51 protein-coding genes, 2 pseudogenes and 1 riboswitch are annotated in these 54,949 nt (G+C 37.9%); of the genes and pseudogenes, 41 read left to right on the forward strand and 12 right to left on the reverse strand.

The features are described 5' to 3' along the window. Window positions 1–542: 542 nt before the first annotated feature. A complete protein-coding gene (locus tag AC1DCY_RS17915) occupies window positions 543–1,157 on the reverse strand; it encodes a TetR/AcrR family transcriptional regulator (protein ID WP_477352334.1) in 615 nt (204 codons plus the stop codon). A gap of 225 nt (window positions 1,158–1,382) precedes the next feature. On the opposite strand from AC1DCY_RS17915, the gene AC1DCY_RS17920 reads away from it, so the two are divergent. The 27 genes and pseudogenes from AC1DCY_RS17920 (at window position 1,383) to AC1DCY_RS18050 (ending at window position 27,332) form a co-directional block, all read left to right on the forward strand. Continuing rightward, window positions 1,383–2,276 carry an NAD(P)-dependent oxidoreductase gene (locus AC1DCY_RS17920; RefSeq protein WP_477352336.1) on the forward strand — a complete coding sequence of 298 codons (894 nt, stop codon included), beginning with the start codon at window positions 1,383–1,385 and terminating at the stop codon, window positions 2,274–2,276. Between the two features lie 15 nt (window positions 2,277–2,291). Next, complete coding sequence (locus AC1DCY_RS17925) at window positions 2,292–3,812, forward strand: CoA-acylating methylmalonate-semialdehyde dehydrogenase (RefSeq protein WP_477352338.1); 1,521 nt, start codon at window positions 2,292–2,294, stop codon at window positions 3,810–3,812. A gap of 65 nt (window positions 3,813–3,877) precedes the next feature. Then, window positions 3,878–5,194, forward strand: coding sequence for a GntP family permease (locus tag AC1DCY_RS17930; protein ID WP_477352340.1), 1,317 nt, complete (start codon window positions 3,878–3,880; stop codon window positions 5,192–5,194). Between the two features lie 11 nt (window positions 5,195–5,205). Continuing rightward, the gene (locus AC1DCY_RS17935; protein WP_477352342.1) at window positions 5,206–5,967 is read left to right on the forward strand and encodes a 3-hydroxybutyrate dehydrogenase; all 762 of its coding nucleotides are present in this window, start codon (window positions 5,206–5,208) and stop codon (window positions 5,965–5,967) included. 16 nt (window positions 5,968–5,983) lie between these two features. Further along, entirely contained in the window at window positions 5,984–7,048 is a 1,065-nt protein-coding gene (locus AC1DCY_RS17940; RefSeq protein ID WP_477352344.1) for an iron-containing alcohol dehydrogenase, read from the forward strand. Window positions 7,049–7,610: 562 nt separating this feature from the next. After that, window positions 7,611–7,739 (forward strand): annotated as a pseudogene (locus tag AC1DCY_RS17945) (helix-turn-helix domain-containing protein); the annotation flags it as partial. A 139-nt stretch (window positions 7,740–7,878) separates the two neighbouring features. Then, window positions 7,879–8,136, forward strand: coding sequence for a zinc ribbon domain-containing protein (locus AC1DCY_RS17950; RefSeq protein ID WP_477352420.1), 258 nt, complete (start codon window positions 7,879–7,881; stop codon window positions 8,134–8,136). Between the two features lie 206 nt (window positions 8,137–8,342). Further along, window positions 8,343–8,489 (forward strand): annotated as a pseudogene (locus AC1DCY_RS17955) (alcohol dehydrogenase); the annotation flags it as partial. Window positions 8,490–8,629: 140 nt separating this feature from the next. Beyond that, window positions 8,630–9,082: an HIT family protein gene (locus AC1DCY_RS17960; RefSeq protein WP_477352346.1), complete on the forward strand. Its 453-nt coding sequence runs from the start codon at window positions 8,630–8,632 to the stop codon at window positions 9,080–9,082. Next, complete coding sequence (locus AC1DCY_RS17965; protein WP_477352348.1) at window positions 9,075–9,899, forward strand: PP2C family serine/threonine-protein phosphatase; 825 nt, start codon at window positions 9,075–9,077, stop codon at window positions 9,897–9,899. Before AC1DCY_RS17960 ends, AC1DCY_RS17965 begins: the two co-directional genes overlap by 8 nt. Before the next feature lie 91 nt (window positions 9,900–9,990). Next, the gene (locus AC1DCY_RS17970; RefSeq protein ID WP_477352350.1) at window positions 9,991–10,326 is read left to right on the forward strand and encodes a hypothetical protein; all 336 of its coding nucleotides are present in this window, start codon (window positions 9,991–9,993) and stop codon (window positions 10,324–10,326) included. 104 nt (window positions 10,327–10,430) lie between these two features. Beyond that, the gene (gene fadH, locus AC1DCY_RS17975; protein WP_477352352.1) at window positions 10,431–11,198 is read left to right on the forward strand and encodes a 2,4-dienoyl-CoA reductase; all 768 of its coding nucleotides are present in this window, start codon (window positions 10,431–10,433) and stop codon (window positions 11,196–11,198) included. 234 nt (window positions 11,199–11,432) lie between these two features. Beyond that, a complete protein-coding gene (locus AC1DCY_RS17980) occupies window positions 11,433–11,672 on the forward strand; it encodes a short-chain dehydrogenase (protein WP_477352354.1) in 240 nt (79 codons plus the stop codon). 249 nt (window positions 11,673–11,921) lie between these two features. After that, window positions 11,922–12,362 (forward strand): cyclic-di-AMP-binding protein CbpB, encoded by a 441-nt coding sequence (gene cbpB / locus AC1DCY_RS17985; RefSeq protein WP_477352356.1) that lies wholly within the window; start codon window positions 11,922–11,924, stop codon window positions 12,360–12,362. 68 nt (window positions 12,363–12,430) lie between these two features. Continuing rightward, window positions 12,431–13,318: a LysR family transcriptional regulator gene (locus tag AC1DCY_RS17990; RefSeq protein ID WP_477352422.1), complete on the forward strand. Its 888-nt coding sequence runs from the start codon at window positions 12,431–12,433 to the stop codon at window positions 13,316–13,318. Between the two features lie 182 nt (window positions 13,319–13,500). Next, on the forward strand, window positions 13,501–13,740 hold the full coding sequence (locus AC1DCY_RS17995) for a hypothetical protein (protein WP_477352358.1): 240 nt from the start codon (window positions 13,501–13,503) through the stop codon (window positions 13,738–13,740). Window positions 13,741–13,863: 123 nt separating this feature from the next. Next, entirely contained in the window at window positions 13,864–16,260 is a 2,397-nt protein-coding gene (locus tag AC1DCY_RS18000) for a DUF7408 domain-containing protein (RefSeq protein WP_477352360.1), read from the forward strand. Next, window positions 16,260–17,195 carry an ABC transporter ATP-binding protein gene (locus AC1DCY_RS18005; protein ID WP_477352362.1) on the forward strand — a complete coding sequence of 312 codons (936 nt, stop codon included), beginning with the start codon at window positions 16,260–16,262 and terminating at the stop codon, window positions 17,193–17,195. Before AC1DCY_RS18000 ends, AC1DCY_RS18005 begins: the two co-directional genes overlap by 1 nt. Beyond that, window positions 17,192–18,037: an ABC transporter permease gene (locus AC1DCY_RS18010; protein ID WP_477352364.1), complete on the forward strand. Its 846-nt coding sequence runs from the start codon at window positions 17,192–17,194 to the stop codon at window positions 18,035–18,037. The genes AC1DCY_RS18005 and AC1DCY_RS18010 overlap by 4 nt, the downstream gene beginning before the upstream one ends. Window positions 18,038–18,049: 12 nt before the next feature. After that, entirely contained in the window at window positions 18,050–19,477 is a 1,428-nt protein-coding gene (locus AC1DCY_RS18015; RefSeq protein ID WP_477352366.1) for a hypothetical protein, read from the forward strand. Between the two features lie 11 nt (window positions 19,478–19,488). Next, window positions 19,489–20,484, forward strand: a complete 996-nt coding sequence (locus tag AC1DCY_RS18020) for an AAA family ATPase (protein WP_477352368.1) — start codon at window positions 19,489–19,491, stop codon at window positions 20,482–20,484. Next, complete coding sequence (locus AC1DCY_RS18025) at window positions 20,481–21,356, forward strand: DUF58 domain-containing protein (protein ID WP_477352370.1); 876 nt, start codon at window positions 20,481–20,483, stop codon at window positions 21,354–21,356. Before AC1DCY_RS18020 ends, AC1DCY_RS18025 begins: the two co-directional genes overlap by 4 nt. A gap of 11 nt (window positions 21,357–21,367) precedes the next feature. Further along, the gene (locus AC1DCY_RS18030; protein ID WP_477352372.1) at window positions 21,368–23,113 is read left to right on the forward strand and encodes a vWA domain-containing protein; all 1,746 of its coding nucleotides are present in this window, start codon (window positions 21,368–21,370) and stop codon (window positions 23,111–23,113) included. Further along, window positions 23,097–25,694, forward strand: a complete 2,598-nt coding sequence (locus tag AC1DCY_RS18035; protein WP_477352374.1) for a VWA domain-containing protein — start codon at window positions 23,097–23,099, stop codon at window positions 25,692–25,694. The genes AC1DCY_RS18030 and AC1DCY_RS18035 overlap by 17 nt, the downstream gene beginning before the upstream one ends. Window positions 25,695–26,048: 354 nt before the next feature. Beyond that, window positions 26,049–26,471: a MarR family winged helix-turn-helix transcriptional regulator gene (locus AC1DCY_RS18040; RefSeq protein ID WP_477352376.1), complete on the forward strand. Its 423-nt coding sequence runs from the start codon at window positions 26,049–26,051 to the stop codon at window positions 26,469–26,471. A 42-nt stretch (window positions 26,472–26,513) separates the two neighbouring features. Next, window positions 26,514–26,837 (forward strand): ketosteroid isomerase family protein, encoded by a 324-nt coding sequence (locus AC1DCY_RS18045; RefSeq protein ID WP_477352377.1) that lies wholly within the window; start codon window positions 26,514–26,516, stop codon window positions 26,835–26,837. A 15-nt stretch (window positions 26,838–26,852) separates the two neighbouring features. Then, window positions 26,853–27,332, forward strand: a complete 480-nt coding sequence (locus AC1DCY_RS18050) for an EVE domain-containing protein (protein WP_477352379.1) — start codon at window positions 26,853–26,855, stop codon at window positions 27,330–27,332. A 60-nt stretch (window positions 27,333–27,392) separates the two neighbouring features. On the opposite strand, the gene thiW is transcribed toward AC1DCY_RS18050, so the two are convergent. The 8 genes from thiW to AC1DCY_RS18090 all read right to left on the reverse strand — a co-directional run bounded on the left by thiW (window position 27,393) and on the right by AC1DCY_RS18090 (window position 34,217). After that, window positions 27,393–27,893, reverse strand: coding sequence for an energy coupling factor transporter S component ThiW (thiW, locus tag AC1DCY_RS18055; RefSeq protein WP_477352381.1), 501 nt, complete (start codon window positions 27,891–27,893; stop codon window positions 27,393–27,395). Window positions 27,894–28,017: 124 nt separating this feature from the next. Further along, window positions 28,018–28,125, reverse strand: a riboswitch (TPP riboswitch). Then, entirely contained in the window at window positions 28,083–28,331 is a 249-nt protein-coding gene (locus tag AC1DCY_RS18060; protein WP_477352383.1) for a hypothetical protein, read from the reverse strand. Its footprint overlaps the riboswitch before it by 43 nt. A gap of 152 nt (window positions 28,332–28,483) precedes the next feature. Continuing rightward, on the reverse strand, window positions 28,484–29,680 hold the full coding sequence (locus AC1DCY_RS18065) for an MFS transporter (protein WP_477352385.1): 1,197 nt from the start codon (window positions 29,678–29,680) through the stop codon (window positions 28,484–28,486). A gap of 204 nt (window positions 29,681–29,884) precedes the next feature. Continuing rightward, window positions 29,885–30,958 (reverse strand): ABC transporter substrate-binding protein, encoded by a 1,074-nt coding sequence (locus AC1DCY_RS18070; RefSeq protein WP_477352387.1) that lies wholly within the window; start codon window positions 30,956–30,958, stop codon window positions 29,885–29,887. Continuing rightward, window positions 30,955–31,752 carry an ABC transporter permease gene (locus tag AC1DCY_RS18075; protein ID WP_477352389.1) on the reverse strand — a complete coding sequence of 266 codons (798 nt, stop codon included), beginning with the start codon at window positions 31,750–31,752 and terminating at the stop codon, window positions 30,955–30,957. Before AC1DCY_RS18075 ends, AC1DCY_RS18070 begins: the two co-directional genes overlap by 4 nt. Continuing rightward, complete coding sequence (locus AC1DCY_RS18080) at window positions 31,749–32,561, reverse strand: ABC transporter permease (protein WP_049668260.1); 813 nt, start codon at window positions 32,559–32,561, stop codon at window positions 31,749–31,751. Before AC1DCY_RS18080 ends, AC1DCY_RS18075 begins: the two co-directional genes overlap by 4 nt. Continuing rightward, window positions 32,551–33,657, reverse strand: coding sequence for an ABC transporter ATP-binding protein (locus AC1DCY_RS18085; RefSeq protein ID WP_477352392.1), 1,107 nt, complete (start codon window positions 33,655–33,657; stop codon window positions 32,551–32,553). The genes AC1DCY_RS18080 and AC1DCY_RS18085 overlap by 11 nt, the downstream gene beginning before the upstream one ends. A gap of 17 nt (window positions 33,658–33,674) precedes the next feature. Then, window positions 33,675–34,217 carry a helix-turn-helix domain-containing protein gene (locus AC1DCY_RS18090; protein WP_477352394.1) on the reverse strand — a complete coding sequence of 181 codons (543 nt, stop codon included), beginning with the start codon at window positions 34,215–34,217 and terminating at the stop codon, window positions 33,675–33,677. A gap of 408 nt (window positions 34,218–34,625) precedes the next feature. Between AC1DCY_RS18090 and AC1DCY_RS18095 the strand changes: the two genes are divergently transcribed. The 4 genes from AC1DCY_RS18095 (at window position 34,626) to AC1DCY_RS18110 (ending at window position 37,556) form a co-directional block, all read left to right on the forward strand. Then, window positions 34,626–35,168, forward strand: a complete 543-nt coding sequence (locus AC1DCY_RS18095; RefSeq protein ID WP_248718040.1) for a peroxiredoxin — start codon at window positions 34,626–34,628, stop codon at window positions 35,166–35,168. Window positions 35,169–35,459: 291 nt separating this feature from the next. Next, the gene (locus tag AC1DCY_RS18100) at window positions 35,460–35,912 is read left to right on the forward strand and encodes a TlpA family protein disulfide reductase (protein WP_053483465.1); all 453 of its coding nucleotides are present in this window, start codon (window positions 35,460–35,462) and stop codon (window positions 35,910–35,912) included. A 496-nt stretch (window positions 35,913–36,408) separates the two neighbouring features. Continuing rightward, window positions 36,409–37,071 (forward strand): potassium channel family protein, encoded by a 663-nt coding sequence (locus tag AC1DCY_RS18105; protein WP_477352424.1) that lies wholly within the window; start codon window positions 36,409–36,411, stop codon window positions 37,069–37,071. Between the two features lie 5 nt (window positions 37,072–37,076). Beyond that, window positions 37,077–37,556: a hypothetical protein gene (locus tag AC1DCY_RS18110; RefSeq protein ID WP_477352396.1), complete on the forward strand. Its 480-nt coding sequence runs from the start codon at window positions 37,077–37,079 to the stop codon at window positions 37,554–37,556. 200 nt (window positions 37,557–37,756) lie between these two features. Here the strand turns inward: AC1DCY_RS18110 and AC1DCY_RS18115 are convergent, their stop codons facing one another. Beyond that, entirely contained in the window at window positions 37,757–39,019 is a 1,263-nt protein-coding gene (locus AC1DCY_RS18115; protein WP_460011273.1) for a dicarboxylate/amino acid:cation symporter, read from the reverse strand. A 437-nt stretch (window positions 39,020–39,456) separates the two neighbouring features. Here AC1DCY_RS18115 and AC1DCY_RS18120 point away from each other — a divergent pair, with 437 nt between their 5' ends. From AC1DCY_RS18120 to AC1DCY_RS18150, 7 genes are all read left to right on the forward strand, one after another. After that, window positions 39,457–41,058 carry an ATP-binding protein gene (locus AC1DCY_RS18120; RefSeq protein WP_477352399.1) on the forward strand — a complete coding sequence of 534 codons (1,602 nt, stop codon included), beginning with the start codon at window positions 39,457–39,459 and terminating at the stop codon, window positions 41,056–41,058. Further along, on the forward strand, window positions 41,059–41,763 hold the full coding sequence (locus tag AC1DCY_RS18125; RefSeq protein WP_477352401.1) for a response regulator: 705 nt from the start codon (window positions 41,059–41,061) through the stop codon (window positions 41,761–41,763). 288 nt (window positions 41,764–42,051) lie between these two features. Beyond that, on the forward strand, window positions 42,052–44,574 hold the full coding sequence (mprF, locus tag AC1DCY_RS18130; RefSeq protein ID WP_477352403.1) for a bifunctional lysylphosphatidylglycerol flippase/synthetase MprF: 2,523 nt from the start codon (window positions 42,052–42,054) through the stop codon (window positions 44,572–44,574). 441 nt (window positions 44,575–45,015) lie between these two features. Next, window positions 45,016–45,801 (forward strand): alpha/beta fold hydrolase, encoded by a 786-nt coding sequence (locus AC1DCY_RS18135; RefSeq protein ID WP_477352404.1) that lies wholly within the window; start codon window positions 45,016–45,018, stop codon window positions 45,799–45,801. Between the two features lie 37 nt (window positions 45,802–45,838). After that, the gene (locus tag AC1DCY_RS18140; protein ID WP_477352406.1) at window positions 45,839–46,804 is read left to right on the forward strand and encodes a S66 family peptidase; all 966 of its coding nucleotides are present in this window, start codon (window positions 45,839–45,841) and stop codon (window positions 46,802–46,804) included. 20 nt (window positions 46,805–46,824) lie between these two features. Then, entirely contained in the window at window positions 46,825–47,322 is a 498-nt protein-coding gene (locus tag AC1DCY_RS18145; protein WP_477352408.1) for an N-acetyltransferase family protein, read from the forward strand. An 18-nt stretch (window positions 47,323–47,340) separates the two neighbouring features. Beyond that, window positions 47,341–48,336 carry a S66 family peptidase gene (locus tag AC1DCY_RS18150; RefSeq protein ID WP_477352410.1) on the forward strand — a complete coding sequence of 332 codons (996 nt, stop codon included), beginning with the start codon at window positions 47,341–47,343 and terminating at the stop codon, window positions 48,334–48,336. 29 nt (window positions 48,337–48,365) lie between these two features. Here the strand turns inward: AC1DCY_RS18150 and AC1DCY_RS18155 are convergent, their stop codons facing one another. Next, entirely contained in the window at window positions 48,366–48,926 is a 561-nt protein-coding gene (locus AC1DCY_RS18155) for a GNAT family N-acetyltransferase (RefSeq protein ID WP_477352411.1), read from the reverse strand. Between the two features lie 177 nt (window positions 48,927–49,103). Here AC1DCY_RS18155 and AC1DCY_RS18160 point away from each other — a divergent pair, with 177 nt between their 5' ends. After that, on the forward strand, window positions 49,104–50,573 hold the full coding sequence (locus tag AC1DCY_RS18160) for a hypothetical protein (RefSeq protein WP_477352413.1): 1,470 nt from the start codon (window positions 49,104–49,106) through the stop codon (window positions 50,571–50,573). A gap of 64 nt (window positions 50,574–50,637) precedes the next feature. On the opposite strand, the gene AC1DCY_RS18165 is transcribed toward AC1DCY_RS18160, so the two are convergent. Next, window positions 50,638–53,727 (reverse strand): efflux RND transporter permease subunit, encoded by a 3,090-nt coding sequence (locus AC1DCY_RS18165; RefSeq protein ID WP_477352415.1) that lies wholly within the window; start codon window positions 53,725–53,727, stop codon window positions 50,638–50,640. Between the two features lie 99 nt (window positions 53,728–53,826). Between AC1DCY_RS18165 and AC1DCY_RS18170 the strand changes: the two genes are divergently transcribed. Then, window positions 53,827–54,660, forward strand: coding sequence for a TetR/AcrR family transcriptional regulator (locus AC1DCY_RS18170; RefSeq protein WP_477352417.1), 834 nt, complete (start codon window positions 53,827–53,829; stop codon window positions 54,658–54,660). A gap of 30 nt (window positions 54,661–54,690) precedes the next feature. Beyond that, the coding region (locus tag AC1DCY_RS18175) for a hypothetical protein (RefSeq protein WP_477352419.1) at window positions 54,691–54,949 on the forward strand (259 nt) is incomplete at its 3' end.

Genomic DNA, 54,949 nt, shown 5'->3' on the forward strand with positions numbered 1-54,949 from the left:
AAAAGTGATGAAACGGAATGCATATGGCTTTCGACGCTTCGATCACTTTCGAGCAAAAATCTTATTAAATTTAAAGTATAAAGATATCGGGGTTCATCTGGGTTAACGTGCTAAAAGATCACATCACCCCAACATTTGACTTAGAACCATAAAAACAATCAAGTAGCACTTCATCATGAAATGGATGAAGTGCTACTTTTTTTAGAGTTTGGGGAAGGGGGGTATCTAAGCGAAATGCAGGTACAACCGATCAAAAAAAGGCATAACCGATCACTTCTCTGGGCAAGCCGATCAAAAAAGGGCTTTACCTGATCACATCTCCGGGCAAGCCGATCAAAAAAGGAATATACCTGATCACTTCTCCGGGCAAGCCGATCAAAAAAGGACTTCACCTGATCACATCTCTGGTCAACCCGATCAAATAGTGGCTTTACCCGAGCGGTTCTCCCGTCAACCCGAACGAACGGAGATACAACCGGATCGGAAAAGGACAACAACTGATCACATGCTGTTTCCACCTGAGCAAATCCATCTAAAATGAGCTATTTATTTTCTACTTTCAATCCATCTAACACAATAGCTGTAAATTGCGCCATTTCTGCAGCTAAATTGAAATCTTCATTGTGGATTAACCAATCATAGACATTTGCACGCATACAACGTTGAATAACTGCTTGAATTTGATTAACCTCTATATCGTGACGAAACTCCCCAAGTTGAATACCTTCTTCGATATAACTGTTCATAATTTGGAAAATCATTCTTTGTGGATTTATTAAATAATGATCTTGTTCCACTTGATTTGTCATCGCAGCAGTATACACAGTTCGTAACAAATCTTTTCCAACAACATTTGTTAAATACTTCATTTGTTCTTGATACAGCAATAAAATTTTTTCACTTGCAGGCAATGTACGATCAATATTTTTTTCCACAGAGCCATAAAAACTATCTAGCTCTTTAAATTTTTCTAAAATAACATCGTACTTGGATGGGAAATGTGTGTAAAATGTTCCTTTTGATACATTACAGGCTTTAGTAATTTGCTCAACAGATACATGCTCGAATCCATGTTTATTAAATAAATCTAATGATGTTTTGAGTAATTTTTCTCGTGTTTCTAATGCCTTTTTTTGACGGCTAGTCAATGAATTCATATTGGACAATCCCTTCAAGTTAAAGTATTTTAACATATTTTTTACGGAAAATATTCTGAAAATATAAAATGTTTTGATTGACGTAATGGATTTGATTTGATTATCATTTAATTGACCGTAGTCAATGACTTTGGTCAATTAATAAATCACGTTATTAATGTTACGATAAATGAGTAGGGTTTGGCTAGTGTTCATTGGATTTTCAAGGAACGGGGGAGGTCAATAATGACGGAGAAATTAGGTTTTATCGGCTTAGGCAATATGGGGTTACCGATGTCAGTAAATTTATTAAAGGCTGGCTATAAGGTATATGGCTTTGATACAAATTCACAAGCAATGGAGCAATTTAAAAAAGAAGGTGGAGTTGGGCTTGCAACAGCAAAGGAAGTTGCTGAGCAAAGCGATATTATTATGACGAGCTTGCCGACACCACAAGTAGTGGAACAAGTATATAGATCTGAACAGGGTATAATGCATCATGCTAAGAAAGGAAGTTTATTAATAGACTTTAGTACAGTAAATCCCGAATTGAATGATTCCTTACATAAGGAAGCACAATCATTGGGATTACGATATCTTGGGGCACCTGTTAGTGGAGGTGTTGTAGGTGCTATTAATGCAACACTTACGATAATGGTTGGTGGTGAAGAGGATGATTATCAAAGTGGTTCCGGAATATTCCGAATAGTAGGAAAAAATATTTATCATCTTGGTACGTCTTCAAGTGTAGGTACACGTATAAAATTACTCAATAATTTAATGATTGGATTTTATACAGAGGCAGTCGCTGAAACAATCGTGCTTGGTGAAAAGATGGGTATCCATGCAGATACATTGTTTGAAGTGTTAAGTAATAGTTACGGTCAAAGCCGTATTTATGAACGTAATTTTTTAGAATACATGAAAAACGACAACTATCAGCCAGGTTTTTCTACAAATCTATTATTAAAAGATTTGCAGCTAGCGAAAAATATGGCAGAAGAAGCAGGGGTACCACTTCGAATCGGGAATAAATTAGTGGATCTTTATAGTGATATTTCTCAGCAAGGCTATGGAGAAAATGATATGTCTGCTGCTTATTTAAGTTTAAAAGAAACATGTAAAATTGAACAATTTTAAAGGAGGACTAGAAATATGACAACAGCACAAGAGATTAAAACTTTAACGCACTTTATTGGTGGGGAACTAATAGAAGGAAAAAGCGGACGTTTCGGTTCGGTATTTAACCCAACGACTGGTGAGGTTATTGCCAAGGTTCCACTTGCAACTGCAGAAGAAACTCGAGGGGCAATCGATAAGGCACAGGCAGCTTTTCCACAATGGAGAGATACATCAGTAGCTAAACGTGCTGAGATTGTCTTAAAGTTCCGTAATCTTATTACTGAAAATATGGAGGAGCTTTTACAAATTATTTGTACAGAAAGTGGTAAAACAATTGAGGATGCGAAAGGTGAAATTACACGTGGTTTGGAGTCTGTTGACTTAGCTATCGGTGCACCTCATTTAATGAAGGGGGAGTATTCAGTCAATGTGGGCGGTCAAATTAACGCCTACTCTGCAAAATATCCATTAGGTGTTGTAGCGGCTATATCACCATTTAACTTCCCAATCATGGTGCCTTTAGCGCAAACAAGTATGGCAGTTGCTGTAGGTAATGCTGTTATTTTAAAAGCTTCCGAACGTGTTCCAATGACTGCCTTATATGTTAGTGAGCTTTGGAAAAAGGCTGGGTTACCAGATGGCATTTGGACGGTAGTAAATGGAGATAAAGATGCAGTTAATGAACTATTAGAGAACCCGAGTGTGCAAGCAATTTCATTTGTAGGATCGACACCAGTTGCGAAATATATTTATGAAACGGGCGCGAAATACGGTAAACGTGTCACAGCACTTGGTGGAGGAAAAAATAATATGGTTGTTATGCCTGATGCAGATCTTGATCAGGTAGCAAATGCATTTATCGGCGCAGCTTATGGAGCAGCTTCTCAACGTTGTATGGCTATTTCTACTATTATGCCTGTAGGGAAGGATACAGCAGATCGTCTTCTTGAAATCTTAAAGGAAAAAATCACTAATTTGAAGGTAGGTTCATATACGAATCCAGAGACAGATTTTGGCCCTGTCATTTCACAGCAATCGAAGGAAGCGATTATTGCTGCGATCAGTCGAGGAGAGTCTGAAGGCGCAACAGTTGTTTGTGATGGTCGTGAACTTGATATTGTCAAAGAGTCAAAAGGATTCTTTGTAGGTCCAACATTGCTAGATAACGTAAAACCGGGCATGGAAATTTATGAACAAGAAGTATTTGGTCCAGCACGAAATGTTGTACGTGTGGATTCATTGGACGAAGCCATCCAACTTATTAATAAGCATGAGCTTGGAAATGGGGTAACAATCTTTACGAATGACGGTTTAGCAGCTCGTAAATTTACTACAGAAATCGATGTTGGTATGGTTGGTGTAAATGTCCCAATTCCAATCCCAGTAGGCTACCATAACTTTGCTGGATTTAAAGGTTCTCGTTTTGGAGAAGGGCACATGTTTGGTCCCGATCAAGCACGCTTCTTCACAAAAACAAAAACAATATCAGAGCGTTGGATGACAGGTCAAGCATCCACAGCATCTACGTTTGCATTCCCAAGCAATAACGACTAGTTCAAAAAGAAGAGCTGTATTCTCTTACAGCTCTTTTTTTCTAAAAGAATAAGAGGAGGATGGAGATGTTAGAATACATTGGGCTTTTTGGTAGTCTAGCTTTACTTGTGTATTTAACAATGAAGGGCGTAAATTTACTGATTTCAGCACCATTGACTGCATTGATAGCGGCCGTAACGAATGGTCTAGCATTTTTTCCACAAACAGCTGATGAGAATCAAGCTAACTTCTTAACAAGTTATATGGATGGGTTCACTGGATTCGTAGGTTCATGGTATTTAATGTTCATGGCAGGAGCAATTTTCGGAAAGGTGATGGAAGATACTGGGGCTGCTGATAGTGTTTCTAAATGGATTGTAGAAAAAATTGGAGTGAAATATGCAGCCTATGCAGTAGTAGCTGCAGCAGCAGTACTAACGTATGGTGGTGTCTCAGTGTTTATCGTAGCCTTTTCTGTATATCCAATGGCTATCAGTTTATTCAAGCAAGCTAATTTTCCTCGTCGCTTTATTCCTGCTGCACTTGGTTTAGGTTCTGTAACCTTTACGATGACCTCAGCAGGTTCACCGGAAATTCAAAACTGGATTCCTATTCCATACCTTGGTACAACGCCATACGCCGGATGGGAAGTGAGTATAATTGTTGCAATTTTTATGGCTATTTGTGGCTCCCTGTGGCTAAATTGGATGATCAAACGTGCAGTAAAAAACGGAGAGATATTTATTGAACGCTCTACTGATCCAGTTGTTGATGAATCTCGAAAGCTTCCAAGTCCAATTTTAAGTATTGTACCACTAGTAGTAGTTTTAGGTATTTCCTTTATGTTCCACAAATCTCTAGGAACTTCAGCCTTAATTGTGGCATTAACGAGCGGATGTATTATGGCTTATCTAGTGAGCTATAAATATTCAAAGTCTGTCGGTGCGACACTAGCAGCTGGTGCTATGGGTGCCGTTGTAGCTATCGCAAATACGGCAGCTGTAGTTGGTTTCGGAGGTGTGGTAAAAGCTACACCATCATTTTTGGCAACTGTTGACGTTATGACTAATATTCCTGGAAGTCCGTTAATTGGCGGTGCGTTAGCCATCGCTGTAATAGCAGGTTTAACAGGCTCGGCTTCGGGTGGTCAAACAATTGCACTGCCTTTACTTGCTCCACACTATATTGACATTGGAGTTGATACGGAGGCATTGCACCGTACAATTGCTATTGCATCAGGTTCTCTCGATTCATTGCCACATGGTGGTTATGTAGTAACAACCATCAATTCGGTATGCAATGAAAAGCATAAAGATGCTTATATGCCATTTGGTGCTTTAACCGTCATTATACCGATTATAGGTACATTAATTGCCATCATATTATTCTCACTAGGAATGTAGGGGGATTTGACGTGAAAGGAAAAACAGTTTTTATTACAGGAGCAGCCCGTGGTATCGGGTTATCCATGGCGCTAGCGTTTGCTGAGCAGGGAGCGAATGTCGTTATAACAGATATGAATGAACAGCTTTTAGCGGAGGCAATTCAACAAAATCCGCAATTAACTGCATACACATGTGATGTTACGAATGAACAGGCAATATGTGATGCGATTGACTTTACTATTAAAAAGTTTAAGACAATAGATATTTTAATTAACAACGCAGGGTTTCAGCATGTTTCTCTTATAGAGGATTTCGCGACAGAAATCTTCGAATCCATGCAAAAAGTGATGCTTGTTGCACCTTTTATAGCAATGAAATATGTCTTACCACATATGAAGAAAAATAAGTTTGGGCGCATTATTAATATGGCATCTATTAATGGCGTTATTGGGTTTGCAGGTAAAGCTGGCTACAATGCCGCCAAACATGGGCTAGTTGGTTTAACGAAAGTGGCGGCACTAGAGGTTGCAACTGAAGGGATAACCGTGAATGCGATTTGTCCAGGGTATGTCGATACAGAATTAGTGCGTAATCAGTTTACGGATTTGGCAAGGACAAGGGGAATTCAAGTAGAGGAAGTGCTCGAGCAGGTGCTTTATCCACTCGTTCCTCAAAAACGCTTACTAGATGTATCAGAAATTACAGGACTTGCGCTTTATTTAGCTAGTGATATGGCAAAGGGGTTAACAGGTCAAGCAATTCTTTTGGATGGCGGCTATACAGCACAATAGCTTAGGAGGGGAAAATATGATTCAAACTAAAACAATCAATACGGTTCATTCGCCAGGAACGATCGTTTATGGACAAGATTCTTTTCAAGAAGTAGGTGAATATGCAAAAAAATTGGGGACTAAGGCTCTTATCATTAGTGATCCGATAATGGATAGCTTAGGCTTTGTTAATCAATGTAGTACTTTATTAAGAGCTAGTGGTTTGGAAGCGGTATCATATTTAGGCGTAACAACGGAACCAGTAGATACGTATGTAGCAGAGGGGCTTCATATTTTACAATCTGAAGGCTGCGATATCATTATTTCCGTCGGTGGAGGGAGCTGTATCGATACAGGAAAAGCAATCGCAGTAGTTGCAACGAATGGTGGCTATATTGGTGATTATATGAAAATGGCAAAAATAGCTGAGCAAACACCAATCCCACATATTGCGATACCGACAACAGCTGGGACTGGTTCAGAAGCAACGGATGCAACAGTCATTACGAATACGAAAAATGACGTGAAAATGATGATTAAGCAACCTGCATTTATGCCAAACATAGCAATCGTAGATCCGATTTTAACGGTTACATCTCCGCCCTCCATCACTGCGGCGACGGGTATCGATGCATTAAGTCATGCCATCGAAAGTTATTTATCTCGTTTAGCACATCCTTACTCGAATGTACTTGCACTATCAGCCATGGAGTTAATCGTTAATAATATTTTAAAAGTTTATGAGCAAGGTAATGATATTGAAGCTCGGGAAGCAATGTCGCTAGGTTCTATGCAAGCAGGTCTTTCATTCTCAAATGCTTCTGTCGCTTTAGTACATGGCATGTCTCGTCCAATTGGAGCGTTATTCCATGTGCCACATGGTATTTCAAATGCCATGCTTTTGCCAGCAGTATTAGAATTTTCAAAGGATGCTTGTGTCGATCGGTTGGCGGATTTAGGTGAATTTTTCAATAAAGATAATGAGCTGTTATCTCAAGAGGAGCTTGCTGATTTAGCTATTGTTTCGATTAAAGAAATGTGCAAGAAGATGGATATAGGGAATTTAAAACAATGGGTAACTAAACTGTTACAACAAATTTAGACAAACCTATACAAACCTGTATAGAAGCATAAATTTATAACAGAATACCCTTCGTATCAAGCGATTGGTGCGAACTCCACGTTAATTGCTTTTAACTCCTAAAGCCTTGTGACCAACGCGGAGCTGGAAACGGCAGACGTAACGGTGCGAAAGCAGAAAAAATAACAAGGATGGCATAAGCTGAAAAAAATTACTCAGTGTCCGTAAAGGATCATCGTGACAACGGAAAACGGTAGCGCTAAGTGCTTTGGCAATGGATGTTTAGCAGCGAAACTCCTAAATCTCTAGTGAGACAAGGAAGACGTTCAACGACTATCTCCTTGAGGGAGAGTAAAACCGCAAGCGAATGGCGGAAGAAAAATGTGGCTCTTATTTAGAAGATAAGATGAAGATATAGTCTGCGCTTATGTGAAAGCATAAGAGGTCTACTCGTGAGGGAAAGACTGCATGAAGGGTTGCGCCTTCGTGTGAACAAGAAAAATATATACAAATATAAAAAATGTTAACAACCTCTCTAAATAGGGTAATGTGATTTTATCATAGTGAAAGAGAGGTGGTACGCATGGAATTAATGTCCATTGGGAAATTTGCTAAACGTGTTGGTGTAAAAGTTGTAACGCTAAGAAGAATGGAAACAAAGGGCGAGTTTAAGCCTATTCATGTATCTTCAAGTGGTACGAGATATTACTCAAAAACCAAACACTGAAATCCGTAATTTATATAAGCGACTTAACGACATCCGAACAAATCATTTACATCAATGTTCTAATGAGATTGTGAAAACCAAGCCATCTCGTATTGTAATGGAACATTTACATGTAAAAGGTATGATGAAAAATAAACATCTGGCGAAGGCGGTAGCCGGGCAAAAGCTATATGAATTCAAACGGCAAATTCAATGCAAATGCAAAAATATGGAATTGGATTTGTTGATGCGACAGATGGTTTCAATCATCAAAACTTGTTCTTGTTGTGGACAAATCAAATCCGATATGAAACTGAAAGACAGATTATGTATCTGCTCTTGTGGATTAAAGTTGGATAGAGATGTGAGCGCAAGCATTAACTTAGCAAATTATCCGATCTAAGGAATTTAACTGACACTAAGCCTTAGATGTGTACGCAACGATACTGCGGAATTTAAGCCTTTGGAGAGTCATACTAAATGGCAGTAGCTTCGGTGAAACCAGACTCAGAGAATAAGGAAGACACAAATACGAAAGTCGGAAGATATAAGTTGTGTCACAGTAGAGATGTCTACATTTTTTAAGAAATGTATATGTTTTTCGTATCGGGAATTGATGAACAAGCCTTTTACGAAGCTATTCCAAAAATGGCAGCTGATGCAATTGCCAGCGGTAGCCCTGGAAATAATCCTAAGGTTCCAACACGGGAAGAGCTAATGGAGCTTTATAGAATTGCTTATCATTATGAGTTTTAGGAATTCGAAAAGAAACTAATAAAAATAGAGATACAAATTATTGTAATTTGTATCTCTATTTTTATTAGTTTGGGAAAATATTCTAATTCATTAATAGTTGTGTTATAATTTTGAAAATTTAAACAAAGGAGTGGATGTTAATGGAAGAATGTTTTATTTGCAATAAACACACAGGCAACATTCAAACTTCAGGGGTCATGATTTATGAAGACGAATATGTTTATGTTGGGCATATAGACAGGAATGGAGCACCCAACTATTTAGGTCATATAATGATAGATTTAAAAAGACATGTCCCTACTCTCGGAGATATGACTCTAGAAGAGGCACAAGTATTTGGTGTTATTATGGCTAGAGTCAGTAAGGCAATAATGGAGTGTGAAAAGGCAGAACATATCTATGCATTAGTTTCCGGAAACTCAGTGCCACATTTGCACATGCATTTAGTTCCTCGATATCCTAATACCCCTAAACAGTATTGGGGACCAAATGATGTGTATGATTGGGAAGATGCCCCAATGGGTGACAATAGCGAAGTTGTTAAACTTTGTACACGTATTAGGGCTTATCTGGAGAAAAATGCAGATGAGTAAATCTATAGAAGATTTTAGTTGGATAGGTAGCCAAGACAACTTTATAGATCATCCAAATGTTCATCAAATTAACCATGTTATTGTTGGGCGATATGGTGGTAACTCCAATGCAGGACAATATAAAAACGAAGATGGTTGTTTAGTATGGCTCGATGAAAAGCAAGATTGGGAATTTTCCGTATTACTGGATGCCCACAATACATCTGAGAGTGCTCAAATAATTATCGAGCAATTTTTTTATTATAAAGATGAAATTAAACATTTATTATCATTACCAACAAACCATCAAACCTTTAAAAAGCTTGAAGAGAAGATTTTAACGATATTTCAATCTGAAGAGTTCTTGTCTATTTGCAGGAATATTACTGGAGAAACTGCGTGCTTAATTGTCTTAAGAAAAGATAAATATATATGGTGGTTTTCAGTTGGAGACTGTGTCCTTTTTTTATTTCATCAAGAATTGGCAGCATTAGGTCAATTTCAATTAAATCAAAGGCAATTTTACGAATGGATAGGACAAGTCAATACTTTTGAACAGGACGTCCCTTGCTACAGTGTTGGAATTAAAGAATTAAGAAAAGGAGAAAATCGCCTTTTTTTAACCACAGATGGCTTACTAGAATGTCCCCATGAACCATACTCTAACCCAATAAACATTTATAATTCCTTCCTTAACTCTAAGGATCAAGAGAGCATTTGGGCAATGTTAAAGAATATCAAAAAAAATGGCGTCAGAGATAGCACCACCATAATTTTTTTGAAAGTTAATATTACAAAGGAAGCCACTAGAGCAAGTAATCAAGAAGCAAGTTCTTAACACCCGCGCGTCAGGGAAATACCCGCGGGAGAGAAGCTGATATCCGCGCGCAGCATGGAAATACTCGCGAAAGAGAAGTGAATACTCGCGCGTGCCATGGAAATACCCGCGGAAGAGAAGCAGATCCTCGCGCGCCCCATGGAAATACTCGCGGAAGAGAAGCGAATACTCGCGCGCGTCATGGAAATACCCGCGAAAGAGAAGCGAATACTCGCGCGTACCAAGGAAATACTCGCGGAAGAGAAGCGAATCCTCGCGCGTACCATGGAAATACTCGCGGAAGAGAAGCGAAAACTCGCGCACCTCATGGAAATACTCGCGGAAAAGAAGCGAATACTTGCGCGCCCCATGGAAATACCCGCGGAAGAGAAGCGAATCCCGCGTGCGCCCCAGTAAAATACGCCTGCAACGTAAGAATCCCTACTAGCAGGACTACTTCCTATCGTTTTGTAGAATTAATATGACATATACGAGAAAATATAGTAATATTTTATATGAATCATCATTCATTTTTGCGAAGGGGGAAATCGTATGTTGCAGGGGAAAACAATTATTATTACTGGTGGATCAAGTGGAATGGGGCTTTATATGGCGAAGCAATTCGTTGCGGAAGGGGCAAATGTTGTAATTACAGGCCGTAACGAGGAACGATTAGCGGAGGCGAAGGCCTTTATTTTAGAGGCTGGAAAAACGATTGAAACATTCCAAATGGATGTTCGAGTGCCAGAGCATGCAGAGGCAATGCTAGCATTTGCTGTTGAAAAGTTTGGACAAGTTGATGGGCTTGTGAATAATGCGGCTGGTAATTTTATTGTGCGTGCAGAGGATTTATCACCAAACGGTTGGAAGGCTGTTGTTGATATTGTTTTAAATGGGACATTCTTTTGTTCTTCGATAGTCGGTAAGTACTGGATTCAAAATAATATTAAGGGATCTATTCTTAATATGGTTGCAACTTACGCATGGAATGCAGGTGCAGGTGTTATTCATTCTGCAGCGGCTAAAGCAGGTGTATTGTCATTGACTCGTACGCTAGCTGTTGAATGGGGAAAACAATATGGCATTCGAGTAAATGCGATTGCTCCTGGTCCAATTGAGCGTACAGGTGGTGCAGGGAAGCTCTGGGAGTCTGAGGCTGCAGCTGCCCGTACATTGGACTCTGTTCCGTTAGGCCGTACAGGTACTCCTGAAGAAATTGCAGATTTAGCTACATTTATAATGTCTAATAAAGCGAGTTATATGAACGGTGAATGTGTGACACTTGATGGCGGGCAATGGCTTAATCAGTATCCATTCTAACTTCTTTCAGCATTTTTTTTCTGTAGCGAAAGCAAAGCGTCAGCTACAATGATTTTATGTAACGTAAGTGAAACGACAGTTACAATTTTTTTCTGAAGCGACAGCGGCAAATGTTCTCTGCGCGAAAGCGAAGCGGCAGCTACAATTATGCCGAAGCATAATTGATAACAAAAATCTTTGCATAATGGAGAGCCGTGTTGACGCATACTAAGGGTAAAGAAAGGAGTTTTGCCTGTGGGTATATGGTTAATACCGGCTCTTATTGCTATTACGATTATTTCTGTCATTTCGCTTGTATCAACGCTGAAAATTGCCAAAATGACGTCCCAACGGAAATCGGAAAATGATACGCCGATTTCAGAAACCGTTGAAGAGTATGCGACTATGCTCAACCCAGTTGTTTGGGTATATATCATTTTTTTACTTTTTTTAGGGGTAATGATTTTTTATTACTGGAGTAAGGCAGGATATTAAGTAAATAATATCTTCATTCAGTACATATTTTATAAATATGGCTGAATGAAGATATTTCTCCATTGCCCTCAAATAAAACCCTCGTATAGTGCACTTTCGATACTTAGTTTTGTTCAAAATGCTAAAATAATTCGTTACTTATAAAAAACTCTTCTCGGCCTTGTCGTGGTCATAAAAGGAATAGTTATGATATGATAAAAGGGAAGCATCCTGTTCTGCAAAGCGAGGACAGAAAAGGAGAAGAAGTTCATGATTTCAACTAACAGCAAAGATTTATTAGCAATGCCAATTAGTGATTTTATTATTTCATCTGAAAAGGTTGCGCATGTACAAAATGGCAATAGTGCGGAACATGCACTCCTAGTACTTACACGTACAGGGTATTCATCGATACCTGTTTTAGATTTGAAATATCGACTTCAAGGTTTACTAAGTATGAAAATGATTACTGAATCCATTCTTGGACTAGAACATATTGAATATGAAAAGCTACCTGATATTAAAGTGGATACAATAATGGAGAAAGATATTGCTGTATTAAAGTTGACGGATACTTTTCAGCGAGCTCTCGACTTAGTTATTAATCACGCCTTTTTATGTGTTGTGGACGAAGAAGGAACATTTGCGGGAATTTTAACGAGACGTGTTATATTAAAGCAATTGAAAAAATATATTTATCAAAAAGAGTAGTAGTTTAAGAGGGAGCTCAGATGAAAATCATGAGGCCCTCTTTGCTTGTATCGGAGGTTTACTGGTTGATGGCAACAGAGGCTGAAATTTTAAAAGTACTAGCAGAGGAACGTAATATGCGTAAAGCAGCAGAGCGTTTATTTTTATCTCAACCAGCACTTTCTCAACGGCTGCAAACTATTGAAAAGGACTGGGGTGCGCAGTTATTTATTCGTTCGCAAAAAGGACTTACGGCGACACCTGCTGGAGAGCTTATTATTGCCTATGCAACTGAAATGCTCAGCAAAAAAGAAGAGATTTTTGAAACAATCCAATCATTAACGACGAAAGTAAACGGGACATTGAAAATCGCCTGTGCATCGATTGTCGGCCAAAACTGGCTTCCGATAATATTAAAGGATTTTGTATCGAAATATCCTGAGGCAAAAATCTCTCTTATGACTGGCTGGAGCTCTGAAATTGTAAAAGCGCTTTATGAGGGTGAGGCTCATATAGGGATTGTGCGTGGGCAGGTTGATTGGAAAGGGGAAAAAATTCACCTTTTTCGTGACACCCTTTATTTAGTAGATAAAGAACTAAAAACTATAGAAGATGTCCTGACGACAGACCGACCTTTTATTCAATTTAAAAGTGATTCCAATTACTATCAGGAAATTCAACAATGGTGGCAGCAGCATTTCGCTTCAAATCCAAGAAAGCAAATTTTAGTTGATCAGATTGAAATTTGTAAGCAAATGGCATTGAACGGCATTGGTTATGCTATTTTACCTTCAATCACTTTAAGTGACAATGATGGCATTAATAAAATAGCATTAACGAATAATGAAAAAGAATTTGGTATAACGCGTGATACTTGGTTAATTGGCTATGAATCTTCATTTGAGTTACGACAAGTAGAGGCTTTTGTAGAGGTAGTGCAAGACCATGCGCGATGCTTGTTTGATTATACGAAATAAAAATAATATCAAGGCAGTCTCAAGTGATTCATTTGAGACTGCCTTTTTTAACTCTCCTTAATAGCCTGATTGGTGAAAGACAATCAAGATTCCAACTGATTAAAGTTGCACTTAATGAGCAATTTTTAGTCTATAGACAAAAGTTAAGACTCTATTTATTAAAACATGAGCCCTGCATATAGTTGATTGGAGTGGAGACTGGGCGACTCCTTGGGGATCAGCGAATAGAGGAACGAAGGCTAAAACCATCACATCCTGTGATAAACGCCTTCGTGACCAACCTCGTGTTGGCCCGAGACCCTGGAGCGAGCAGCGCGAGTGAAGCGGCTCATCGGACGCCCCCAGGAAGCTTTGCTCTGTGCGAAAGCGAAGCGACAGCAACAAAGCGCCCAGTCGGAACGGAAATCAACCATACACTTTGATGATTAGTTAATTCTTAAGAGTTTATGAATATTCATGAAGATGTCGTAAGAAATGGAACAAAATGCAATTTTAAACGTATAATTATATTTAGCCAGCAATTTACACAAAAAGGGGTTGAGTTTTTGAAAAAAACGAATATTACGGCATTCATACTGCTTTTCATGCTTGTTATCAGCCTTATTTTACCTATGGAGAAGGCAAGTGCAGCAGCTACATTGGATGTCCAAGCTAAGGTAGGGATAGCAGGTAAAGCTAAATACCAATCAGCTGTGCCACTTCAAGTAACAGTAAAAAATAATGGTGCAGATTTTTCAGGGGATATGGTCATCAATACTTCCGTGTCCTATCAAGCTACATCAGCACAAGTGCTTCCGATAGATATAGCGGCGGGAGAAGAAAAAACATTTGATATTTATCTAGAAGGTATCGATAACTATAACTCGAATGCAGATTCTTTCGCGTTTTTTGAAGGAGGCATAGAAAAAGGAAAAAAGGTTGCTTATAAAGGAACAAAGCAGCTACAAGCTAATTTTTTAGATCCTTCATCGGTATTTATTTATACATTAACAGATAAAAGTGATCGTTTATCAGCATTTTTAAGGCTATCCCAATTAGCTCCTCAAAATAATGTTGAAGTTTTCAATTTAAAGCAAATCAAGGATTATAAACTGCCAGAGGATACACAAGGATTTGCAATGGCGAATGTTATCGTCATCGATGAAATTGCTATTGCTGATTTATCGCAAAAGCAACAAGAGTCCTTACTAAATTGGGTACAGAATGGTGGAACATTAATAGTAGGAGCTGCTGATCAAGTAAATGCAACAGCAGGTATTTTCAAGGATTATTTACCATTAGCATTATCGGAGCAAATGACATCCGTTTCTGCAGATAGCCTATCAAAATTATCAGGCGGAGGAACTTTTACACAACCAATTTCTATTTATGGGGCAACTGAAAAGCAAGGAAGTACTCCTGTATTAACAGATAACAATAAGATTTTAGCGGCTAAGAAAAATGTAGGCAGTGGAGAAATTATTCAAACAGCCTTTTCTTTAGGAGATCAACCACTTGCATCTATGGAGGGCTACCCCGCACTAGTGGCAAAATTGATAAATATTCAAAAAATGTCACAACAAGGGATGATGGTAAATGGACAGTCACCAGTGGATCAGATTTCATATGACCTGCGTAACATAAATGAACTATTCCCTTCGTTTGAAGTATCTGTTAGCTATATGCTAATAGTTATTATTTTATATATTTTAATTATCGGACCTATTTTATATTTCATTTTAAAGAAAATAGACAAACGTGAGCATGCATGGTGGATCATTCCTGCGATATCAATTGTGTTATCTATTGCTCTATTTATTTTTGGTGCAAAAGATCGAATTGGGCAACCACAAATTCAACAATCTGCATTTTATAAAATAAATGAAGATAGTAGTGTAAATGGTTATTATGTAGAGTCCATTTTAACGAATCGTAGTGGTGATTTTGTTGTTAATGCAGATAAGAATACAAGTGCAATCGCGCTGCGAAATTCTAATAATTTCGCAGGGGTAAGGGAGGATTTACACGAAATATCCTATATTAAGGAAAATGCCAATGGTTCAACGCTAACACTACGTGATTTAAACTATTGGTCTGTGCAATCGTTTGCAGGGAAGTCAGCGGCACAAAATATTGGGAAGATGGATATCGATATTACGTTAAATAATGAAAAGCTAACTGGGACAATTAAGAACAATTTCCCGTTTACCCTAAAGGACGTTACTTTAATCTCTGGTATTAAAGAAGTTAAACTTGGCGACATCGAAGCGAACGGTACACTTAAAGTCGACACAGAGCTAAAAGCAACGGTTCTTCAAAAACCATCTGATTTTACTAATTACAATTTTAATAATTATCCAGCGAAGAAGGAGGACGTGAATCCTTCACGTATCGAGCGTATGAAATCTATGGCATTACCGCTTGTAGAAAGTGATAAAAAACCTGTCATTACAGCATGGGCAGATCAAGCAATTGCTGGGGTTGAGCTAGAAACAAGTGCCAGTATGTCTCCGATTTCCTATTTTGTTCAGCCTTTTGATGGCAAAGTAGAGCTATCAGGTCCATTTACGATGAAACGTAACAACTTTACGTATTCAGTAAACCAGCTATCTCCTAATTCGTATGCTGAAAAAATGGATGAACAGTTAAATAATTGGCGCTTGTCTGATGGTTCCTATGAAGTATCCATCGCGATGCCAGATAAGTTTATGATGGATTCAGTGCAAACATTAAATGAATTGACAGTTTCAAATAAGGATATTGATCGCATGCAGCTATCGATTTGGAATAACGAAACGAAAAATTATGAGCCATTGGTAGATGCGAAACAGGTGTTTACAGATAACATAAAAAAATACTTCAATGATCATGATGAATTGCTGATTGAGATTAAATTCGGACCAGATCAAACAGGTGAGGAAACAAAATTACCAGATGTAGAGCTGAAGGGAGTGGCGAAATAATGATTGAAATTCGTGATTTAACGAAAAGATACGGCTCCTTTACAGCACTAGATCATTTGAATCTATCTTTGGAGGAAGGGGTTGTCTTTGGTTTTGTAGGTGCCAACGGGGCAGGTAAATCGACTACATTCTCGATTTTAGCAACCTTGCTATCTCCAACTTCAGGTGATGCCATTATTAATGGGAAAAGCGTTATTAAGGAACCAAAGGAAGTTCGAAAACAAATTGGTTATATGCCAGATTTCTTTGGTGTCTATGATCAACTAAAAGTAGACGAATACTTAGACTTTTATGGTGCCAGTTACGGCATTGGGGCAGCTGAAAGAAAAGTACTTATTCCACAGCTGCTAGAGCTCGTGAATTTAACGAATAAACGTCATGAATATGTTGATTTACTGTCACGTGGGATGAAGCAACGTCTATGTTTGGCACGTGCACTTATCCACGATCCTAAAGTATTAATTTTGGATGAACCTGCTTCAGGCTTGGATCCGCGTGCTCGGGTAGAAATGCGAGATATTTTACGGAATTTAAAATCTATGGGAAAAACGATTTTAATCTCATCACATATTTTGCCTGAGCTTGCAGAAATGTGTGATGAAATCGGTGTGATTGATAATGGCAAGCTTATCGCTCATGGCAATGTAGCTTCCATTCAAGCACAACTACAGGGGGAGAAGCGTATCGTAGTAAAAGTAACGGATCGTTTAAACGAGGTACGTGCGTTTTTGGAGGAGGATCCACTGATCTCTTCTATAGATGTAATGGATAATCGCTTAGAGATAGCCTTTAATTACCGGGGAACAGATGACGATCAGGTAGCACTATTGAAAAAGGCGATACTTGCGAATTTACCTATTTATGCATTAAGCGAAGAGGAAAAAGATTTAGAGGATGTCTTTATGGCTATTACGAAGGGAGCGGACAATCAATGATGGAACGATTTTATAATCCGGTATTCGTAAAAGAATTGAAGTTACGCTTCCGTTCTTTTAAAAGCTTTTCAGGGTTAATGTTTTATTTAGCGGTTATTTGTATTTTTATCGTAGGATTTTTGCTTATAACAACTGGATTCACAGGCAAGGGTTTCTTTAGACCAGAAATAAGCTTTATGATGTTTGCGGTCTTAACAATATTACAAATGGCTCTTATTCTTTTCATTACACCTAGCTTAACTGCTGGTGCAATTAGTAGTGAAAGGGAAAAGCAAACATTAAATATTTTACTAACAACGACACAAAGTTCTACTCAAATCATCATTGGGAAATTATTATCCTCGGTAGCATTTTTAGTATTAATGCTTATCGCAGGGTTACCATTGTACAGTTTAGTATTTTTATTTGGTGGCGTATCACCGTCTCAATTAATCTCGATATTTTTATTTTATTTATTAACAGTTGTAGCCATTGGTAGTATTGGTGTTATGTTTTCAACCATTACAAAGCGAACAATTGTTGCGATGATTTCTACGTACGGTTCGATCATCTTTTTAGGTGGTATTACAGCGTTTTTCTTCTTCTTATCAATTGCCTTCAATCAAATGGGGAATGCCGTAGGAACTAGTACTTCTTATATGGCTTACTTCTGGGCTTCTATTAACCCAGGTGCATTAATGCTTACGCTTACTTCATCATCTATGGGCGATGCTTTAGAGCAAGTTTCGGGAGTGGAATTACCTGTATGGATTAGTTATTTAATAGCTTATTCATTGATCATTGTTGTTTGTTTAACAATTGCGATTAAAAAATTACGTGCCAATATGAAAAGTAATCGATAAGGAGGGAATCTTATGGAGCGTCGTAAGCAATTACGAAAATATATTCAACGTGCAAAGACGAGTTTAACAGTAGAAAGAAGCATTCCTATTGCACAGTACGGCTTGTTTTTGGCATTGCTTTCGAGTGCTGCCCTCTTCCTCATTTCAAGGCTCTTTGTTTGGCCGTATTATCGCCAAACAGCTCTTGCTATCTTTATCGTTGTCATACTAGCAACAGTACTGTTTATGTGGTGGAAGCGTATAAAAGAAAAGGAAGCATTGCATACACTGGATGATTATTTTTCTCACAATGAGCTTGTGACAGCCTTATCGTTCGAGGACGATAAAGACCCACTCGTTCAATCTCTACTAACGAAAGCGATCGAGAACGTTGAAAAGGCATTTGCTGATTTTAAGGCTCGAAAGAAAAATTTGTTTCGTCCAAAAGCATTGATTGGCTTATTTGGAACAGCTGTCGTACTGGCCATTCTTTATATGTTCCCAGCAGCTTCACAAATTGAAGCAATTGAGGTCGAAAAAGAAAAAGCTGTCATTGAAGACGTAAAGAAGGAAGTTGCTCAATTAGAGAAAAAAGCAGAAACAAAAGAAGTGAAAGAGCAATTAAAAGAATTGCAAAATACGTTGAAAAAGACAGAAACGGCTGAAGAGGCATTACGCGAAGTTGTGAAAAAGCAAAAGGAGCTTGCTTTAAAGGAGCAACAATTAAAGGCAAAGCAAACGGCTAGTAAGGAGGGCGCTTCTGACGACAAAGGCTTATCGAAAGAAGAAGTGGAGCAATTGAAGGAGCTCGCCCAAATGCAGCAGGAGTTAACGCAAAATGCAAATGCTACTCAGACAGCTATGAGCAAGCTTGGGAAACCTGCAAGCAATACTCTACAAAATGCAATTGCGAGTGCCAATAGTGCCAATAACAATCAGCAAAACAATCCTAATACCAATCCGTCAGCGAATTCACAGCAAAGTAATCAACAAAGTCAAACAGGCCAACAAGGCCAAACTAATTCTCAAAATGGATCCCAACAGGCTAGTGGTAAAGGTCAGCAACAAGGATCGAATCAAAGTAATCAACAAGGTCAGGGACAAGGTAATGGTCAAGGACAAGGAAACGGACAAGGGCAGGGTCAAGGACAAGGTCAGGGAAATGGCAATAGTTCAGGTCAAGGTGCAGGCACAGGACAGGGCGGTCGCGATTTATTAACGACACCGAATAGAATTGGTGGCTCTAGTCAGACTTCAGTTGATGGTGGAGCATTAGGAGATGGATCACATGTATCAGAGCAACAAGGAAATGGCCCGATTACTAAAGGTTCTATTCGCCCATATGAGGAAGTTATAGGCTCCTATAAAGATAGCTATTTAGAAAGCTCAGAGCGTTTACAATTACCGAAGGATTTACAAAATGTCGTGCAATCTTATTTCACGTCAATTGAGTCTCAGTAGGAGGAAAAGGAATGGCATTTACAGAGCAACAATATGTTGAAATGAGTTCGAAATTACAACAAGTAAAGGAAGAAATTCATCGCTTTATCGTCGGACAAGAGGAAGCCATTGATTATACATTATACGCAGTCCTTGCTGATGGGCATGCATTATTAGAGGGCCTACCGGGTTTAGGGAAAACGATGTTAATCCGTACAATTTCTGAAGTATTAGATTTATCATTTTCGCGAATTCAATTTACACCAGATTTAATGCCAGCGGATATTACAGGAACAAGTATGATTGAACGCACAGCTGATGGCAAGCAACAGTTTACGTTCCAGCCAGGTCCGATTTTTAGCCAAATGGTATTAGCGGATGAGATTAACCGAGCAACACCAAAAACACAAAGTGCACTGCTTGAAGCAATGGGTGAAAAAACTGTAACAATCTTGGGAGATACAAAGAAGATGGCAAGACCATTCTTCGTGTTAGCAACACAAAACCCGATTGAGATGGAAGGAACGTACCCTTTACCAGAAGCACAAATGGACCGTTTCCTATGTAAAATTCTTGTGCCGTATCCTGAGAAAAGTGAGCTAATGGAAATTATGAAGCGTACAACAGGCGCTAAGGAAATTGATTTACAAAAGATCATGGATACAGAAGCACTAATTGAAGCGCAGCAAATGGTCAAGGAAGTACTAGTTGCTGATGAAATGCTCGAATTTGCGACGGACCTTGTGGTGGCTACACATCCTGAGAGAGTGGATGCCATTGATGAGGTCAAGCAATATGCCATGTATGGTAGCGGCCCTCGAGGTTTGCAAAGCTTAATCAAATTAGCGAAGGCAAGGGCGCTTATGAATGGACGTTTCCACATTTCTGTAGCAGATATTAAATCTGTAGCTAAGCCGGTATTACGCCATCGTATGCTGTTGAATTATGAAGGGGAGGCTTCAGGTAAAACAACAGACGATGTGATTGATGTCATTTTAGAAAAAGTACAGCAAGGTGTTAGCAGGTGACACAAAAATTATTATTGCCCGAGGATTGGTTAGCGAAAATCAGTCGCTTCCAAGTGGCAACGGCCTCCAAATTACGTGGGCAGCACAAGGGCTCGCACCGTTCGCAACGCTTCGGGGCATCGCTCGATTTTTCGGATTTTCGTGAATATCATTTAGGTGATGATGTACGTCAGGTAGATTGGAACGTCTTTGCGAGAACTGATAAATACTTCATTAAACGTTTTTTAGATGAACAAGAAATGCGCGTGCACATTTTGTTAGATACAACTAAATCGATGGGCGATCAAGCAAAATGGACTTTTGCCCGGCAAATTGTTGCCTCACTTGGCCTAATGGTGCTAGGTCGCGATGATCGCTTATCATTTTCTTTTCTACAGGATGAGGTCAAGCCACCGTTTCGTCGTAAAGGTGCCATGTATCGTCGCGCCTTTTTACAGGTAGTCACAGAGATTGAGCAAGCAACTTATACAAATAGTTTCGCACAGGGAGCTTTAAGAGCATTGCCTAAGGATAGTACAGTACTATTTATTGTGACGGACGGACTTGAGCCAATCGAAGAATGGGAGCAACTTTTAAAAAGGCTACCACGCTTTGCAGGGGATGTACGTATTTTGCAAATAGTTACGCAAGAAGAATTAGCACCAGAATATACGGGTGATGTGCGCTTACTTGATCGTGAAACGGGCAGAGATGTAAATGTCACGATGTCTTCTAAAGTTCTGGACACATATAGGGCAAGACGTTTATTACATGAAGAGGAATTTGAAGCAATTTGTCGGCGCTTCGGTGTTCGACAATTACAGCTTAAAGTAGAGGATGGATTACAGCATGCCATCTTCCAACAATTATTAAAAGCACATTGGATTAGGTGAGGTGAGCCGTATTGGGCTTTAGTCAATTACTTTTTAGCTGGACGGCCATCATCCCGGTCATTGTCCTTCTATATTATTTCTTTCGAAAAAAATATACCGATCAAACCGTATCTTCAACACTTTTTTGGTCGGAAATTATGCAAGAAACACGTGTATCACCATACTTAAAACATTTACAAAAAAATGCTCTGCTCTATTTACAACTACTAGCTCTTCTTTTACTTGTACTAGCATTAATGAATCCTTATGTAAAAAAGTCAACGATCGTTGGTGCGCAGACGATTTTCATTGTAGACACGTCTGCAACAATGTTAGCTGGAAAAGAGCAGTCAACATTTGACACACATAAAAAAGAAATGCTGTCATTGGTCAATGAGCTTGATGGAAGACCTGTGACACTCATTAAAACAGGCAATACGCCAAAAGCTATATTACAGCAGGAAACAAATACTAAAGATATTGAAAAAGCCATTCAAGAGTTACAAGTAACATATGAGACAGCTCAAATGAATAAGGCTTTAGATGTGGCACAAGCTTTTGTCGGTAATACACCAACATCTATTTATGTCTTTACAGATTCGCTCGATAAAAAGCAATTACCGATGGAAAAAGATACGGTGAAGTGGATCGTAAAAGGGTCTGCAAAGGATTTAACAAATATCGCAATTACACGTTTTGCTGCTACTACAGATGGACAATCTGCTATGGCGCTTGTTCAGTTACAAAATGATACGGATCAAGAGCAAAATGTAACCCTTTCGATTGAAAATGTTAAAGGTAAGGAGATAGTTGCGGAGAGTGTTGCATTACCTCCAAATGAAGCTATAACAAAAACTTTCAAAGACCTACCGTTAGAAGATACTATGACTGCCAAGATAGATGCTAAGGATGATTACGCTGTTGATAATTCACAAACTGTATTGCTACAAACAGCTACTGCAAAAGTAGTTGTCGATCAAAGTATGCATCAACTCATTCAAAAAGGTTTGCAAACGATTAATAGTAGCGTGAAGAGTGTTCCATCTTCACAACTGGCTGACAATTTGGATGCCACTGTTGTAACCAATCAGACGGCGCTACTCGAAAAGATGGACAAGCCGATTGTATTATTTGGACGGGATGACGTTGAGAAGGTTGAAGCTACTGGGAAAATCAGTACAACAAGTGATGCATTGTTTGCATTTAGTGAGCTAAAAGATATTTACGTCAGTGCGTTATATCCTGGATTCGATGACTATAAAACGATTGCATCAGTGGGTGACCAGCCATTTATTCAGCGTTCACCAGAAGGGGATATTGTTGTATTAGCTGATATTGCAGATACAGATTGGCCGTTACATCCTTCATTCCCATTATTTTTATGGAGTGCTGAACAGGAGCTATCAGAATCAATTGGTTCACTTGGTATTTTCACACCAAATGAGCAACGTGCAGTTGCTTTAACGCAAGGTGATTGGAGTATATATTCGCAGGAAGATGAGTTTTTATCGTCCATTACGAATGGTCTATTAACAGCACCAATGAAGCCAGGAATTTATACAGCTCGCTCAAATGATGAAGAAAAGCGCTTCATCGTACAGCTTCAAGCGCAAGAGCGTGTGATTGAAAAAGGGACAAGCTATACACTTGGAGAGCTTCCGGATAATGGTAAGGAAGAAATATCGAAAACATCGTTCGTACCTTGGCTTATCCTTATGATCTTAGTATTACTTGTTTTAGAGTGGGAGGTGCAACGACGTCGTGGATTTACGAATTGATATGCCATTAGCATTGTTGCTTTTACTTCCGTTGCTTTTTTATTTTGGATGGACCTATTGGCGTGAGCGTCAGCGCCTAAAAAAAAGCCATATCGTCGTACTAGGTATTCGTATTGTGGCGATATGCTGTTTGGTTTTTGCACTTGCAGGGCCCTATATTTTATTGCCCGTAAAGGAAGAACAAGTATTATTCTTAGTTGACCGTTCCGCTTCAATGAATGGTACAGATGATGAGATGGCCAATTTTATAGCGGAAAGTTTACCGTCRAAAAAAGATGAACAGCTTGCAGGGATATATTCTTTTTCATCGACATTACAAACGGAAGCCATTTTATCGAAATCTTTAAAGGAAGTGCCGAAGTTTACAACCATAAAAGCAACAGATCAAACAAATATTGAACAGAGTCTACAGCTCGCTTCAGGTATTGTAGATCCGAAAAAAGCAACAAGACTTGTGCTCTTAACGGATGGCAATGAAACTAGAGGAGATGCCTTAGAATTTTCATCGAAGTTTAAAGGGTCAAATATAAGTGTTGATGTAATGCCATTTAACCAACCTGTTGCTAAGGATGTATCCATGAAAAGTTTTGTCACACCACAAGTTGCCTATGTAGGTGAGCAACAGCAGCTAGTTGCCGAAATAAATGCAACTGTAGAAGAACAAGGTGAGCTATTACTATACGAAAACGATAAGCTTATTCACCGTGAAGCAGTGGAACTTACAGAAGGGTCAAATGTATTTACGTTTAAACATTCAGCAACGGCAGAAGGGCTTGTAAAATATGAGGCACTCGTGCAGGTTGAACAGGATGCCATTTTTGAAAATAATAAATTAACAAGCGTCACAATGGTGCAAAGCGAACCACATTTACTAATTGTTAATGGCTATGATACGGCATCACCAATTGCAGCAGCACTCGGCAAACAATCAATTGCCTATGATGTTGTAGATGCTAAAAGTCTACCAAATGAACTTTCTAGTTATTTACAATACAATGCCATCATTTTTGATAATGTGCCAGGGCATTTAGTAGGCGAGGCAAAAATGAATGTCATTGAGCAAGCAGTGAAAAATTTCGGTGTCGGTTTTACAATGGTCGGTGGCGAAAATAGCTTTGGCTTAGGTGGCTATTTTAAAACACCAATCGAAACTTTACTACCTGTAGAAATGGAGATTAAAGGTAAAGAACAATTGCCATCATTAGGGCTCGCTATTGTCCTTGACCGCTCTGGAAGTATGTCTGGAGCAAAGCTAGAGCTTGCAAAAGAGGCGGCCGCTCGTTCAGTTGAAATGCTACGAGATGAGGATACTCTCGGGTTTATAGCCTTTGATGATCGACCTTGGGAAATTATTGAGACAGGACCACTTGGCAATAAGGAAGAAGCAGTGGATACCATTTTATCTGTAACGCCAGGAGGGGGTACCGAAATATATGGATCGCTTGCTAAAGCTTATGAAAATCTAGCTGATTTAAAGCTACAGCGTAAGCATATTATTTTATTAACTGATGGCCAGTCTCAACGAGGTAACTATGAAGACTTAATTGCACAAGGAAAAGAGAATGGCATTACTCTTTCAACGGTTGCAATTGGTCAGGATGCAGATGGCAACTTACTTGAAGCACTCAGTGAGATGGGCAGTGGGCGTTTCTATGATGTTATTGATGAGCAGGCGATCCCCTCTATTTTATCTCGTGAAACTGCCATGATTTCACGCACATATATTGAGGATAACCCATTCTATCCAACTATATTTAATACAGCTGGCTGGAACACGTTATTTGCAAATGGTGTACCTAAAATGAATGCTTATATAGGCACGACAGCAAAGCAGGGAGCCACTGTTATTGCAGAAAGTGAGAAGGAAGATCCAGTCCTTGCAGAATGGCAATATGGCCTTGGCAAAACATTCGCCTTTACTTCTGATTCGACAGGAAAATGGACGGGAGACTGGGCAAGATGGCAAAATTGGGGCACGTTTTGGCAAACGCTTATTTCAAAAATGCTACCGAGCTATAACGATGTTGCCTATGATGTACGTCTAGAATCAGACGGTTCATTTGTCATCACTGACCCAACTAATGAAGCGGCGTTCTTAGATATTGTCGCCGTCAATGAAGCGGGCGAAGAACTTGAGACACAGCTTGAAATAATTTCAGCATCACAAGTTCGAGCAGTCGTACAAGCAGAACCTGGACTAATTTTCTTCCGCATTGCCGATGAAGAAAAGGCCATTTATCAGGCAGGCTTAAGCGTACCTTATAGTACTGAATATGAATTACGTCCAGTGAATGATAAGTTAGTCGAAGAATTAACTAAGCAAACAGGCGGCTCCGTTTTGAAAGAACCGAGCGAAGTGTTCCGTGAATTTACTAAAAAAGGTGCGGAACGCCAAAATATTGCAACATGGCTTTTATTAGCAGGGATGCTACTATTCTTCATAGATATAACTATTCGACGCTTTGGTTGGGGCTTCTTCACTAGGCCGAAGAAAAAAGAGCAGCTTGTCGAGGAAAAAACAATACAGGCAGAGGAAACAAATGTTGCCCAATTATTAAAGGGCATGAAAAAACGATCTTAGTAATTTAAAACGATGGTTCATTGCTTTATAGTAATGAACCATCGTTTTTTTGTCCTTTGACATATGCTTTCAGGGATTATCGCCCAACATTTAATTTTATCGACATCCACCAGAGCAAAAAAGGATTCATACAATTGTGTGTAACCCTTTTACTTCATAATGTCGCACAGTCTTCACTTCAATCAGCAGAAATACGCTTTAACTGGTGATCTATTAATTTTAGAATGCTATTTTTGTAAAATAAGTGAATTTAGTGGAATTTATCTTGTAAACAATATATATGTGTGTAATAATTTATGATAGTAATAATTTATTACTATCATTTTGTAGTACTATAAATTTGGGGGTTCAAAAATGACCAATATAATGAATTCATTTGGTTTTCTCAGTTTTAAATTAGCGGAGTCTTTAGAGGAAAATCTCGAGCAATATATTAGCGAAAAATTTCAAATGAAATCTAGAGAAGTTGGGATCATGATGGCTGTAAAAAACCAAAAACTTAGCCAAATTCAAATAGGGCAGATTTTAAAGTTAGATAAAAATAGTGTCCGCTTTTTTATCGATGGACTAGAAGAAAGAAAGTATGTTTATAGGGAGAAAAATCCAGAAAATAGAAGAGAAAATTTAATATGCCTTACGGAACAGGGTGAAAATTTGGCGGAAGAATTAATGAAGACTCTTGCGATTTCTGAGAATGAAGTTTTAAACGTACTTTCATTGGAAGAAAAAGAGCTATTGAAAAGTATTATGAAAAAAGTATATGAAAATCATTCATAGGGATTAAAAACTTATAAATAAAAAAAGAAAGAGTGAAGAGAAATGAAAGCTGTAGAGGTTATGAAGGAGTATTTAAGAAGAGCACAAGAAGAGGGCCAAGATTTATCAGATATGTATGCAGATCATGGGGAATTAAAAAATTTTAAAGGTGAAATTTTTAAAGGAAGGAAAGAAATACAAAACTTTTACACGTCACCTATGCCAAAAGGCTTTAAATTAACTATCCAAAATATTGATGGTGATGATACAGAATGTATTGCAACCGTTTCCACTACTTGGGATGGTTTGCCAAACCCAGTGATTTTGGAAGAAAGGTTGATTCTTGAAAATGAAAAAATAAAATCGTTGGCGATGATTCCAAAATAAGAGGGGACGGAAGCTATGTCATTAAATCCTAATAAAAATTCTCTTCCTACACCTGAAAGAGACACGAAATATTGGATTGGTGTGGTATCTCTTAATCATGTGCAAAAAGGGGTTGAGGGAGGATTTGGTCAGCTATGCCATGGTAAAGAAAGGCCTTTGAAACGAATGCAAAAAGGAGACTGGATCATTTATTATTCTCCTAAAAAAAGTCTAGATGGTAATGAGCCTGTAAGAGCATTTACAGCAATTGGAAGAGTAAAGGACGAGCGAATATACGAGTTCCAAATGGCAGAGAATTTTATTCCTTTTAGAAGAGATATAGACTTTTTTAAAGATGCAAAAGCTGTGCAGATAAAAAGAATCTTAGATTATTTAGAATTTGTAGAGGATAAATCGAAATATGGCTATAAATTCAGATTTGGTCATTTTGAAATAAGCAAAAAAGACTTTTTATTAATTGCTCATGAAATGGGATTACCGTTGAAATATGGGTGAATAGGCTTTGAATAAAAAACGTTACTTTCTTAATTAATGAAAGTAACGTTTTTAAATTCATTATTTAAGCTGAGTGTTAAGGGTAGTTACAAATACTGTTTTACGCAAATTGCTGGCAATGACAATGCCTAAGATAGCACCAATAGTACTTGATGTTAAAAAAGCTGGCATGAAAAATAAAGCAGCAACGGATGTCCCCATTAATAAATGTGCATAAGGTACTGCAATAAGTGAGGCAATGATACCTGTTCCAAACATTTCACCGACACCTGCTAGCCATTGCTTGCCGCTGTATTTATAGGCAAGAGCTGCACATAAAGCACCAATAACACTACCAGGTATAGCTAGTAATGAGCCTGTGCCTGTTAAAATACGAATAATGGCTGTGACGAGGGCGATCATAACAGTAGGCACCGGTCCAAGAATGATAGCACCGATAACATTAATGGCATGCTGGACAGGGTAGGCACGTGCAATTCCCGTTGGTATTGAAACGAAGGTAGAACCTGCTACGGCAATTGCTACTAATAAGGCCATAATTGTTAATTTTCGAATTGACATAATTTCCACTCCTTTGAATGTGAATTTTATAGTTAGCGCCGCTAAACCTGAGAGAATCGCCGCTAAAGCGTAAAAAAGCCGCTTCCTTAAAACAATAGGAAGCGGCCTTGCATTTAATAGTAAAAAGCAAGTGTCGCCACTTCCCTCCGCTAGTGTGAACTAGATCAGGTTCAAAGGGTCCGTATATGATCATATACGTCTCAGCCTTTTAAAGACTCCCCTAGTGGTAATTAAATTAACTTCTTTCAGCAGTAGTCTTCCACCTTTATAGGTGGTGAGATGAATGCCGGTTATAAGTTGCTTTTCAGCAGGTGTCCAAACATCTGTACCTGTCGCTACGCTTTCGGTACAAAAGACATCCGCTGAAATATAGGAACTCAGTCTAAGATCGCCACGTTCTGTGGCAACGACTGAGTGACCAACATCATGTTGGCCCAAAGCCTCCGGCGGATGTCACGGATTTTGAAAGGAATGAATTGTGCGGGCACAATTCAAAATCCGGACGCAATTACGCCAAGGCGAAATTGATTTGTTAGTTTTTCTCATAAATAATGTAGCATACTACTAAAATTAGTCAATAACTTTTCAGACTATTTTGTATCAGGATGCATAAGGTGTGGTGCTTTTTTCATTGTCCAAATTAGGGCAAGGAAGAAACAAGCCATTAAAATAATAGACCCGAATATATAAGGACTGTTCATATTCCAATCGAATAATATACCTGCTAAAGCTGGACCAATCATATTACCAAGACTCATATACGCATTGTTCAATCCAGCTGCATAGCCTTGTTCATTTTCAGCAAGCTTTGAAATCAATGTGTTGACAGCTGGACGAATCAATGTCGTAGCTGTAGAGAAGATTGTCGCTACAATTAAAATAAGTGCAAAGCCAGATGCGAATAATATTAAGAAAATCGAAACGGCTGCAATAAATAAATTGACTAACACTACTTTCATTTCGCCGAAACGATTAAACAGTGGTGTAATAACAAACATCTGTACAACAACACCAAAAGCGCCGCCCATAACTAATATAATGGCGATATCAGTAGGTGTGTAATTAAACTTTTCTGTAACAAATAATGATAATGTTGTTTGGAAGTTAGCAATCCCGAAAGAGAATACAAGCATGATAATTAGCATGACAAAATAAGGCATTTGGACTGAACGAGCCATCTGCTTTACAAGATTATCTTGCTTCTGCGCTTTTTTCGCTGTGTTCGGTTTTGTAGCAGGCAATAAAAAGAACGATAAAATAGCTGCTAAGATAGCTGCACATCCAGCAGTATAGAATGGAAAATGCAAACTAACTTTTGAGAGGAATCCACCGATACCTGGTCCGATCATAAAACCCAAGGACATTGCTGCCCCTAGCATACCCATACCTTTTCCTCGTTCCTCATACGTTGTGACATCTGCCACAAATGCCATTATAGGAGGAGCCACAAATGCAGATCCAAGGCCACCTAAAAAGCGTGCCAAGAAGAGCATCCATACATCTGTTGAAAGCCCGAAACCAATTTGTGCAAGTCCTGTTACGATAAGGCCGAAAATAATGAGATTTTTACGACCGTATTGATCCGAAAGATTCCCAGCGATTGGAGAAAATACGAATTGTGCAAAGGCGAACGTTGCAATCAACATACCAAGTACTTGTCCTGCAGCGCCAAATAGTTTTAAATACTCAGGCATGACAGGAATAATAATTCCGATACTTCCCATTGCGATAAACATATTAAACATTAAAATATACAAAGCCGCCTTATTAGACTTCTGCTGGGTCATCGAATACCCCTTTCTTTAATCAAATATACTACAGTCTACCACAAGGCTTGTACGTTTGCTATTGACTATAAGTCTGAAATTTACTAGTAAAGTTATAGGGATTCTTTTGTTTAACATAAATACGGCCTGCTAGTTTTCCAAAGAAGTTTACTTCCAACTAAACGATAAAAAGCTGTTCTCAACGTAATGTGAGAACAGCTTAGATTATCGAATACTCATTTTAAATTCTAAAAACAGCTCATTGTATTTGCCTAAATAATCAGGACCTAGGTTTTTATAAACTTCTAATGTTTTACGTTGTTCTTCAGAAGGATAGAAGCGCTTATCAGATACAACTTCTTTATCCATTAACTTCATCGCTGCAATATTAGGGGTAGAATAGCCTACATAATCAGCGTTTTGAGCACCTGATTCAGCTTTCAACATAAAATTAATGAAGGCATGTGCACCATCAATATTTTTTGATGTTTTTGGGATAACCATATTGTCAAACCACAAGTTTGAGCCTTCTTTTGGTACAGCGAAGTCTAAATCTTCATTTTCTGACAGCATGTCTGCTGCTTGACCAGACCAAGTGAGTGCTACAGCAGCTTCATTATTAACCATCAGCGGTGTAATCTCATCCCCGATAATGGCTTTAACATTTGGCGCCAATGTAATTAGTTTATCAGTAGCTTTACGTAGCTCTTGGTTATTTAAAGAGTTGAGTGAGTAGCCAAGGTTGTTTAAGCCCATACCAATCACCTCACGTGCACCGTCTACTAAAAAGACTTTACGTTTTAACGAAGGGTCCCATAAGTCCTTCCAAGATGAGAAGTCTAAATTTCCAACGAGCTTTGGATTATAGACAATGCCGACTGTTCCCCAGAAATATGGAACAGAATATTTATTGTCGTCATCAAATGGTAAATCTAAAAAATAAGGATCGATATTTTTTATATTAGGGATTTTCGTTTTATCTAAAGGAATAAGTAAGTTTTCTTCCTTCATTTTTTCAATCATATATTCAGAAGGTATTGCGATATCGTAAGCTGTACCACCTTGTTGAATTTTTGTCATCATTGCTTCATTAGAATCAAACGTTTCATAGATGACGTGAATGCCTGTTTCTTTTTCAAACTGCTTCAGCAAATCTGGGTCAATATATTCTCCCCAGTTAAAGATTGTTAACGTATCTTTACCACTTTTCCCACCGCTGGCACTTAGGGCGTCAGCAGCATAGAACAAAAGGGCGGAAACGACAAGGATTGCGACTGTTGCTTGAATTAATTGCTTCATTGAGTTCCCCCCGTTCTTTTACTAGCACGGCTTGTAATGAAGTAATAGCCAACTACGACGATAACTGTTACAAAGAATACTAAACCAGAAATAGCGTTAACCGTTAAGGAAATACCGGCACGAGCCATAGAGTAAATTTCAACAGATAAAGTACTAAAGCCGTTACCTGTCACGAAAAATGTTACCGCAAAATCATCAAGAGAATACGTTAAGGCAAGGAAGAATCCCGCAAAAATCCCCGGTTGAATATACGGTAAAATAACACGCATCATGACATCTTTTTTCGTTGCTCCTAAATCTAATGCAGCATCGATTAAAGATTTATTCATTTCTAATAGTTTCGGTAAGACCATCAGTACAACAATTGGAACACTGAACGCTACGTGTGCTATTAATACAGAAGTAAAGCCTAATTTAATACCGATCATTGTGAATAAAATTAAAAAGCTTGCACCGATAATAACATCCGGGCTAACAATTAACACATTATTTAAAGAAAGTAGTGTATTGCGCATTTTTGAATCTTTAACAGTGACAATGCCAATAGCTCCTAGTGTCCCGATGATTGTAGAAATCAATGCAGAGAGTAATGCCACGATGACTGTATTAATTAGAATTACGATTAGACGTGAATCCTCAAACACGGCTTTATAATGTTCTAACGTAAAGGACTCAAAATTATTCATCGATCCGCCACTATTGAACGAATAGAAGATTAAATAGAAGATAGGTGCATACAAAACGATAAAAACAATCGCTAAATATACTTTTGCTGTAGCAGATAGTTTTTTCATCGTACGCGACCTCCTTTATCCTTTTTCTGTCCTGTAATTAACATAACGATGACCATGAATAAAATTAAGAACACAGCAATTGTTGAACCCATTCCCCAGTTTTGAGTCACAAGGAATTGTTGTTCAATAGCTGTACCAAGTGTAATAACACGGTTTCCTGCAATTAAACGAGTGATCATGAAGAGTGATAATGCAGGAATAAATACAACTTGAATACCTGATTTAACACCGTCCATTGTTAACGGCAATATCACGCGACGGAACGTAGTAAAAGCAGATGCCCCTAAATCACGTGCTGCATAAACAAGAGCCGGATTTAAACGATCCAATGAGTTGAAAATCGGTAAAATCATAAATGGAATAAAAATATAAACGGATACGAACACAAAGCTAATGTCAGTAAATAGCATTTGCTTCGGATCAAAACCAAATACTTCGATAAATGCATTTAATGGGCCGTACAAGCCGAATATCCCAATAAAGGCATATGTTTTTAACAAAAGATTAATCCAAGAAGGAATAATAATTAGTAAAAGCCAAAGCTGTTTATGTTTCGTCTTCGTTAAAAAATAGGCTGTTGGATACGAAACAAGTAACGTAAAGAATGTAATTAAAAACGCATACCAGAATGAACTTAATGTCATTTTTAAATAGACAGAAGTAAAGAATGCTTTATAGTTATCGAGCGTGAAATTGCCATGTATATCTAGTAGGGAATAGTAAACAACGAGTGCAATCGGCGCGATAACAAAAAGTGCAATCCATAAAACATAAGGAAATAAGGCTGATTTCGAAGTCTTAGTTTGCATCTTCGTCGTCCCCGTACGCCTCTAAACGTTTATCGAATTCTTCTTCTGTTTCATTTAAGCGCATTACATGAATTGCTTCTGAATCAAAGTCTAAACCAATTTCTGTCCCTACTTCAGCTTTTTTCAATGAATGTACAAGCCATTCATTCCCATCTTCGTCGTAAGTGGATAATTCATAATGTACCCCTCGGAACAATTGAGTATCAACTTTCACGACAAGTTTGCCTTTATCAATTGTTGTCATTTCTAAATCCTCTGGTCGAATGACAATATCAATTTTTTCGTTTGGTCTCATACCTTGGTCAACACATTCGAAAACTTTACCAGCAAATTCTACTTTGAAATCTTCAATCATCACGCCAGGAACAATGTTTGATTCACCAATAAAATCAGCAACGAAGCGATTAATTGGTTCATCATAAATATCTACTGGTGTACCAGATTGTTGAATTTCACCTTCACTTAAAACAAATATTTCATCACTCATCGCAAGTGCTTCTTCTTGATCGTGTGTAACAAAGACAAATGTTTTTCCAAGGCGTTGTTGTAACTCTCGTAGCTCATACTGCATTTCTGTACGTAGCTTTAAATCTAAAGCAGAAAGAGGCTCATCAAGTAAAATTACTTCAGGATCATTCACAATCGCACGAGCAATAGCAACACGCTGACGTTGACCACCTGACATTTCAGAAATTTCACGATTGCTATAGCCTGCTAAGTTAACGAATTTTAATGCTTCAGCAACACGGTTTTTAATTTCACTTTCAGGAAGCTTTTTAATGCGAAGTCCAAATGCGACGTTTTCAAAAACGTTTAAATGAGGGAACAACGCGTAATCCTGAAAAACAGTATTTACTTGGCGTTCATTTGCTGGTACGGAGTTGATTTTTTTATCATGAAAATAGATATTTCCTGTTGTCGGTTCTGTGAATCCAGCAATCATACGTAAAATAGTTGTTTTACCACAACCAGAAGGACCTAGCAGTGTATAGAATTTTCCCTTTTCTAGCTCCAAGTTAATGTTTTTTAAGACGACAGTGCCGTCATTATAGGACTTTGAAACATTTTCAAAGCGGATAATCGAATTCGTTGTCATAGATGTGCCTCCTTAAGCTATAAATATGAATCCGTTGCGACAAGTAAAATTTTTGTTTCATCAGCATGTGCATTAAAAATTTGGTGATGATCTGTCGCGTCAAAATAGAGAGCATTGCCTTCACTCGCTATGTACTGTTCATCTCCTAAAACGAGACGAATACGACCTTCGACAATATAAATAAATGTTTCCGAGAGTGAGGGCTCAAACTGTTTGAATTCCCCCTCAGCAGCAAGTGTCAAGAAAATAGGCTCCATCTCTTTTTCATTTGAAGTAGGAATGAGCCACTGAATTTCATATTTTTTTTCTTCGTCTGTATAAGTGGATTGATCTTCTTCTGTATATACAACCTTTTGTTCAGGTGCTTCATCATCGAAAAATTCCTTAGGTGTTGAACCTAAAACCTCTAATAATGAAAAAAGAGTTTCAATGGAAGGTGAATTTAGATCACGTTCTAATTGAGAGATATACCCTTTACTTAAATCTGTACGTTCTCCAAGTTCCTCTTGGGTAAGACCTTTTTTTAAACGAAGCGCTTTGATTTTTGCTCCTATTTGCATCTTTTCCCTCCTAGAAGAAGTTTAGCAATCATAAACTTTTGAAATACGAAGTTTACTTTAACGAAACTTTTAGTTTACTAAAACCATTACAATTATACATAATAATAAAGAATTTGCAATCGTTTTTTATCAAAAAAAAGTAGATGAAATTTTTAGAAATTATACATAAATGTAGCGTAGAAAAATTTCGTTTAAACTAGAATAAAAATGTTAAAGATAGTTAATAAATAGGCTGTAGCAGCTATTCCATTTGGGGATTTGACGGAAATTTGTCAGACAATTTAATATGTGCACTTTTGTGAAGTTTACTTGTTTGAAAAACTACGATTACTCTGTTATCGTAGAAGACGAGTTCGCTGGTGCGAATGGAATATATATATACTACATATTTAATCGGAGGGATTTATAATGGCAGAACGCATGGTAGGTAAACAAGCACCTGACTTTACAATGGAAGCAGTACTTCCAGACAAATCATTTGGTAAAGTATCATTAGAAGACATTAAAGCACAAGACAAATGGACAGTTCTTTTCTTCTATCCAATGGACTTCACATTCGTATGTCCAACAGAAATCACTGCAATGAGCGATCGTTACGATGAGTTCGAAGACTTAGATGCAGAAGTAATCGGTGTTTCTACTGATACAATCCACACTCACTTAGCTTGGATTAACACTGACCGCACTAAAAATGGTCTTGGTGAGTTAAAATACCCACTAGCAGCAGATACTAATCACCAAATTTCACAAGAATATGGTGTATTAATTGAAGAAGAAGGTATCGCACTACGCGGCTTATTCATCATCAACCCAGAAGGTGAATTAAAATACCAAACAGTATTCGATAACAACATCGGCCGTGATGTAGACGAAACTTTACGTGTACTTCAAGCTTTACAAACTGGTGGTCTTTGCCCAGCAAACTGGCGCCCAGGTCAAGCAACTCTATAAATCAAGGCTTGGCGAAATTGATTATTTAACAAATAAAGAGTCCCCACAGCAAGTTTGTGGGGATTTTTTTAAACTTGATATAGAAAAAGGTTCATCACTAAAAATTGTGGATGACTTTTGTTAAAACGTCTACTATGTAAATAAGTTGATTGGAGTGGAGGCTGGACGCCCCCAGGAAGCTCTTCTCTGTGCGAAAGCGTAGCGACAGCAACAACAAAGCGCCCAGCCGGAACGGAAATCAACCACACGTTTTGATAACGGTCCCAGAAAAAAGAAAAAGGAGAATGTTTTATGAAACTTCGTGAACAAATGCCTGAACTTGTAGGCGCAACAACTTGGTTAAATGGTGAAGTAACAAAAGCGGATTTAGTTGGCGAAAAACCAACGTTAATCCATTTCTGGTCAGTTAGTTGCCATTTATGTAAAGAAGCAATGCCGGATGTCAACAATTTCCGTGATCAATACAAAGATGAGCTAAACGTTATTGCCGTGCATATGCCACGTTCTGAGGAAGATACAAATTTAGAAACAATCAAATCGGTAGCAGCAGAGCATGACATTGTTCAACCAATCTTTGTTGATAGCGAATTAAAGCTTACAGATGCATTTGAAAACCAATACGTACCTGCTTATTTTGTTTTTGATAAAGATGGTCAGCTTCGTCACATGCAAGCTGGTGGCAGCGGTATGAAAATGTTGGAAAAACGTGTAAATCGTGTTTTAGATGAAATGCGCAACGCATAAAATAGCAGATTAAGAGGCGAGGGATATTTTTTCCTCGTCTTTTTTATGGAAAACGGGATTATTTTGGAGCTTGGCAAATGTGACTTACCCTGAGCGAATAAGGAATCGAGTTGATTGAAACAAAAGAGCAAGCGGATGGAGAAGTGACCAGGGAGAAAAGAGGTTGGCCAGATCACTTCATCGGGCAACCCGAGCAGTTTAGAGGCAAACCAGATCACTTTCTGTGGCAACCCGAGCAGTTTTGGTGCAAACCAGATCACTTTCTGTGGCAACCCGAGCAGTTTTGGTGCAAAACAGATCACTACCTGGGCCAACCCGAGCAGTTTAGTCTCTCACCGATTAAATCCTGACGACATCCGAGCAAAAAAGCCACTAAGCAGAACGGCCCTGTCCAAGGAATATCTTTTATTGACGAATTGTCTCTTGTTTTGACGATACATATAGCAGAGAATACGTTACAATAATGGTATAGTAGTTTTCGGAGGGATTTTTAATGATGAAAAAAGAGTTTGCTGTCATTGGACTTGGACGTTTTGGAGGAAGCATTGTTCGCGAACTAATGAGTCAAGGCGCACACGTTATGGCGATAGATCATTCCTCAGAGCGGGTGGACGAGTTTGCTTCCATTGCCACACAGGCCGTTATCGCAGATTCGACGGATGAATCGGTATTAATTTCATTAGGTATTCGTAATTTTGAGCATGTTATCGTAGCGATTGGTGAAAATATTCAGGCTAGTATTTTGTCGACTATTATTTTAAAAGAAATTGGTGTTCAGCAGATTACTGTAAAGGCTCAGAATGATTACCATGAAAAAGTTCTGCGCAAAATTGGCGCAGATTTTGTCGTGCATCCTGAGCGTGATATGGGGATACGTATTGCCAATAATATGTTGTCTAATACAGTGCTTGATTATTTAGAGCTTTCGGATGAACATTCAATTATGGAGCTTAAGGCCAATGATGCTATTGCAGGTTACTCTATTATGGATCTAGATATTCGAGCAAAGTACGGGATTAATATTGTAGGTCTTAAGCGTGGTGCAGATATCATCGTATCTCCACAGGCGAGTGATAAAATTTTGCTAGGAGATATTATGCTTGTCATTGGGGCGGATGTAGACATTAACCGCTTTGTCAAAAAGGCATTGAATGGGTAATGAAAATGAATAAACGAAGATGGAAACTAGTTTTATTTGCTGGAATTATTCTTATTGTCGCCTTTACGTTGCAATCTCGCGACAAAAATGAGGAAGAGGCTATTTCTCGCATTTTAGATCACGCAGCAGAAATTGATGCAATCGAGCTATTTAAAGGAGAGAAATCTTTATTTCGAGCAACAGGTCAAGATGCAACAGCCTATATTGAAAACTATCCGCTAAGCCATATTAAGAAACTAAGCAAAAAAGAACGAGCTATATTTGAAGAAAAACCACTTTATCATATTGTTTACGAAATTAAAGGGGAGCCTTTATATGAGGTAGATATTTTAAAGGTCGCGATTAGCTCTGAGCTTAGTGAAGAATTACAGCAGATGGTTTTTAATGTTGGGGATCAGCAATATTTGATATATTGGGCAAAAGAGAAAAAAGCACTTGAACAATCAACAAATACGCAACGTTTGATTGAACAATATGTTAAATAAAAAGGGTAGTGAAAACAGCAACTAGCTGTAATCACTACCCTTTCTTGTAGTTAAGGAAAATTATAGTTTTTTTTGTCTGTAGATAACCTAGAACATAGTAGGCGTCTAGGCTAAAGTGCTACATCCTCGAGGTCGCTTCGATCCCTCGGGGAAAAGTGGTGGAGCGTTTACTTTTACTTCGGGCTTTAACGTATTTGTTCTTAGGACACAATAGTATTTTTTCCTTGAAGTGCACGTTCTTGCATTTCTACATCAAATTCCTTTTCCGATTTCGATACGACTACACAAGCTACACCGTTACCAATTAAATTTGTTACGGCACGTGCCTCAGACATGAAGCGGTCAACACCGATTAATAGCGCAATCCCTTCGACTGGAATCATTGGGAAAGCAGCAAGAGTTGCTGCTAATGTGATAAAACCAGAACCTGTTACACCAGCGGCTCCTTTAGATGTAATCATTAAAATCCCAAGAAGTGTAATGATCTGAATCCACGTCAAATCCATTCCGTATGCTTGTGCAATAAATAATGCAGCCATTGATAGGTAGATGGACGTTCCATCAAGATTGAAGGAATAACCGGTTGGTACTACTAATCCAACAACTTGTTTAGAGCAACCAAAGTTTTCTAATTTACGCATCATAGATGGCAAGGCAGATTCAGACGATGAGGTACCAATTACTAAGAAAATCTCTTCTTTTATATAAGCGATAAATTTAAAAATGTTGAAGCCAAAGAATTTTGCGATCGTTCCTAAAACAAAAACTACGAATAAGAACATAGTAATGTATACTGCGGCCATTAATAGACCTAAGTTGCCTAACGATTTCAAACCAAAATTACCAATCGTAAAGGCCATTGCACCAAAAGCACCTATTGGAGATATTTTCATCACCATACTTACGATTTTGAAGAAAATTTCTGCCACTTGTTCAAAAAATGTGATGACAGGTTTTGCAGGTGCTCCAATAGAAGCAGCAGCTAAGCCGAACAAGATTGCAGAGAATAACACAGGAAGTAATTGTCCTGTTGCAAGTGCACCTACAACGTTTTCAGGAATAATGCTAGAGATGAAAGCACCTAAGCCTTGCTCAGACTCTGCTGCAGCAGTTGTATATTTTGAGATATCGGCTTCGGAAGCACCTGATGTATCTAAACCTGTACCAGGGCTAACGATTAAGGCAACAGCAATACCGATTGCTAAGGCAATGGTAGAGACAATTTCGAAATACAGTAACGCCTTTCCTCCGATTTTTCCAACTTTTTTCATATCTCCCATACTACCGATTCCAATTACAACTGTTAAGAAGATAATAGGGGCGATCAACATTTTAATTAGCTTAATGAATAAGTCAGCCAGGATTTTAAGGCTTGCACCAAACTCAGGGAAGATAGCCCCAACAATCACCCCAAGAATAATTGCAGCTATCACCTGAACAGTCAGATTTTTCAGTAATTTCACTTTATGCTACCTCTTTTCTAAATTTTCTCTTTGATATCGTTTTCACTAGAACTATCATAGCGAATCCTTTTAGAAAAAAGAGATTTAGAAAATAAGAAACATATCGTTCATTAAGTACATTCATCCATATTTTAAATAAAACGTAGTGTTTTCAATAACTTAAGCTGTTATGATACTCTGTGAATAATTTACTATTGTTATAATACAAAAATAATTAATGAAAGAAAATTTAGTTTTATGTCAATTTTTTGTAATATTGTTCATTAAGTTCATGACTTTCTCCTACTTATGTCAACTAAAAGTGTTGTCAAAAGATTTTTTTGAAGATAATCTTAAAAGCATATCATTGATAGAAGTGACATTCTGAGCATGAGTAAAATCGTCCTATTAAGCTTCTCTAATAGTAAAATGCAGATTTGGAAAGGAAGGAATATTAAATGATAAAAATGCCTGTAAACGGCAAAATCCTGCTAGTGACATTTTTAATCATTGCATTCTCCTTTTTACTTGGTGGCATTTTTGTACTTGGAAACCTCTTAACTGAGCAAGAAAAGGAATTTGGTCAGCGTGCTATGCTCGTTGCGCAGACTGTATCAAATGTGCCAGAAATCGGTATGCATTTGAAAAATGACAATATTAAAGAAGCGGCGAAAAATGTCAATAAAATTGTAGATGGAATTCGTGTTGTTAATAAAGCAGAGTATATTGTTGTAATGAATATGGATCGTATTAAACTATCTCACCCAGTCAGTAAAGAAATAGGGAAGCGTAGTGAATCACAGGATTTAAATGCTTCATTTAGTGAGCATTATTATATATCGAAGGTGCAAGGGGAAGTAGGTGTAATGATTCGGGCTTTCGTCCCTATCATTGATGACAAAAAAGAACAAGTAGGCATAGTCGTGGTAGGGTATTCACTACCAACTTTTATAGAGATGTTGCAAAATTATGAGCACGAAATTTTTATTACTATTCTTATATCGCTTTTTTTTAGTATTTGGGGGGCATATACACTTGGCCGACATATTAAAAAGCAAATGTTTGGGCTTGAGCCTCATGAGATTGCCAAGATGTATGTGGAACGAACAGAAACGTTTAATGCTATGCATGAAGGCATTATAGCGGTCGATAAAGGAATGAATATTACAATTTTTAATGAAAAAGCAGCTGATATATTAGGAGTAACTAGAAAGATAGAGGATTGTATCGGAGAAAAGATTTATGATGTTTTGCCCGACACACGATTGCCTGAAATTGTAGAAACAGCAACACCAGTATACGATCAAGAGCTCTACATCAATCATCATAGTATTTTGAGTAATCGTGTCCCGATTATTGTAAATGGTGAGTTAGTTGGAGCAGTTGCTATGTTTAAAGATTTAACAGCAGTGAAAAAGCTTGCGGAAGAAGTAACAGGTGTTAAAGCATTTGTTCAAGCACTTCGTGTACAAACACATGAGCATAAAAATAAGCTTCATACTATTGCAGGACTTCTGCAATTGGGACATACAAAGCAGGCACTTGAATACGTTACAGCTACTACCGAAAATGAAGCTTCTTTAACGAAGTTTTTGAATGAACGCTTTCATAATGAAAATATTTCAGGATTATTACTAAGTAAAGTTAGTTATGGTAAGGAATTAGGCATACAAGTAGAAATCGATCGAAAAAGTCATTTTAAACGTTTTCCGCCATTATTAGATCACCACGATTTTGTCGTCTTGTTAGGAAATTTAATTGAAAATGCCTTTGAAGCACTAGATGTTCTTTCGAAGCATGATAAATATGTAGCTATTTCTGTAGATGAGCATGACGGTGTGCTAGCAATTGCTGTTTCTGATAATGGAATTGGGATGTCTGAAGAGGTGCAAGCTCGTATGTTTGAAAATGGATTTTCTACAAAGGCAAGTGAGAATCGCGGTATCGGCTTGCATTTAATACGTGAAATGGTGAGAAAAGGTAATGGAGATATTGAGGTAGTGAGTGAATTTATGAAAGGGACAAGTTTCTTAATCTTATTTGAGTTAGGGGAAGAGTAGATGGATGTAATAAATGTGTTATTAATTGAAGATGATCCGATGGTACGAGAAGTGAACAGGCAATTTATTGAGCAAATCAAAGGATTTTCACTGATAGGCTATGCTGGTAATGGGATAGAAGGAATAGAGAAGATTAAGCAACTAAATCCAGAACTTGTCTTTATGGATATTTTTATGCCAGAGCAGGATGGCATTATTACGCTAGGAAAAATTCGTGAAGAACATATTCTGGTTGATGTTATTGCCGTAACTGCTGCGAATGATATGTCTACTGTGCAGAGAATATTACACCTAGGCGTCTATGATTATATTATGAAACCTTTTACGTTTGAACGAATTGAACAAACTTTAAAGAATTATCAAGCTTATAGAAAGAAAATAAGTGGTATGCAAGATCTAACACAGCATGATGTGGATCATCTAATGCAGCAACGTATCCATGAGCAAATAGTTGTTCCTCCAATCTCTGAGACAATAATAATTAACGAGCTACCAAAGGGTTTTAACCGAGCAACATTAGACAAGGTACTTGCCTATATTCAAGAGAGTAACGAAGCCGTATCAGCGGAAGAAGTGTCCATGTATATTGGAACGGCTCGTGTAACAGCTCGACGTTACTTGGATTTTTTAGAAAAACAAAATCTATTAAAGGTGGATATACAATATGGAAATGTGGGACGTCCTATCCATCGATATTATATTTAATCCGAATGAGTGTCATATAGCTGTTTAATTCATCTTTTATAGGGAAACCTTAGTAACTAAGGGGATATTGGAAGCATCATTTGCCTTCTTACCAATATGGATTAGATTTTGGGAATAGACTCAATAGAGTGAATAAAATATGCTTTATCCCGAGAGGCAAACTTGTTTTGACGATACATATAGCAGAGAATCCGTTACAATAATGGTATGTTATTCTTCGGAGGATTTTTTATGGAAATTAAAATATAATTGATTCTAGAAAGCTAATGGGGAGTAGGTTTAACACATATGTTCAACGTTCGAAAAGAGTCGCTATTTAAATTTTTGAAAATTCTATTTCCAATAGCACTTTTAGCAATAGCAATTTATGAAATTCTACAAACGATAAGTGGGATAGATGTTCATTTACTTCGGAAAGAAGTGAATGAATTGCAGATATGGGAGCTCTTATTTATTCTTTTTATCACCTTTTGTGCCATTACACCGATGATTTTTTATGATGTTATTTTAGTGAAAATATTAGGAATCAAAATAAACAAACGTATTTTGCTGAATCATTCATTTATTGTGAATACCTTCTCAAATCTTATTGGATTTGGTGGCTTAGTTGGTGTATTTCTGCGTAATTATTTCTATTCGAAATATAAAGAGGATAAGGAAGACTTGTTAAAAAGCATAGCCTCCGTAACACTCTTTTATTTAACGGGGATTTCATTGTTAGCTTGGGTTATGTATATATTCTTTTGGGACTTCCCATTGCTAAAAGAAGTACGATGGTTAAAGATAGCAGTTATTCTTGTCAGCTTATATGTTCCGATTTTTATTGTTATGCTCATCATTCGCAATAAAAAAGCAGGTTCTATAAATCCTAAGATCTCTCTTCAATTGATGGTTACTTCCGTAACTGAATGGGTTGCAGTCTTTTTAGTTATCTGGATATTAACTTTTATTTTGAAGATCCCTATAGAATTATCCAATTTAATTCCTATATTTTTAATTGCTTCTTGTGCAGGTATTGTCAGTATGATTCCTGGTGGAGTTGGTTCATTTGACCTTGTTTTTTTATGGGGGACTCAAAGTTTAGGAATCGCTGATGAAAAAGTGCTTTTTCTATTAATTTTGTACAGGGTTGGCTATTTTGTGCTTCCATTTTTGGTTTCCGCCCTTTTATTTGTTAAAGAATATTGGAATCGTTGGAATGAATCGTGGGATGATTTGCCAAATGTTATTTTTCAGAAGCTTAGTCAAACGTTATTAACGATATTGGTATTTTTCTCCGGTATTGTATTATTGCTATCTGCGTCGGCCCCGGGTATTTTAAGTCGACTAAAAATAGCTCAGGAATTTTTATCTTCGCCAATCATGCATGTCTCTCATCAAATGACTGTTGCAGCTGGCTTTATTCTCTTAGGGTTATGTAGAGGGATTAAATATAAAGTAAAAAGGGCATATCAGCTTTGCCTCATTGTGCTAACTAGTTCTGCACTATTTTCAATTTTTAAAGGCTTAGACTATGAAGAAGCTATTTTTTTACTGATTGTCGCAGGGCTGTTAATTGCCTCAAAAAAACAATTTTACCGTGAAAGTAATGTTTTGACATGGGGAATCGTTTTGATTGACCTTGCTGCAGTGACCATTATTACAGTGATGTATGTAGTGATTGGTTATGTGAACTTACCTACTTCCAAAATCCATATTCCAGCCTCTTTGCAGGAATATATCATTACAGATTACCGAGACTTATTTTATAGTGCAGTAATAGGCATCCTAATAGCAATTGTCATTTTTTTTATAGGTTATTTTATCGGTGCACCTAAGAAAATGGAAAAGCTATTATCGAGGGAGCAAGAAGAGAGAATCAAAAATCATTTGATGTCCTATAAAGGGACGGAGTATTCACATTTAATTTTTTTACATGACAAATTTGTACATTGGAATAAAGAAGGTACAGTTTTATTTTCTTATCAAATATTTGCTGATAAAATCGTTATACTGGGAGATCCAGTAGGAGATGAAGCTGATTTTTTATCTGCTATTCAGGAGTTTTTGGAATTGGCGGATAAGCATGGTTATACACCTGTCTTTTATGAAATTAACAATAAGATTTTTCCTTCTTTACATGAGAATGGGTATAGTTTTTTTAAGCTTGGCGAGGAAGCTTTTGTAGATTTAGATGAGTTTACCCTTGCTGGTAAGGGAATGAAGGGTCGCCGAGCGGTAAAAAATAAATTTGAACGAGAAAATTTTACAGTTGAAATAGTAAGCCCTCCTTACTCACAAGAATTAATGAGTGAATTGGAGGAAGTGTCTACGAAGTGGTTGCAGGGAAGGGCAGAAAAAGGTTTTTCTCTTGGCTTTTTTGATGAACACTATTTAAACACTTCAAACATTGCCGTTTTACGTGGAGTAGATGGAATTATCGGCTTTGCAAGCCTTATGCCAATGTACGATAATGGCGAACGAGTCTCAGTAGATCTTATGCGCTTTAAGCCGGGAGCACCATCTGGAACGATGGATTTCATTTTCCTCTCGCTCTTTGAATGGGCAAAAGCAGAAGGTTATCGTGTATTTAATATGGGCATGTCGCCATTGTCAAATGTCGGACAGTCTAGGTATTCCTTTTTAAGTGAAAAAATTGCAGCACAAATATTTTTACATGGGCAGCATTTCTATCATTTTAAAGGATTAAGAAACTTTAAATTAAAATATGCAGATTTTTGGGTGCCAAAGTATATAGCATATCGAAAGAAATCTTCATTGCCATTTACAATGGCACAAGTTACGTTATTAATTGGTAAAAAGAGAAAATAGATAGCCGATTCTGGACGCGATTATGCCGAGGCATAATTGATGGAGTCTGTGCTGGTAGCATAATTAAAATATTCGCTCGGCCAATCAAAAAAGATGCATTGCAAATTACTTTGCGGTGCATTTTTTTTGATGGATTTTTCTCGCCGGAAGAATAGAAGGAACAACGGACATCGCAGCTAAAAGAACCGAAATCGCTCAAAGTAGCGAACATCCCTGGAAACATTATGAATGAGGTATCCATAATAGTATGATTACACGATGAAACAAAATATATGAAAAAAATGTAATTTCGCATTTGATTTTCCATTGGAGCTTTGTAATAATAGAGAAAATTTTAGTTTTGAGGTAAGTGGTGATTAGTACCTAAATTTTTGTATATAGAACCTTTACGAGGCGGAGAAAGGCTCAAACTGTAAGTGAATTTTGGGGAGGTATAGTATCGTGAAAAATTATATACAATACAATGCATTTCAGAATAAAGAGGTAATAATTGCGATACCTGCGCTTGGTGAACGTAAAGAAATGTACGCAGCATTAGCGAGCATCTTACCAGAAGCCCATATTGTAGCAATCGATTTACCAGGGCATAATGGTCAACTAGATAATGATTTTTCATTTCAGTCTTATAACAATACGATAAAGGAAATTATGGAGTATCTAAAAATTACTAAAGCTCATTTTCTTGGAAATTCAATAGGTGCATGGATCATTCAAAATTTTTATACAGACTATCCTGATTCGGTTAAATCATTAACATTGTTAGACGGTGGATATTATTTTATAGGCGAATATCATCCTGATGATAAAGCAGAAATACAATTACCTATCATTGAACGATTAGAAGATTTACAAGAGGCTATAAATGAAGAAATACGGAACATGGGGAACTTATCTGCAGAAAATAAAGAATATTTGTATAATTATTTCCTTTATAACTTTGTTGAAAAAAATAATGTCTATTACCATCACAGCGATGCAAAAGCCTTAAATGATTTGTCAAAAGCAGTAGAAAAAAATAATTACTGTATAGAAAATGAAATTCCTTTGTCGGTGTTATTACTGTTGGCAGATGAACATTCGGATAGTTTGTTATATAAGAAGTTAGATAGATTTCAGGAAAGACAACCGAATGCACAAGTCGAGATTATTCCTAATAGCTATCATTTTTTGCCTCTCACCAATCCAAATGAGATAGCTGAACGGATTAGAAAAGAGATCTTGCATTAAATTTTTTAAACTTTTACAAAGCAGAGGAGGTAGTAGCTTGCGTATTCCGAATAAATTAAAAGTAGGTGACGAGATACGGGTTATCGCACCTAGTCGTAGCGCAGCAATCATAACAGCAGAAGGCGCTGAACAAACAAAGAAACATTTTGAAGAGTTAGGTTTTAAAGTATCCTTTGGTCGACATATTTTTGAATGCGATCTTCAAAATTCAACCTCAATTGAGCATCGAGTTGCTGACATTCATGAGGCCTTTCGTGATGAGGATGTAAAGGCTGTATTAACAGTCATTGGCGGTTATAACTGTAATGAGGTATTACCTTATTTGGATTACAACATGATAGCAAATAACCCAATAATATTTTGTGGTTTCAGTGATATTACAGCTTTAGCAACAGCTATTACAAAAAAATGTGGATTTGTTACGTATTCGGGTCCTCATTTTTCTAGCTTTCGTATGGAACAGGCACAAGACTATCAACTATCACATTTTCAAAAATGTTTGATGGAAAATACACCATATACGATTAAAGCATCAAACGTTTGGAGTGATGATGCATGGTATTTAGATCAACATAATCGTCATTTTGAAGCTGCTAGCTGGAAGGTATACTCCGAAGGACAAGCAAGTGGGCAATTATTTGGTGGAAATTTATGTACGTTAAATCTACTTCAAGGGACACCGTATGTGCCTGAGTTATCAAACAGTATTTTATTTTTAGAAGATGATGAACTAGTTAATCCAGAAATATTTGCTCGAGACTTCACCTCATTATTACAAGCTACTAGTAATATTAAAGGTATTGCGATAGGACGTTTTCAAAGAGCTTCAACTATGACTGAGGAGCAATTACATTTTATTTTAGATAAGCATCCAAATTTAAAAAGAATACCGGTACTATATGATGTTGATTTTGGACATACACAGCCAATCTTTACGTTTCCTATCGGTGGTGAAATTCAAATGAATACGAAAGATTTGATGATACATGTAACTAAATTTTAGAAGAAGGGGAGTCGATAAAGATGTTCATAAGGAAAGCAAAATGTGAAGATGCACAACAAATTATAATGGTTATGAAAAATGCGGAAGAATCCAATTTTATGTTATTTGGACCAGGTGAACGTCAACTAGAGCCTAAACAATTTGCCAAATTTATTGAGAACATATCTACTAACAGCCATTCAGCTTTATTTATAGCTGAAGTAGAAAAGAAAGTAGTTGGTTATTTAATTGTTCAAGGTAATAATATGCCATCTAGAGTTTCACATCGAGCCTATATTGTCGTAGGCATCCATAGTGATTTTAGAGGAAGAAAGATTGGTACTGCATTATTTAGTCACCTTGACGATTGGGCAAAAGGAAAGGGCATGCATCGTTTGGAACTAACAGTTATGGCGAACAACACTGCAGGCGTAGCATTATATGAAAAAATGGGATTTGAAATTGAGGGGACTAAAAGACATTCCTTATATGTTGATGGTGAGTACATTGATGAATATTTTATGTCAAAATTATTGTAATACAAAGGGGGGGTGTATATGAATTCTAGAAGAAACACTAGAAGTATTAATATCGGTATTTTTTCACCATCTTCACCCGCATCCGTCAATGCATTTTCTCGATATAAGCGTGCAAAAGCTTTTCTTGAACAAAAAAATATTAATTTAATTGAAGGTAGTCTGACGGGCAAAGCAGATATCTATCGCTCAGGCACTCCTAAAGAGCGTGCAGAGGAATTGAATGAATTATTACGTGATCCAAACGTCCACATCATCATGTCGACAATAGGTGGTACAAATTCAAATAGTATGCTGCCATATATTGATTATGAGGCGTTTCGAAGCAATCCAAAAATCGTCGTTGGTTACTCTGATGCAACGGCAATTTTACTGGCACTTTACGCAAAAACAGGAATTACAACTTATTACGGTCCAGCATTAATTCCTTCCTTTGGTGAATTTGAGCCATTAGTTAATGATACATATCAATTCTTTGAGAACTACTTCTTTAAATCGCAATCATTACCTTACGAAATTCCGATGCCTACATATTGGTCAGATGAACCTGTCAATTGGCTAGAAAAAACGGTGGAAAAAAAGTTATATAAGAATGAATGGGTGACGGTTCAAGAAGGAGTTGCAAAAGGTAGATTAATTGGCGGCAATGTAAATGCTATGTATGGGTTTATTGGTACATCTTATTTCCCGAAAATTAATGATGGAGATATCTTATTAATAGAAGATTGCGCTAAAAATACAGCTATCGTTGAGAAAAATTTTGCGATGCTGAAATTACACGGAGTATTTGAAAAAATAAGCGGCATTATTTTAGGTAAGCATGAATGTTATGATGACTTAAAAACAGGCCGTAAGCCATATGAAGTGCTGCTTGAACAGTTAGACGGAATGAATATTCCAATCTTAGCAGAATTCGATATATGTCATACACATCCGATGCATCCAATTGCAATAGGAAAACAAGTAAGATTAGATGCAACGGCTAAAAAAGTCCATTGTATCGAGAAATGGTTATAAGCCCTGCTTTTTTGCAGGGCTTAGTCCATTTAAGATTTAACATAGACATCATCTGTAATAGCATACATTTTGATATTTTGATGAATCCCCTTAACAAACATACTTTTTTGTAAAGTACCCTCAAATAGCATCCCCGATTTTTCCATTACTTTTTGGGAACCGATATTTTCCTCAAAACACCGTGCTTGGATTCGAACCAACTTTAATTCGTCAAATCCATAGTTTATTAATTTTTTTACTGCTTCGGTCGTAATCCCTTGATTCCAATAATCTTCAGATAGAACATAGCCAATCTCCGCACACTTATGCTTGTCAATAATAGAAACAAAATCGATAGTGCCAATTAATTTTTGCTCATATTCGATGCCCCATAATAGATGATTATCTTGTTTATAGTCACTAAAAACTAATTCAATAAACTCTATTGTTTCTTCTAAACTCTTATGAGGTTCCCATGTAACATAGCGTGCTACATTTTCACTTGAAGTGTAGTTAAATATTGCATCTAAATCATTTAATGAAATCGGCCTCAACGTTAATCGTGCTGATTTTAAAACAGGTGGTGCTTGTTTAAAAATGTTATCGCTCACAAAACTCCCCCTTCATTTGTGTAACCATTATAGTGTATTTAATTATAACCAGATTTATAAATTCTTGTGAAGCTATTCACTAGAGTTGGAGAGGAGATATTTGAGGTAATGAAAAAAATTAAAGCATTTCACTATTAGCGGATTTAAAGTTGATTGGAGTGGAGACTGGGCGACTCCTTGGGGATCAGCGTCACAGATGAGACCCTGCAGCGTAGCGAAGCGGGTAGTGGAGCGAAAGCTAAAAGCATCACGTCCTGTGATAACGCCTTCGTGACAAACATCGTTGTAGCTGACGCTTCGCTTTCGAGCAAAAAACGGGCGAATACCCGCGCGGAGGTAGTGCGAATACTCGCGGAAGGAGTGCGAATACTCGCGGAAGGAAGGCGAATACTCGCGGAAGGAGTGCGAATACTCGAGGAAGAAGTGCGAATACTCGAGGAAGGAGTGCGAATACTCGAGGAAGAAGTGCGAATACTCGCGGAAGGAAGGCGAATACCCGCGGAAGGAGTGCGAATACTCGCGGAAAGGGGCAAATACCCGTGGAGGCAGAGCGAATACTCGAGGAAGGAGTGCAAATACCCGCGCGGAGGTAGAAAATACTCGAGGAAGGAGTGCGAATACTCGCGGAAGAAGTGCGAATACTCGCGGAAGGAAGGCGAATACTCGAGGAAGGAGTGCGAATACTCGAGGAAGAAGTGCAAATACTCGCGGAAGGAGAGCGAATACTCGCGGAAGAAGTGCAAATACTCGAGGAAGAAGTGCAAATACTCGCGGAAGGAGAGCGAATACTCGAGGAAGAAGTGCAAATACTCGAGGAAGGAGTGCGAATACTCGAGGAAGAAGTGCGAATACTCGCGGAAGGAGAGCGAATACTCGCGGAAGGAGAGCGAATACTCGCGGAAGGAAGGCGAATACTCGCGGAAGGAGAGCGAATACTCGAGGAAGAAGTGCAAATACTCGCGGAAGGAAGGCGAATACCCGCGGAAAGGGGCAAATACCCGTGGAGGCAGAGCGAATACTCGCGGAAGGAGTGCAAATACCCGCGCGGAGGTAGAAAATACTCGCGGAAGGAGTGCGAATACTCGCGGAAAGGGGCAAATACCCGTGGAGGCAGAGCGAATACTCGAGGAAGAAGTGCGAATACTCGCGGAAGGAAGGCAAATACTCGCGGAAGGAGTGCGAATACTCGCGAAAGGAGTGCGAATACTCGCGGAAGGGGTGCGAATACTCGCGGAAGGAGTACAAATACTCGCGGAAGAAGTGCGAATACTCGCGGAAGAAGTGCAAATACTCGAGGAAGGAAGGCGAATACTCGCGGAAGGAGAGCGAATACTCGCGGAAGGAGAGCGAATACTCGCGGAAGGAGAGCGAATACTCGAGGAAGGAGAGCGAATACTCGCGGAAGAAGTGCAAATACTCGAGGAAGGAGAGCGAATACTCGCGGAAGGAAGGCAAATACTCGCAGAAGGAGTGCAAATACTCGAGGAAGGAATGCAAATACTCGCGGAAAGAAGGCGAATACCCGCACGGAGGCAGAGCGAATACCCGCGGAAGGAGTGCAAACACCTGTTGCCCCGACGCCCCCAGGAAAGCCCCAACCGTAACGGAAATCAACCTCACGTTATGCTAATGAGTCATAGACAATAGTATTTCTTCAAAACATAGAAAAAAGGGCTCTCAACGATGGAGAGCCCTTTTTTACATGTATTTATTAATTATCTTTAACGTCTTTTCGGTTTTTCTTTAACATTTTAGATAGCATTTCATAAACGATAGGTACAACAACTAGTGTTAATAGTGTTGAAGATAGTAAACCACCGATTACGGTAATTGCTAAGTCTTTTGAAATTAGACCACTGCCACCATTACCAATTGCCATTGGAATCATCGCACCGATTGTTGCTATGGCAGTCATTAGGATTGGACGTAAACGAGTTGCACCAGCCTCTAAAATGGCCTCGCGCATAGCAAGTCCGTCACGTTCCATATGGATAATGCGGTCTACTAATACGATGGCGTTTGTTACAACGATACCTATCAGCATTAATAGTCCCATCATAACAGAAACAGAGATTGTTTGATTTGTGACGTACAAGCCGACAAATGCACCGATTACTGCGAATGGTAGGGAGAACAGAATAGCAAATGGTGCTGAACCTTCACCGAATGTTACTACTAGGATGAAGTAAACGATCGCGATCGCAGCTAACATAGCAATTCCGAGCTGTGTGAACGTTTCTTGCATGTCTGCAGCAACGCCTCCAACGCCAGTCGTTACACCTTTAGGTAAATCTAATTTATCGATTTCTTTATCAGCAGCTGAAGTTGCTTTTGAAATATCGTCACCGATAATCGTACCAGAAACTTTTGCGAAATATTCACCTTTTGAACGAGATAATGAGTTTAATGTAGTGCCTTCTTCTACTTTTACTAACTCACCGATCGTCATTGTTGTGCCTAAAGCTGTTTGGATTTTAGTAGCTAATACATCATCGAGAGATTTAGCTGCAGCTTTTTCTTCATGTTGTACAATAACATCAATATCTTCACCATCATACTGAACTTTAGTTAGAACTTCTGATGATGTATTTTGATTTAAAGCCATTACAATTTGAGCAGTAGTTAATCCGTATTGTAGAACATTCTTTTGATCTACTTTTAGGACATGCTCAACAAATGGATCTTCATTATCAGACTTAATATCTTCTAAACCATCAACTTCTTTTAATGCGCCTTCCACTTGTTTCACTGCTTTGCGAAGCTTATCTAGATCTTCACTATATAATGTGTAACTTACTTCATTTGAAGACGTCGACATTGATGAGAAGTTTTGAGATTTCCATTCTCCTGATTGACCAATGTTAGTTACATAGTCTTCTACTTCTTGACGTGCTTCAGGGAAGTCCTTCATATCTGGATCGAAGATGAGGTACATTAAGGCACCACCAGCACCGCCACCCATCATCATTGCTGAAGAATCAACATGTTTAGGGTCATTGATAGAAACTTGTAAAATATTAACGTCATCACGTTTCATTAATTCTTTTTCTACTTTTGCAACATTTGCTTCGGTATCTTTCATTAGCTCGCCTGTACCAGGAGTGTACGTTAAGTACATAACCTTATCTTCTTGTGAGCCCATGAAACTGAAGCCAATAAGTGGTGTTAAAGCAAGAGAACCAACAAGCAATACAATCGCTATAACGGATGTAATGATTTTATGATTTAATGCTTTTGTTAGTACACCCTTATACCAAAGAGCTAGTTTACCAACTTCTTTATGTTGACTTTCTTTTTTCTCACCGTATATTTTTTTACGGAATAGGAAGTGAGATAAAGCTGGAACAATTGTAATCGCCACTATTAATGAAGCACCTAGCGCAAACGACATTGTTAACGCAAACGGCATGAATAATTCACCAACCATACCGCCTACAAACATTAGTGGGGCAAATACTGCTATAGTAACTAATGTAGAAGAAAGGATTGGTTTGAACATTTCAATTGTCGCTTCACGAATAAGGGCACGACCTGTTAGTTTTTCATCTTTTAAATGGATACGTCGATAAATATTTTCAACAACTACAATTGAGTCATCGATTACACGACCAATCGCCACGGTTATCGCACCGAGAGTCATAATGTTTAATGTGATATCCATCCAGTTTAATAGTAGTAATGCCATGAATACTGAAACTGGGATAGAAATAATTGAAATAATTGTTGATTTGAAATCACGTAAGAATAGTAAAATAATTAATACGGCAATGGCACCACCGAATACTGCTTTTTCAATCATTGTGTAGACTGAATCTTCAATCGGTTTACCTTGGTCAAGTGAGATATCCACTTTTAAGCCGTCTAATGATTTTTCTTCTTCTTTCATTAAATCTTTCACTGCATTTACGACTTTTACCGTATTTGCATCTTGAGCTTTAACGATTTGAATCGCAATTGCATCTTTGCCGTTTGTACGTGATACGGATTGTACTTTACCTTCGACTTCAATCGTTGCAATATCGCCTAAGCGAACGAATGGTGAAGGATTTGTAGCTGAAGGTGTAACTGGGATCAATAAATCTTTTAACTCATCGATAGATTTAACTTTACCGTCTACTGAAACGGCCTGTTCGCCTACAGTAAATTGATATAAACCAAGTGAAAGTGACATATCACTTGCTTGAATCATTTGCTTGACAGAATCCTCTGTTAAACCAAGAGCAGCCATTTTTGCTTTATCATATTTAAATGATACTTCATTAATGTGCTGACCATTGATAGTTGCTGAAGCAACGCCATCAATTTTCTCGATTTTAGGAAGCAGAATGTTTTCTACTGTTGACGTTAGTCCAACAATATCTTCCTTAGAGCTACTAACCGATAAAGCGACAACAGGCATCATATTCATGCTAATTGCCATAACTGTCGGTTTTTGAGCACCTTCAGGTATTTTTATACCTTCTAAAGCGGACTCTAATTGGCGCTTTTTCTCATCCATATCAATTCCATAGTCATATTCAACTTGAACTTGTGCTACGTTTGAAGAGGAAGAAGAGTAAACTGCTTTTACATCTTCTAAGCTTTCTATTGATTTTTCAAATGGTATGGAAAGCTCATTCATAACCTGTTCAGGCGTTGCACCAGGATAAACACCCATTACAATTAAATATGGTATAGAAATGTCAGGTATGGATTCCATTTTCATTTTTGTACCTGAATAAATACCAGAGACAGTGATGATAATTGTTAATAACCACACTGCCAATTTGTTTTTCAACACGAAATTAACTAAACCTTTCACCTTCACACCTACCCTTTATTGACTAACTAGATTTCGTTATTTATAATAATGACTAATCGGTCATTTGTCAATGAAATACATTAGGAGAGAATTAAAAGTATGTTAAAAAAGCAACTTATTATGGAGAAAGCGTTGGAGCTATTCTCAGAACAAGGCTTCGAAGCTACATCTGTACAGCAGATTACAGAACGATGTGGAATTTCAAAAGGTGCATTTTATTTATCTTTCAAAACAAAAGACGAGCTTCTAATTTCAATGGTAGAGCATTATCTACAACAGTTTGTCACTGACGTTGACCAAGTAGTCAGAAGTTCACTTAGTAAAGATATTATTTTGGTTGAATTTTACAAAAGTATTTTTCAAGCATTTAAAAATCATGCTGCATCTGCCCGTGTGTTTTTTAATGAGAAAGTACTTCTTACAAAAAAAGAATTGTTTCAGAAAATAATTGCCTACGATATTGAGATGTCTAAGTCGATTATCTATATGCTGGAGCAGCTATATCAGGATGAACTTCACGAGACAAAATACGATGTTATGTATTGCATTAAAGGATTTATGAAAAGTTATTCGGAACTTTTTATTTTTTCCGATATACCACTCGATTTAGATCAATTGGCAAAATCTCTAGCTGAAAAGACGGAAATTATTGCACGGAATACGACGATACCATTTATAACTGAAGAACTCGTTAGATTAACGGAAAAACCTTGTAATAAAGAAATTTCACAGGAATCTTTGCTGGAATTAATCGAACAACATCTAGATGGCTTAGAAGACACTATAGAACGCGAGTCTCTAGAATTATTAAAATACCAAGTCGAAAATCCAACCTATAGTAAACCGATTATAAAAGGTTTAATTGAAAACATACGTTTACAGCCGGATTATCGTTGGGTTGCTTATGTAATAGCTAAATACTTTAATATGTAGACATATGGATAGGATTGCACACTTTAACGGGTGAGCGGTCCTATTTTATCTTCATTTAGCAATTTCTGTGCGAAAGCGAAGCGGCAGCAACAAGGTGTTTATCTGTGCGAAAGCGAAGCGACAGCAACAAGGTGTTTTTCTGTGCGAAAGCGAAGCGACAGCAACAAGGTGTTTTTCTGTGCGAAAGCGAAGCGACAGCAACAAGGTGTTTTTCTGTGCGAAAGCGAAGCGGCAGCAACAAAGTGTTTTTCTGTGCGAAAGCGAAGCGGCAGCAACAAGGTGTTTATCT

The sequence above is a fragment of the Lysinibacillus sp. 10T31 genome (assembly GCF_056394365.1).

What these genes read in the sequence shown, in the direction of transcription:
- AC1DCY_RS17915 (WP_477352334.1), bottom strand. Translation starts at nt 1,157, where the DNA reads ATGAATTCATTGACTAGCCGTCAAAAAAAGGCATTAGAAACACGAGAA.
- AC1DCY_RS17920 (WP_477352336.1), top strand. Translation starts at nt 1,383, where the DNA reads ATGACGGAGAAATTAGGTTTTATCGGCTTAGGCAATATGGGGTTACCG.
- AC1DCY_RS17925 (WP_477352338.1), top strand. Translation starts at nt 2,292, where the DNA reads ATGACAACAGCACAAGAGATTAAAACTTTAACGCACTTTATTGGTGGG.
- AC1DCY_RS17930 (WP_477352340.1), top strand. Translation starts at nt 3,878, where the DNA reads ATGTTAGAATACATTGGGCTTTTTGGTAGTCTAGCTTTACTTGTGTAT.
- AC1DCY_RS17940 (WP_477352344.1), top strand. Translation starts at nt 5,984, where the DNA reads ATGATTCAAACTAAAACAATCAATACGGTTCATTCGCCAGGAACGATC.
- AC1DCY_RS17950 (WP_477352420.1), top strand. Translation starts at nt 7,879, where the DNA reads ATGAAAAATAAACATCTGGCGAAGGCGGTAGCCGGGCAAAAGCTATAT.
- AC1DCY_RS17960 (WP_477352346.1), top strand. Translation starts at nt 8,630, where the DNA reads ATGGAAGAATGTTTTATTTGCAATAAACACACAGGCAACATTCAAACT.
- AC1DCY_RS17965 (WP_477352348.1), top strand. Translation starts at nt 9,075, where the DNA reads ATGAGTAAATCTATAGAAGATTTTAGTTGGATAGGTAGCCAAGACAAC.
- fadH (WP_477352352.1), top strand. Translation starts at nt 10,431, where the DNA reads ATGTTGCAGGGGAAAACAATTATTATTACTGGTGGATCAAGTGGAATG.
- cbpB (WP_477352356.1), top strand. Translation starts at nt 11,922, where the DNA reads ATGATTTCAACTAACAGCAAAGATTTATTAGCAATGCCAATTAGTGAT.
- AC1DCY_RS17990 (WP_477352422.1), top strand. Translation starts at nt 12,431, where the DNA reads ATGGCAACAGAGGCTGAAATTTTAAAAGTACTAGCAGAGGAACGTAAT.
- AC1DCY_RS18005 (WP_477352362.1), top strand. Translation starts at nt 16,260, where the DNA reads ATGATTGAAATTCGTGATTTAACGAAAAGATACGGCTCCTTTACAGCA.
- AC1DCY_RS18010 (WP_477352364.1), top strand. Translation starts at nt 17,192, where the DNA reads ATGATGGAACGATTTTATAATCCGGTATTCGTAAAAGAATTGAAGTTA.
- AC1DCY_RS18015 (WP_477352366.1), top strand. Translation starts at nt 18,050, where the DNA reads ATGGAGCGTCGTAAGCAATTACGAAAATATATTCAACGTGCAAAGACG.
- AC1DCY_RS18020 (WP_477352368.1), top strand. Translation starts at nt 19,489, where the DNA reads ATGGCATTTACAGAGCAACAATATGTTGAAATGAGTTCGAAATTACAA.
- AC1DCY_RS18040 (WP_477352376.1), top strand. Translation starts at nt 26,049, where the DNA reads ATGACCAATATAATGAATTCATTTGGTTTTCTCAGTTTTAAATTAGCG.
- AC1DCY_RS18045 (WP_477352377.1), top strand. Translation starts at nt 26,514, where the DNA reads ATGAAAGCTGTAGAGGTTATGAAGGAGTATTTAAGAAGAGCACAAGAA.
- AC1DCY_RS18050 (WP_477352379.1), top strand. Translation starts at nt 26,853, where the DNA reads ATGTCATTAAATCCTAATAAAAATTCTCTTCCTACACCTGAAAGAGAC.
- thiW (WP_477352381.1), bottom strand. Translation starts at nt 27,893, where the DNA reads ATGTCAATTCGAAAATTAACAATTATGGCCTTATTAGTAGCAATTGCC.
- AC1DCY_RS18065 (WP_477352385.1), bottom strand. Translation starts at nt 29,680, where the DNA reads ATGACCCAGCAGAAGTCTAATAAGGCGGCTTTGTATATTTTAATGTTT.
- AC1DCY_RS18070 (WP_477352387.1), bottom strand. Translation starts at nt 30,958, where the DNA reads ATGAAGCAATTAATTCAAGCAACAGTCGCAATCCTTGTCGTTTCCGCC.
- AC1DCY_RS18075 (WP_477352389.1), bottom strand. Translation starts at nt 31,752, where the DNA reads ATGAAAAAACTATCTGCTACAGCAAAAGTATATTTAGCGATTGTTTTT.
- AC1DCY_RS18080 (WP_049668260.1), bottom strand. Translation starts at nt 32,561, where the DNA reads ATGCAAACTAAGACTTCGAAATCAGCCTTATTTCCTTATGTTTTATGG.
- AC1DCY_RS18085 (WP_477352392.1), bottom strand. Translation starts at nt 33,657, where the DNA reads ATGACAACGAATTCGATTATCCGCTTTGAAAATGTTTCAAAGTCCTAT.
- AC1DCY_RS18090 (WP_477352394.1), bottom strand. Translation starts at nt 34,217, where the DNA reads ATGCAAATAGGAGCAAAAATCAAAGCGCTTCGTTTAAAAAAAGGTCTT.
- AC1DCY_RS18095 (WP_248718040.1), top strand. Translation starts at nt 34,626, where the DNA reads ATGGCAGAACGCATGGTAGGTAAACAAGCACCTGACTTTACAATGGAA.
- AC1DCY_RS18100 (WP_053483465.1), top strand. Translation starts at nt 35,460, where the DNA reads ATGAAACTTCGTGAACAAATGCCTGAACTTGTAGGCGCAACAACTTGG.
- AC1DCY_RS18105 (WP_477352424.1), top strand. Translation starts at nt 36,409, where the DNA reads ATGAAAAAAGAGTTTGCTGTCATTGGACTTGGACGTTTTGGAGGAAGC.
- AC1DCY_RS18110 (WP_477352396.1), top strand. Translation starts at nt 37,077, where the DNA reads ATGAATAAACGAAGATGGAAACTAGTTTTATTTGCTGGAATTATTCTT.
- AC1DCY_RS18120 (WP_477352399.1), top strand. Translation starts at nt 39,457, where the DNA reads ATGATAAAAATGCCTGTAAACGGCAAAATCCTGCTAGTGACATTTTTA.
- AC1DCY_RS18125 (WP_477352401.1), top strand. Translation starts at nt 41,059, where the DNA reads ATGGATGTAATAAATGTGTTATTAATTGAAGATGATCCGATGGTACGA.
- mprF (WP_477352403.1), top strand. Translation starts at nt 42,052, where the DNA reads ATGTTCAACGTTCGAAAAGAGTCGCTATTTAAATTTTTGAAAATTCTA.
- AC1DCY_RS18145 (WP_477352408.1), top strand. Translation starts at nt 46,825, where the DNA reads ATGTTCATAAGGAAAGCAAAATGTGAAGATGCACAACAAATTATAATG.
- AC1DCY_RS18150 (WP_477352410.1), top strand. Translation starts at nt 47,341, where the DNA reads ATGAATTCTAGAAGAAACACTAGAAGTATTAATATCGGTATTTTTTCA.
- AC1DCY_RS18170 (WP_477352417.1), top strand. Translation starts at nt 53,827, where the DNA reads ATGTTAAAAAAGCAACTTATTATGGAGAAAGCGTTGGAGCTATTCTCA.